Origin of the sequence: Roseomonas alba, assembly GCF_019430885.1 — a bacterium.
Classification (GTDB): Bacteria; Pseudomonadota; Alphaproteobacteria; order Acetobacterales; family Acetobacteraceae; genus Neoroseomonas; species Neoroseomonas alba.
Genome location: NZ_JAHYBZ010000007.1, coordinates 1 through 51,151 on the forward strand (window position 1 = coordinate 1; position 51,151 = coordinate 51,151).

Annotated in this window: 71 protein-coding genes, 1 tRNA gene and 1 pseudogene (1 of these 73 cut by a window edge); 30 read left to right on the forward strand and 43 right to left on the reverse strand. The window is 69.7% G+C overall.

The features are described from left to right. The 8 genes from KPL78_RS19040 to KPL78_RS19075 all read right to left on the reverse strand — a co-directional run. On the reverse strand, positions 1-999 hold a 999-nt coding region (locus KPL78_RS19040), incomplete at its 3' end, for a putative phage tail protein (RefSeq protein WP_219764589.1). Further along, entirely contained in the window at positions 996-2,051 is a 1,056-nt protein-coding gene (locus KPL78_RS19045) for a baseplate J/gp47 family protein (protein WP_219764590.1), read from the reverse strand. The genes KPL78_RS19040 and KPL78_RS19045, both read right to left, overlap by 4 nt. Continuing rightward, entirely contained in the window at positions 2,048-2,521 is a 474-nt protein-coding gene (locus tag KPL78_RS19050; protein WP_219764591.1) for a phage GP46 family protein, read from the reverse strand. The genes KPL78_RS19045 and KPL78_RS19050 overlap by 4 nt, the downstream gene beginning before the upstream one ends. After that, entirely contained in the window at positions 2,518-2,997 is a 480-nt protein-coding gene (locus KPL78_RS19055) for a phage baseplate assembly protein domain-containing protein (RefSeq protein WP_219764592.1), read from the reverse strand. Before KPL78_RS19055 ends, KPL78_RS19050 begins: the two co-directional genes overlap by 4 nt. A gap of 2 nt (positions 2,998-2,999) precedes the next feature. Continuing rightward, positions 3,000-4,142, reverse strand: coding sequence for a phage baseplate assembly protein (locus KPL78_RS19060; protein WP_219764593.1), 1,143 nt, complete (start codon positions 4,140-4,142; stop codon positions 3,000-3,002). Continuing rightward, a complete protein-coding gene (locus KPL78_RS19065; protein WP_219764594.1) occupies positions 4,139-4,402 on the reverse strand; it encodes a hypothetical protein in 264 nt (87 codons plus the stop codon). Before KPL78_RS19065 ends, KPL78_RS19060 begins: the two co-directional genes overlap by 4 nt. After that, positions 4,395-5,690 (reverse strand): DNA circularization protein, encoded by a 1,296-nt coding sequence (locus tag KPL78_RS30655; RefSeq protein WP_219764595.1) that lies wholly within the window; start codon positions 5,688-5,690, stop codon positions 4,395-4,397. The genes KPL78_RS19065 and KPL78_RS30655 overlap by 8 nt, the downstream gene beginning before the upstream one ends. Further along, positions 5,690-7,531, reverse strand: a complete 1,842-nt coding sequence (locus KPL78_RS19075; RefSeq protein WP_219764596.1) for a phage tail tape measure protein — start codon at positions 7,529-7,531, stop codon at positions 5,690-5,692. The genes KPL78_RS30655 and KPL78_RS19075 overlap by 1 nt, the downstream gene beginning before the upstream one ends. 65 nt (positions 7,532-7,596) lie before the next feature. Between KPL78_RS19075 and KPL78_RS19080 the strand changes: the two genes are divergently transcribed. Together KPL78_RS19080 and KPL78_RS19085 are read left to right on the forward strand one after the other, a co-directional pair. Next, a complete protein-coding gene (locus tag KPL78_RS19080) occupies positions 7,597-7,938 on the forward strand; it encodes a hypothetical protein (RefSeq protein ID WP_219764597.1) in 342 nt (113 codons plus the stop codon). A 21-nt stretch (positions 7,939-7,959) separates the two neighbouring features. Then, a complete protein-coding gene (locus KPL78_RS19085) occupies positions 7,960-8,298 on the forward strand; it encodes a hypothetical protein (RefSeq protein ID WP_219764598.1) in 339 nt (112 codons plus the stop codon). A 133-nt stretch (positions 8,299-8,431) separates the two neighbouring features. Here KPL78_RS19085 and KPL78_RS19090 read toward each other — a convergent pair whose 3' ends face one another. The 26 genes and pseudogenes from KPL78_RS19090 to KPL78_RS19215 form a co-directional block, all read right to left on the reverse strand. Further along, positions 8,432-8,719: a phage tail assembly protein gene (locus KPL78_RS19090; RefSeq protein ID WP_219764599.1), complete on the reverse strand. Its 288-nt coding sequence runs from the start codon at positions 8,717-8,719 to the stop codon at positions 8,432-8,434. A gap of 3 nt (positions 8,720-8,722) precedes the next feature. Further along, entirely contained in the window at positions 8,723-9,088 is a 366-nt protein-coding gene (locus KPL78_RS19095) for a phage tail tube protein (RefSeq protein ID WP_219764600.1), read from the reverse strand. A gap of 15 nt (positions 9,089-9,103) precedes the next feature. Further along, positions 9,104-10,582, reverse strand: coding sequence for a phage tail sheath subtilisin-like domain-containing protein (locus KPL78_RS19100; protein ID WP_219764601.1), 1,479 nt, complete (start codon positions 10,580-10,582; stop codon positions 9,104-9,106). A 10-nt stretch (positions 10,583-10,592) separates the two neighbouring features. Further along, positions 10,593-11,225, reverse strand: a complete 633-nt coding sequence (locus KPL78_RS19105) for a hypothetical protein (RefSeq protein WP_219764602.1) — start codon at positions 11,223-11,225, stop codon at positions 10,593-10,595. Further along, positions 11,222-11,614 (reverse strand): head-tail joining protein, encoded by a 393-nt coding sequence (locus tag KPL78_RS19110; RefSeq protein WP_219764603.1) that lies wholly within the window; start codon positions 11,612-11,614, stop codon positions 11,222-11,224. The genes KPL78_RS19105 and KPL78_RS19110 overlap by 4 nt, the downstream gene beginning before the upstream one ends. Positions 11,615-11,616: 2 nt before the next feature. Next, positions 11,617-12,633, reverse strand: coding sequence for a major capsid protein (locus KPL78_RS19115; protein WP_219764604.1), 1,017 nt, complete (start codon positions 12,631-12,633; stop codon positions 11,617-11,619). 13 nt (positions 12,634-12,646) lie between these two features. Next, positions 12,647-13,039 carry a head decoration protein gene (locus KPL78_RS19120; RefSeq protein WP_219764605.1) on the reverse strand — a complete coding sequence of 131 codons (393 nt, stop codon included), beginning with the start codon at positions 13,037-13,039 and terminating at the stop codon, positions 12,647-12,649. A gap of 3 nt (positions 13,040-13,042) precedes the next feature. Next, entirely contained in the window at positions 13,043-14,392 is a 1,350-nt protein-coding gene (locus tag KPL78_RS19125; RefSeq protein WP_219764606.1) for a S49 family peptidase, read from the reverse strand. After that, complete coding sequence (locus KPL78_RS19130) at positions 14,385-15,899, reverse strand: phage portal protein (RefSeq protein ID WP_369412784.1); 1,515 nt, start codon at positions 15,897-15,899, stop codon at positions 14,385-14,387. Before KPL78_RS19130 ends, KPL78_RS19125 begins: the two co-directional genes overlap by 8 nt. Beyond that, positions 15,896-16,117: a phage head-tail joining protein gene (locus KPL78_RS19135; RefSeq protein WP_219764607.1), complete on the reverse strand. Its 222-nt coding sequence runs from the start codon at positions 16,115-16,117 to the stop codon at positions 15,896-15,898. The genes KPL78_RS19130 and KPL78_RS19135 overlap by 4 nt, the downstream gene beginning before the upstream one ends. A gap of 3 nt (positions 16,118-16,120) precedes the next feature. Next, positions 16,121-18,241, reverse strand: coding sequence for a terminase gpA endonuclease subunit (locus KPL78_RS19140; RefSeq protein ID WP_219764608.1), 2,121 nt, complete (start codon positions 18,239-18,241; stop codon positions 16,121-16,123). Next, positions 18,225-18,803 carry a DUF1441 family protein gene (locus KPL78_RS19145; RefSeq protein WP_219764609.1) on the reverse strand — a complete coding sequence of 193 codons (579 nt, stop codon included), beginning with the start codon at positions 18,801-18,803 and terminating at the stop codon, positions 18,225-18,227. The genes KPL78_RS19140 and KPL78_RS19145 overlap by 17 nt, the downstream gene beginning before the upstream one ends. Before the next feature lie 260 nt (positions 18,804-19,063). Continuing rightward, entirely contained in the window at positions 19,064-19,654 is a 591-nt protein-coding gene (locus tag KPL78_RS19150) for a hypothetical protein (RefSeq protein ID WP_219764610.1), read from the reverse strand. 112 nt (positions 19,655-19,766) lie between these two features. Continuing rightward, the gene (locus tag KPL78_RS19155; protein WP_219764611.1) at positions 19,767-20,516 is read right to left on the reverse strand and encodes a hypothetical protein; all 750 of its coding nucleotides are present in this window, start codon (positions 20,514-20,516) and stop codon (positions 19,767-19,769) included. Further along, the gene (locus KPL78_RS19160; protein WP_219764612.1) at positions 20,513-21,406 is read right to left on the reverse strand and encodes a hypothetical protein; all 894 of its coding nucleotides are present in this window, start codon (positions 21,404-21,406) and stop codon (positions 20,513-20,515) included. The genes KPL78_RS19155 and KPL78_RS19160 overlap by 4 nt, the downstream gene beginning before the upstream one ends. Before the next feature lie 21 nt (positions 21,407-21,427). After that, positions 21,428-21,811, reverse strand: a complete 384-nt coding sequence (locus KPL78_RS19165) for a hypothetical protein (protein ID WP_219764613.1) — start codon at positions 21,809-21,811, stop codon at positions 21,428-21,430. 21 nt (positions 21,812-21,832) lie between these two features. Continuing rightward, positions 21,833-22,060: a hypothetical protein gene (locus tag KPL78_RS19170; RefSeq protein ID WP_219764614.1), complete on the reverse strand. Its 228-nt coding sequence runs from the start codon at positions 22,058-22,060 to the stop codon at positions 21,833-21,835. After that, positions 22,050-22,274, reverse strand: coding sequence for a hypothetical protein (locus KPL78_RS19175; RefSeq protein WP_219764615.1), 225 nt, complete (start codon positions 22,272-22,274; stop codon positions 22,050-22,052). The genes KPL78_RS19170 and KPL78_RS19175 overlap by 11 nt, the downstream gene beginning before the upstream one ends. Further along, on the reverse strand, positions 22,267-22,476 hold the full coding sequence (locus KPL78_RS19180) for a hypothetical protein (RefSeq protein WP_219764616.1): 210 nt from the start codon (positions 22,474-22,476) through the stop codon (positions 22,267-22,269). Before KPL78_RS19180 ends, KPL78_RS19175 begins: the two co-directional genes overlap by 8 nt. Continuing rightward, the gene (locus KPL78_RS19185) at positions 22,469-23,269 is read right to left on the reverse strand and encodes an ATP-binding protein (protein ID WP_219764617.1); all 801 of its coding nucleotides are present in this window, start codon (positions 23,267-23,269) and stop codon (positions 22,469-22,471) included. Before KPL78_RS19185 ends, KPL78_RS19180 begins: the two co-directional genes overlap by 8 nt. Positions 23,270-23,739: 470 nt before the next feature. Further along, positions 23,740-23,988 (reverse strand): annotated as a pseudogene (locus tag KPL78_RS31000) (DUF2312 domain-containing protein); the annotation flags it as partial. After that, complete coding sequence (gene dnaB, locus KPL78_RS19195) at positions 23,985-25,484, reverse strand: replicative DNA helicase (protein ID WP_219764619.1); 1,500 nt, start codon at positions 25,482-25,484, stop codon at positions 23,985-23,987. The gene dnaB and the pseudogene KPL78_RS31000, both read right to left, overlap by 4 nt. Continuing rightward, on the reverse strand, positions 25,481-26,311 hold the full coding sequence (locus KPL78_RS19200; RefSeq protein ID WP_219764620.1) for a DNA methyltransferase: 831 nt from the start codon (positions 26,309-26,311) through the stop codon (positions 25,481-25,483). Before KPL78_RS19200 ends, dnaB begins: the two co-directional genes overlap by 4 nt. Beyond that, entirely contained in the window at positions 26,275-26,520 is a 246-nt protein-coding gene (locus tag KPL78_RS19205; protein WP_219764621.1) for a hypothetical protein, read from the reverse strand. The genes KPL78_RS19200 and KPL78_RS19205 overlap by 37 nt, the downstream gene beginning before the upstream one ends. Further along, on the reverse strand, positions 26,517-27,347 hold the full coding sequence (locus KPL78_RS19210) for a GcrA family cell cycle regulator (RefSeq protein WP_219764622.1): 831 nt from the start codon (positions 27,345-27,347) through the stop codon (positions 26,517-26,519). The genes KPL78_RS19205 and KPL78_RS19210 overlap by 4 nt, the downstream gene beginning before the upstream one ends. 2 nt (positions 27,348-27,349) lie before the next feature. Further along, the gene (locus KPL78_RS19215; protein WP_219764623.1) at positions 27,350-27,823 is read right to left on the reverse strand and encodes a phage regulatory CII family protein; all 474 of its coding nucleotides are present in this window, start codon (positions 27,821-27,823) and stop codon (positions 27,350-27,352) included. Positions 27,824-28,012: 189 nt separating this feature from the next. Here KPL78_RS19215 and KPL78_RS19220 point away from each other — a divergent pair, with 189 nt between their 5' ends. The 3 genes from KPL78_RS19220 (at position 28,013) to KPL78_RS19230 (ending at position 29,881) form a co-directional block, all read left to right on the forward strand. Beyond that, positions 28,013-28,270 (forward strand): hypothetical protein, encoded by a 258-nt coding sequence (locus KPL78_RS19220; RefSeq protein ID WP_219764624.1) that lies wholly within the window; start codon positions 28,013-28,015, stop codon positions 28,268-28,270. Between the two features lie 294 nt (positions 28,271-28,564). Then, positions 28,565-29,056: a hypothetical protein gene (locus KPL78_RS19225; RefSeq protein WP_219764625.1), complete on the forward strand. Its 492-nt coding sequence runs from the start codon at positions 28,565-28,567 to the stop codon at positions 29,054-29,056. Beyond that, positions 29,057-29,881: a WYL domain-containing protein gene (locus tag KPL78_RS19230; RefSeq protein ID WP_219764626.1), complete on the forward strand. Its 825-nt coding sequence runs from the start codon at positions 29,057-29,059 to the stop codon at positions 29,879-29,881. Here the strand turns inward: KPL78_RS19230 and KPL78_RS19235 are convergent. Further along, on the reverse strand, positions 29,878-30,165 hold the full coding sequence (locus tag KPL78_RS19235) for a carph-isopro domain-containing protein (protein WP_369412785.1): 288 nt from the start codon (positions 30,163-30,165) through the stop codon (positions 29,878-29,880). The two genes, KPL78_RS19230 and KPL78_RS19235, sit on opposite strands and share 4 nt — an antisense overlap. On the opposite strand from KPL78_RS19235, the gene KPL78_RS19240 reads away from it, so the two are divergent. From KPL78_RS19240 to KPL78_RS19340, 23 genes are all read left to right on the forward strand, one after another. Beyond that, positions 30,116-30,688, forward strand: coding sequence for a helix-turn-helix transcriptional regulator (locus tag KPL78_RS19240; protein WP_219764628.1), 573 nt, complete (start codon positions 30,116-30,118; stop codon positions 30,686-30,688). The two genes, KPL78_RS19235 and KPL78_RS19240, sit on opposite strands and share 50 nt — an antisense overlap. Before the next feature lie 68 nt (positions 30,689-30,756). After that, positions 30,757-31,002, forward strand: coding sequence for a hypothetical protein (locus tag KPL78_RS19245; RefSeq protein WP_219764629.1), 246 nt, complete (start codon positions 30,757-30,759; stop codon positions 31,000-31,002). Continuing rightward, positions 31,002-31,292: a hypothetical protein gene (locus KPL78_RS19250; protein ID WP_219764630.1), complete on the forward strand. Its 291-nt coding sequence runs from the start codon at positions 31,002-31,004 to the stop codon at positions 31,290-31,292. Before KPL78_RS19245 ends, KPL78_RS19250 begins: the two co-directional genes overlap by 1 nt. A gap of 2 nt (positions 31,293-31,294) precedes the next feature. Next, complete coding sequence (locus KPL78_RS19255) at positions 31,295-31,432, forward strand: hypothetical protein (protein ID WP_219764631.1); 138 nt, start codon at positions 31,295-31,297, stop codon at positions 31,430-31,432. A gap of 1 nt (position 31,433) precedes the next feature. Continuing rightward, positions 31,434-31,808 carry a hypothetical protein gene (locus KPL78_RS19260; protein WP_219764632.1) on the forward strand — a complete coding sequence of 125 codons (375 nt, stop codon included), beginning with the start codon at positions 31,434-31,436 and terminating at the stop codon, positions 31,806-31,808. Continuing rightward, on the forward strand, positions 31,805-32,014 hold the full coding sequence (locus KPL78_RS19265; RefSeq protein WP_219764633.1) for a hypothetical protein: 210 nt from the start codon (positions 31,805-31,807) through the stop codon (positions 32,012-32,014). Before KPL78_RS19260 ends, KPL78_RS19265 begins: the two co-directional genes overlap by 4 nt. Before the next feature lie 5 nt (positions 32,015-32,019). Beyond that, positions 32,020-32,292 (forward strand): hypothetical protein, encoded by a 273-nt coding sequence (locus tag KPL78_RS19270; protein WP_219764634.1) that lies wholly within the window; start codon positions 32,020-32,022, stop codon positions 32,290-32,292. Beyond that, positions 32,282-32,599: a hypothetical protein gene (locus KPL78_RS19275; protein WP_219764635.1), complete on the forward strand. Its 318-nt coding sequence runs from the start codon at positions 32,282-32,284 to the stop codon at positions 32,597-32,599. The genes KPL78_RS19270 and KPL78_RS19275 overlap by 11 nt, the downstream gene beginning before the upstream one ends. Then, positions 32,596-32,718 (forward strand): hypothetical protein, encoded by a 123-nt coding sequence (locus tag KPL78_RS30320; RefSeq protein ID WP_255569227.1) that lies wholly within the window; start codon positions 32,596-32,598, stop codon positions 32,716-32,718. The genes KPL78_RS19275 and KPL78_RS30320 overlap by 4 nt, the downstream gene beginning before the upstream one ends. Beyond that, positions 32,711-33,409 carry a hypothetical protein gene (locus KPL78_RS19280; protein ID WP_255569228.1) on the forward strand — a complete coding sequence of 233 codons (699 nt, stop codon included), beginning with the start codon at positions 32,711-32,713 and terminating at the stop codon, positions 33,407-33,409. Before KPL78_RS30320 ends, KPL78_RS19280 begins: the two co-directional genes overlap by 8 nt. Beyond that, a complete protein-coding gene (locus KPL78_RS19285) occupies positions 33,399-33,797 on the forward strand; it encodes a hypothetical protein (RefSeq protein ID WP_219764636.1) in 399 nt (132 codons plus the stop codon). Before KPL78_RS19280 ends, KPL78_RS19285 begins: the two co-directional genes overlap by 11 nt. Next, on the forward strand, positions 33,794-34,033 hold the full coding sequence (locus tag KPL78_RS19290) for a hypothetical protein (protein ID WP_219764637.1): 240 nt from the start codon (positions 33,794-33,796) through the stop codon (positions 34,031-34,033). The genes KPL78_RS19285 and KPL78_RS19290 overlap by 4 nt, the downstream gene beginning before the upstream one ends. Continuing rightward, complete coding sequence (locus KPL78_RS19295) at positions 34,026-34,247, forward strand: hypothetical protein (protein WP_219764638.1); 222 nt, start codon at positions 34,026-34,028, stop codon at positions 34,245-34,247. Before KPL78_RS19290 ends, KPL78_RS19295 begins: the two co-directional genes overlap by 8 nt. Beyond that, the gene (locus KPL78_RS19300) at positions 34,234-34,488 is read left to right on the forward strand and encodes a hypothetical protein (protein ID WP_219764639.1); all 255 of its coding nucleotides are present in this window, start codon (positions 34,234-34,236) and stop codon (positions 34,486-34,488) included. The genes KPL78_RS19295 and KPL78_RS19300 overlap by 14 nt, the downstream gene beginning before the upstream one ends. Beyond that, positions 34,478-35,422 carry a phage Gp37/Gp68 family protein gene (locus KPL78_RS19305; protein ID WP_219764640.1) on the forward strand — a complete coding sequence of 315 codons (945 nt, stop codon included), beginning with the start codon at positions 34,478-34,480 and terminating at the stop codon, positions 35,420-35,422. Before KPL78_RS19300 ends, KPL78_RS19305 begins: the two co-directional genes overlap by 11 nt. Continuing rightward, positions 35,419-35,721 (forward strand): helix-turn-helix transcriptional regulator, encoded by a 303-nt coding sequence (locus KPL78_RS19310; RefSeq protein WP_219764641.1) that lies wholly within the window; start codon positions 35,419-35,421, stop codon positions 35,719-35,721. The genes KPL78_RS19305 and KPL78_RS19310 overlap by 4 nt, the downstream gene beginning before the upstream one ends. Before the next feature lie 75 nt (positions 35,722-35,796). Beyond that, positions 35,797-36,144, forward strand: a complete 348-nt coding sequence (locus KPL78_RS19315; RefSeq protein ID WP_219764642.1) for a hypothetical protein — start codon at positions 35,797-35,799, stop codon at positions 36,142-36,144. Beyond that, positions 36,137-36,487 (forward strand): DUF4326 domain-containing protein, encoded by a 351-nt coding sequence (locus KPL78_RS19320; protein ID WP_219764643.1) that lies wholly within the window; start codon positions 36,137-36,139, stop codon positions 36,485-36,487. Before KPL78_RS19315 ends, KPL78_RS19320 begins: the two co-directional genes overlap by 8 nt. 157 nt (positions 36,488-36,644) lie before the next feature. Beyond that, positions 36,645-36,767, forward strand: coding sequence for a hypothetical protein (locus KPL78_RS30325; RefSeq protein ID WP_255569229.1), 123 nt, complete (start codon positions 36,645-36,647; stop codon positions 36,765-36,767). Next, complete coding sequence (locus KPL78_RS19325; RefSeq protein WP_219764644.1) at positions 36,760-37,098, forward strand: helix-turn-helix transcriptional regulator; 339 nt, start codon at positions 36,760-36,762, stop codon at positions 37,096-37,098. The genes KPL78_RS30325 and KPL78_RS19325 overlap by 8 nt, the downstream gene beginning before the upstream one ends. Next, complete coding sequence (locus KPL78_RS19330) at positions 37,019-38,137, forward strand: tyrosine-type recombinase/integrase (RefSeq protein WP_219764645.1); 1,119 nt, start codon at positions 37,019-37,021, stop codon at positions 38,135-38,137. The genes KPL78_RS19325 and KPL78_RS19330 overlap by 80 nt, the downstream gene beginning before the upstream one ends. Before the next feature lie 16 nt (positions 38,138-38,153). Further along, a tRNA-Gly gene (locus KPL78_RS19335) sits at positions 38,154-38,228 on the forward strand. Positions 38,229-38,514: 286 nt separating this feature from the next. Continuing rightward, the gene (locus KPL78_RS19340; RefSeq protein WP_219764646.1) at positions 38,515-38,787 is read left to right on the forward strand and encodes a hypothetical protein; all 273 of its coding nucleotides are present in this window, start codon (positions 38,515-38,517) and stop codon (positions 38,785-38,787) included. Positions 38,788-39,092: 305 nt separating this feature from the next. Here the strand turns inward: KPL78_RS19340 and KPL78_RS19345 are convergent, their stop codons facing one another. After that, a complete protein-coding gene (locus KPL78_RS19345; protein WP_219764647.1) occupies positions 39,093-39,548 on the reverse strand; it encodes a hypothetical protein in 456 nt (151 codons plus the stop codon). A 119-nt stretch (positions 39,549-39,667) separates the two neighbouring features. Continuing rightward, positions 39,668-39,844: a hypothetical protein gene (locus KPL78_RS19350; protein WP_219764648.1), complete on the reverse strand. Its 177-nt coding sequence runs from the start codon at positions 39,842-39,844 to the stop codon at positions 39,668-39,670. Positions 39,845-40,160: 316 nt separating this feature from the next. On the opposite strand from KPL78_RS19350, the gene KPL78_RS19355 reads away from it, so the two are divergent. Beyond that, entirely contained in the window at positions 40,161-42,635 is a 2,475-nt protein-coding gene (locus tag KPL78_RS19355; RefSeq protein WP_219764649.1) for a DUF3141 domain-containing protein, read from the forward strand. A gap of 218 nt (positions 42,636-42,853) precedes the next feature. Here the strand turns inward: KPL78_RS19355 and KPL78_RS19360 are convergent, their stop codons facing one another. From KPL78_RS19360 to KPL78_RS19370, 3 genes are all read right to left on the reverse strand, one after another. Beyond that, on the reverse strand, positions 42,854-44,452 hold the full coding sequence (locus KPL78_RS19360) for a calcium-binding protein (RefSeq protein WP_219764650.1): 1,599 nt from the start codon (positions 44,450-44,452) through the stop codon (positions 42,854-42,856). A gap of 105 nt (positions 44,453-44,557) precedes the next feature. Further along, the gene (locus KPL78_RS19365; RefSeq protein WP_219764651.1) at positions 44,558-47,293 is read right to left on the reverse strand and encodes an ATP-binding response regulator; all 2,736 of its coding nucleotides are present in this window, start codon (positions 47,291-47,293) and stop codon (positions 44,558-44,560) included. Then, entirely contained in the window at positions 47,290-48,006 is a 717-nt protein-coding gene (locus KPL78_RS19370) for a response regulator transcription factor (RefSeq protein ID WP_219764652.1), read from the reverse strand. Before KPL78_RS19370 ends, KPL78_RS19365 begins: the two co-directional genes overlap by 4 nt. 91 nt (positions 48,007-48,097) lie before the next feature. Here KPL78_RS19370 and KPL78_RS19375 point away from each other — a divergent pair, with 91 nt between their 5' ends. After that, positions 48,098-48,793 carry a response regulator transcription factor gene (locus tag KPL78_RS19375; protein ID WP_219764653.1) on the forward strand — a complete coding sequence of 232 codons (696 nt, stop codon included), beginning with the start codon at positions 48,098-48,100 and terminating at the stop codon, positions 48,791-48,793. A 5-nt stretch (positions 48,794-48,798) separates the two neighbouring features. On the opposite strand, the gene KPL78_RS19380 is transcribed toward KPL78_RS19375, so the two are convergent. From KPL78_RS19380 to KPL78_RS19390, 3 genes are all read right to left on the reverse strand, one after another. Next, entirely contained in the window at positions 48,799-49,221 is a 423-nt protein-coding gene (locus KPL78_RS19380; protein WP_219764654.1) for a globin family protein, read from the reverse strand. A 250-nt stretch (positions 49,222-49,471) separates the two neighbouring features. Next, entirely contained in the window at positions 49,472-50,464 is a 993-nt protein-coding gene (locus tag KPL78_RS19385) for a Bug family tripartite tricarboxylate transporter substrate binding protein (RefSeq protein WP_219764655.1), read from the reverse strand. A 49-nt stretch (positions 50,465-50,513) separates the two neighbouring features. Next, positions 50,514-51,151, reverse strand: the 3' portion of a protein-coding gene (locus tag KPL78_RS19390) for a class II aldolase/adducin family protein (protein ID WP_219764656.1). The gene runs 166 nt beyond the window's last position; only the last 638 of its 804 coding nucleotides appear in the window; its start codon lies off the right edge, out of view; its stop codon occupies positions 50,514-50,516.

A 51,151-nucleotide genomic window follows, 5' to 3' on the forward strand; every position in this document is an offset into this window, starting at 1 on the left:
CGTGACCTCCAGCACCTCGATGCCGATCGAGCCGGACACCAGCTCCCCGACCAGGGCCGGCACGCGGATCTGACCGCTCGCACCCTCGCACCGCAACGCCTGCTGGTTGCCGTTGCTCGTGCCCGCGACCGTGAACTCGACATAGGGGCTGCCGTCCGGCCGCGTGCCCCGCCCCGCGACCGCGATGGTCAGCCCGCCCGCGATCGTGGACCACTCATCGGGATGGCCGGTGCCGTCGCCCCAGGGGTTCACCACCTCGTTCAGGGTCAGCGCCGGATCGTAGTCGAGCCGCGGCACGTCGACGGCATCCTCGGCGCGCTGCCCGCGATAGGTGGTGCGGGTGCCGGGCAGCGTGCGCGCCAGGGTCGCGCCCGCAGGCAAGCCGCCGGTGAAGTCCCAGTCCGATTTGTAGGTGCCGAAGCGCACCAGCGTGTGCGCGGGCGCCAGGCGCCGCACCGCGCATTGATGCGGGCCAACTGGCCACAGCTCCAGCGGCACCTCGGTATCGTCCTCGGTGGTGCACTCGACCAGCAGCGTCTCGGGCGAGAGCATGTCCCAGACGAAGGCCTGATCCTCGTCGGTGACGGGGTCCTCGCTGTGGTTCTCGGTGACGTGCGCCCGGTATTCCGTGATGGCCGCGTCGATGCCGAATGCTGCCGCGACCGCGACGAAGTTGGCGGGTGTCTGGTTGCGCTGCTCGGCGATGCGCGCCAGCAGGGCGCCACGACGGCTCGCAACAAGCGCATCCGTCGGCGCGCAGGCATCAGGCAGGCCATAGGCCGCTTCCCAATCCGCCAGCATCTCCAGCGCCTGCGCCGGGTCGCTTTCGCGTTCGGACAGATCGCCCGTGCGCGCATGCTGGCGCGCCTGCGTCGCGGCGAGCCCGGCCAGCAGGCCGGTCAGGCCGGCATCCGGGTCGCGCGGCCAGGCGAGTCCGCGCGGCAACAGGGCCTGGAGCCCGGCCAGGAATTCGGCATCGCCCAGATCCGCGACGGTCATGGGAAGGTCACCGTGCCGAGGATGGCAAGCGCACCTGCGGCCTGCGTCACGTCGCCGGACGGCACGGTCATGGTGTGCCAGGTCTCGCCCGCCGCACGGCTGACCGCCTCGATCAGGCGGGATCGGCGGATGGTCCCGCCGGGTACGGCATCGCGCTGGATCTGCGCCGCCAGTTCCGCCTGGATCGCCCCGCGCACCGCAGCCGTATCCGGGTCGAGGCCCGTGATCGTGACGTTGATCGGCGCGGCGCTGGGCGCGAAGACCAGGCAGTTCGCGGTCACGGGGCGCCGCGCGTCGATATGCGCCTGCACCGGCGTGATATCGCCGGCATCGGGGAAGATGTCGTCGCGATCGTCCATCACGAAGGCGACGTCCACCGTGCCCAGGCCACGGCGCAGGGGCAGGCACCAGGCGCGAGTGACGCCCGGCATCTCGAGCGTCCAGGCGACGTAGTCGTGTGCCGCCCCCCCGGCCGGCGGGCTGGACAGCCGCGCGATCAGGCGTTCGCGCAGCGCGCTGTCGGATTCCGCCGGGCCGCCGCCGGTCAGGCCGTCGGCATCCACCGTGGCCGTCCCGGTGACGCCGGGAATGGCGGTGGCGAAGGTCAGCGCCGCGCCGGCATCGAGATTGCCCGCGATGCCCGGACCCTGCGCCAACAGCGACAGGGCGGCGGTGCCGGAAGCGATGCTTGTCGCGGCCGTGACGGCATAGACGACGCCGTCGCTGCGCGTCAGCGTCACCCCGGCCGGGATCGGCGTGCCGTTGCTGCCCGTTGCGACCGCAAGGCCGCCCGCGGCCGTGGCAGGCTTGCGCTGGATGCCGACAAGCCGGCACCAGCGGTCGAGATACACGCCTTCCGCCGTGGCCGGGATGACCTGCCGCGCGATCCAGTCGAGATAGCCGTACTGATGGTGCGCGAGGGCCGCCGCGGCATCGGCCAGCACGCGCGCCATGGCGCGCCGCAGGGCGGGGTCGGTGCCCGCCAGGCGGGACGCGATGTCCGCCCGCGACTGGACGCGCAGGGCCGAAAGGGTCGGGCGTTCGAAGCTCACCGCGTGGCCTCCGCGTTCCACTGCACCGTGAATTCCTCCCGCGCCGTGCGGCCGGCGATGCGACGTTCGATGGTGACGAGCAGGTGCAGGTGATCCCCGCGATCCCCGCCCCAGGCGGCGGAGACGGTGACGGCGGCGGCGACGCCATCGGTCACCATCCAGCCCAGCGCGTCGCGCGCGTAGGTCTCGGCCCGGCGGCGGGTTTCCTCGGTGCGTTTCGCGCGGGCCAGCAGCCACAGGCGCGACCCGATCGGGTCAGCGGTTTCGCCGTCGGCCGGCGTGTCGCCCCACCAGCCCCGGCGGTCGTCGGTGCCGTCCGGGATGTCGTCATCCGGCCGGGCCAGCGCGTCGCTGAACAGGCTGATCAGCACGGCGGTGCGCAGGCCGTCGTCACGCACCAGGTCGCCATTGGCGACGGCGATGTCGGCGCGCGCGAGAAGCGGGTCCCAGGCCAGGGCGATGTCGGTCATACGGGCGGGTCCGTCTGGGCACCGCCGCGCACGACGCCGCCATGGACGTGGCTGTCGCCGATGTCCTTCCCGTTGTGGGTCAGGCCGGCCGAGGTGATGGCGATGGTGCCGCCGGCGGTGATCTCGATATCGCCGGTGCTGACGATGGTCAGCTTGACCGCGCCGGAGACGGTGATGCCATCGCCGTTCATCACGACCTGCTGGCCGCGCTTGTCGCGGATGGCGATGTCGCCGGCGCCGAGGCCTGGGGCACGCAGCGCGGCATCGTCCGCCTGCAGTGCGACCAGATGGTCGGGCCCGCCGATCTGGAGGACCAGCACATCCGCGCCGGATTCCGGGATGGCGGACATGCCCATGGGCAGCAGGATCTCGACACGGCTGCGCAGCTCGCCATCGGCCATGTCGACCTCGGCAAGCGTGCGCCCGCCCCGGATGCGCGCGCTGCGCACCCGGCCGCGGGAAATCATGTCGGTCATGTTCAGAGCCTTCCGGAACCCGCGACGACGTCGGACCAGGACGCGCCCGCCCCGCCGCCGCGCCCGCTGCGCGCGGGCTTGAGCGGTTCGGGCAGCATCGCTTCCTTGGGCGTCAGGGTCAGGCGCGTGCGACGCCCGTCCTGGCCCAGGGAGAATTCGGTGCCGATCACCAGCAGGTCGTGATCGAGGCGCAGCCAGTCGGCCTTGATCTTCACCAGCTCATTCAGCCGCCACAGCGCGCCATCCGCCTTGCGCCAGCCCTGCACCGTCGCATCTACCTGCAGCGACTTCGCCCGGGCCGTCGCCGCCGCCCAGACCGCGCGCTGCTGCGCGAAGGCGGTGTCCCCTGCCCCTTCGGCGCGGAAGATCCGCGGGCGGTATCGCGGTACGTCCGGGTCGGTCGCGATGCCGGTGACGGACACCTGCACGCCGGCATTCGGCTGCTCGGCTTCCTCGTTGTCGCCGGCATCGCCATCGCCGTCCCGCGCGACCGCCGCGCCGGTCTGCCGCTGCGTCATGGACACGTACCGGCTGAAGCGTTTCGACACGTCGATCCGCGCCGAGGCCGCGAGGAGGTTCCGCCCGAGTTCGAGGCTGCCGGCCGCGCGCCGCTCCCCCGCGCGCGCCAGCACCAGGCGCCCGCGTTCATCGTCGTGGCAGATCACGCCGCGCAGGCGTCCCAGCCGTTCGATGGTGCGCCAGGCGGTGTCGGTCTTGTCCTTCGCCTCGACCCCGAAGGGCGCGCCGTCCGGCGCTTCGGTGACGACCTCGATCCCGAAGGGCTGCGACAGGGCGCGGGCAATAGCGACCAGCGTGGACCCACGGAATTCGGTGCCGCGCAGCTCGGGCGTGCAGTCCACCAGGTCGCAGGTGCGGCTGCGGCCGCGGATGCGCACGCGATGGCTGCGCGCGTCGGTTTCCGGTTCGACCACGTCGACATAGCCGGTCAGGACAGGGTCGCTGCCGAGGCGGATCTCGACCTCGGCAAAGGGCAGGATGCGCCAGGCATCGGTGCGGCCAGGCCAGCGTTCGGACACCGACAGATCGAAATCGCCGGCCGCGCGGTCCATGGACCGGGTGACGCGGAAGTCGGTCCAGCCGCCATAGATGCTGCCGCCGATGAGGAGGTCGACGGTGTCGGTCATGCATCGCACCGCGTGAGGATCGTGTCGACGACATGGTCCGCGACATAGGGGATGACGGGCCCGCCATCCTCGATCGCGATGGCACCCCGGGCCTCGAGCTCGTTCAGAAGCCGATCCGTCGCATGCTGCGTGATGGTGATCAGGATCTCGAGGTCGGCGACGGCGCGGCCGGACAGGTCGGCACCGATCAGAGCATCCGTGATGCGGATCAGATCCGCGTCGTCGAAGGGCTGTGGCGCCGCGATGATCGGGTCAGCCATCCCGCAGCATCCTCCCTTCCGCCGGCATGAACAGCGGGTGCGGCACGCCGTTCAGCGCCACCAGCGCATCCGCCTGCCCCGCCCCGCCATACAGACGCTGCGCCAGCGCCGCCGCCGGCAGCACGCCGGGCAGCGCATAGGCCGCGATGCGCGGAAGCTGCGCCGCGCGATCCGTCAGGTCCGCCTGCACCGCCGCCGCCAGCGCGCGCCAGCCCGCGAACAGCGCGTCCTGCCCCGCATCCGCCGCCGCATCGCTGCGCGCCTCGATCAGGTCCATCAGCGAATCCCGCGCCGCGAGCGCCGCATCCGCGCTGGGCCACGCCGCCTGCGATGCCGCCTGCGCCGCCGCCACGACCGCCGCATCCATCGCGAGGCCATGCGCCGACACCAGCGCCGCCTGTTCCGTCGCGTCCGCGCTGAACGGCACCGGCAGCGCCGCCGCGGTGACCAGCACCTGGAATGGCTCGGCCGCCGGTTCGGCATCGCTGCGGCTGACGATCGCCACGCCATCATCCAGCGCATCGACCGGCAGCGGGTCCGCATCCACCACCGCGAGGTAGGGAGCGGTCAGATCCCCCGCGACGCTGTCCGGGTCGGTGAAGGGGTTGTCGGCGAGATCCTCGATCGCCGCGACAATGCCCAGCACGTCATACAGCGGCAGCGCCAGCAGCCCGTCCGTCAGGTCGCTGACCAGGTCCGACGCGAAGCCGAGCAGCACGCCTTGCGCGAAGCCGAGCAGATCCCCCCGCGCCGCCGTGACGATGGCATAGGCGGTCTTCGCCAGCTTCATCACGCGCTTCGCGGTGCTGATGACCTGGCCGAGCGTGTCGTTGCGCTCGGTCGGGCTCGCTTCCTGCCCGGCGTCGACGAAGACCAGGTCGAAGGTGCAGAACCGGCCTTCCTTGTTGCTCTCGCGATAGGAGACGGAGACGCAGCGCGCCTGCTTCTCCCCCAGGAAGGGATGCACCAGCGTGCCGGGTTCGTTGCTGGCGCCGCAGGCCTCGACCAGGGCATCGCGGTCGGTGAAGTAGTCGTCGCCGATGACGTAGCCTGTGATGCGCCAGCGCTGCGTGGACCGGCCGAGGTCCTCGGTGAACCCCTTGTCTCGCAGCGGGAATTCGAACTCCGCAACGCGGCGGCCGTCATCGGCGGTGTGGTCGACCACCTTGAACGCCGCGCCACGAAAGGATGCGGCGCGATAGGCCGCGCGCCAGCCGGCGAGCCCGCCCGTACCGGCGGCGAGCACGCCGGAGGCTAGGTTCTGCGCGCGGCCAAGGAGGTCTGACATCAGAATGCGCCCATGGTGGCGTAGCCGACGTCCAGCTCGGGCTGGCGCACGCCGGTGCCCTGCGCGTCCGCGTCCACGCGCGCGCCGCGCGGCACGTTGTCGAAGGACATGCGCACCCGCACCTCCCCCTGCGGGGCCGCCGCCGCCGAGGCGGGCGCCGATTGCTGGCGATACAGCGGCTCAAACGCCGGCCGCCCAGTATCGGGGTCGATCGCCGGACCGCCATAGAAGCCGCCCGCAGCTCCGGATCGGCCGAGCCCCTGCCCCTGCGGTGCCAGCGGCCCGCTGCCGCCCGCGGTGCGGCCTGACCCGCGTTCCGGAAGGATCGCCGCCAGGGCCTGCGCGCCGGCCACCACGGCATTGACGATGGGTTCGATCACCGCCCAGGCGGCCGTGAAGGCGGAGGACACGCCCGACCACAGCGACCGGAAGAAGCCTTCGATCGGCGCCCAGGCTTCCATCAGCCCGCCCGCCAGCGTGCTGAAGGCGTCGCCCAGCCATTGCACCTGTTCGGACGCCATGAAGCGCCCGACCGCGTCCCCTATCCCGGTCCACAGCCGTTCGAAGAAGCCGGCCAGCGCGTCCCACCCCGCGGCGATCCCGCGCCCCAGGGCGGCGAAGACGTCGCGCAGCCACACCACCTGTTCGGAATTCGCGAAGCGGCTGACGGCGCTGCTGATGCCGTCCCAGATCCCCTGGAAGAAGCCGACGATATCGTCCCAGTAGAGGTAGATCGCCGCCGCCGCGAGGCCGATGGCCGCGACCGCCGCGCCGATCGGGTTGGTCAGCAGCGCCGCGGTCAGCGTGGCGATGGCGGCGAGCAGCGGTCCGGTGATGACGGCGATGACGCCCACGATGACCCCACGCCATCCGCCGATGGCATCGAAGACACGCTGCGCGACGGACAGGAACTGGCTCAGGCCTTCCCGCACCTGCGTGAAGTCGATCCGCTGGACCCATTCGGCGACCCCTTCGATCCAGCCGCGGACGTTGGTCGCCACCAGGTCGCGGTTGCTGGCGATCCAGGTGGCGAACTGCCCGAACAGCGGGGCGAGCACGGGGGCCAACTGCACGGCGATGGCGTTGCGCACGCCCAGCAGGCTGTGCCGCACCTCGTTCATGCCGTCGCCGACCTCGTCGAGCGCGCCCACCGATTGTCCGGTGATCTGCCCGTCCAGTTCCCGCCAGCGGTCGGTCTGTTCCCGCAACCCCGCCGCGCCGGCCGCGAGGGCGGTGATCAGCGGCCCGCCGGCCCGGCCGAACACCGTCATCGCGATGCGCGTGCGCACGGCGGCATTCTCGTTCCGTTGCATCGCCTGCGCGAGCTGCGGCAGGACATCGGCGGCGGAACGCACCTGCCCGTTGGCGCCGCGCAGGCTGATGCCCAGGCGGGCGAACAGCCCGGCCAGGGCCTGGTTGCGCCCGGCCGCGGCATCCCCCAGGCCGCGGTTCAACTTCTCCATCGCGCCAGCGAACTGCTCGCTGTTCACCCCCGCCTGCTCGAAGGCGAAGCCGTAAGCCTGGATATCCTCCGCCGACATGCCCAGCCGTTCGGACAGGTCGGACAGGGCGCCGCCGGCATCGACGGCCGCGTTCATGGCCGCGACCAGGCCGGCCCCCAGGCCGACCCCGATGCCACCGCCCACCACGGCCAGCCGCGCGGCCGACCCGGCCAAGGCGCCGAAGCTGCGCTGCACGCCGAGCGCCGCGGCGCGAATGCGTTCCATGCCGGACATGCCGGCGATGGCGCGCAGCCGGGCAGAGATGACGGCGAGAGGGCCGGCGGTGCGATCGTCGACGGTGATGACCGCCTGGAACTGCCGGCTGGTCGTGCCGCTCATGCGCTGTCCCTTGCGGTTGGGCGCGCCGATGCGGTCCAATCGGCACGGGAATGCCGGAGGATGCTATGCGCGCGGTTGTGGTGGTGCTGGCGGGGCTGTGCCTGCCGGTGGCGGGACAGGCCCAGACGGCGGAGATGCCGAACTACGATGTGGAACGGCAATGCCGCCGCATCGCGGCCATCGGGGGCAACTACTCGGAAGCGATGTACGGAGCCTGCTTTGACAGTGAGCAGTCGTCCTACGACAACGTGAAGCTGCGCTGGAGCGCGTTACCCGAAAGCATCCGACGCCAATGCGATCGCATCGCGCGCGTTGGGGGGCCAGGCAGCTATTCGATGCTGGAAGCCTGCGTCCAAAGCGAGGAATCGGCCGGACGGCAGAACCAGCAGCGGCAGTTTCGGCGCTGACGATCACGGAAGGGCAACGCGATGGAATTCACGTTCCTGGTGTCCGGCAGCCAGCCGGAGCCATACCGCGTGGTTTTCACCGTCGACGGGGCCGACGCGACCGCACTGTGCACCTGCCCCGCCGGCGCTTTCGACAGGGCCTGCAAGCACCGCATCGGTCTGCTGCAAGGCGACATCAGCCGCCTCGCCAGCGCCAACCCCGATGATCTGGCGGCCCTCGCGACAGCGATGGAGGGCACCGATATCCTGGAAGCCATGCGGTTTCTGGACGAGGCCGAAGACCGGCTCGAAGCCGCGAAGACGGCAGTCGCGGAGGCGAAACGCCGGCTGGCGCGCGCGATGGGGCGGGATGCCGATTAGCGCCTCGCTTTGCCGATGCGCACCGCATGCTGGTGATGTTCCGCCATGTCGGACAGGCCGAGGTCCATGACGTAGGCGATGTCGCCCCAGAAATGGGCGAGGTCGAAATAGGCCTCGAGCAGCGCCTCGGCTGTCAGGAAGCCGCCGGCGCCATCCCGAAAAAACCCAGGACCGCCGCCATGGCCGCGGACCAGTCCGACGGCGGCATCTTGTCGATCGCGGAAGGCGGGAGGCCGGCCAGGCCGCCGATCATCTTCGCCATGGCCGAGGTGTCGATGATGATGCTGCCGTCTTCCGCGCCGATGCGGAACGGCATGCCGCAGAGGCGGATATCCTTCCCCGTCGGCTCCCGCAGCGTCAGTTCCGACAGCGTCTCGCCATGCGCCTCGATCGGCTTCGTCAGTGGCACGGTCGTGGTCATGGCTCAGTTCATCTCCCGGCAGGACGCGCCCGTGAAGGTGATGGGCACCTGCCCTTCCGCCCCATCCAGCTTCAGTTCGCCGGACTGGAACGCGTCGGACAGGACATAGGTCGTGCCGTCGCCGAGCTCGGCGGTGACCGTCCGGCCCTTCCAGCCGAGCACCTGCTTCAGCTTCAGGTCCGGCGTCTTCGACACCGTGACGGTGATGCTGGGCGCCTTCGGCGTTTCCTTGTAGCCGTGCACCCCATCGAGGCCGGTCACAGGCTCCCGCATCACGTCGGCAGGGTCGACCTCGATCGACCCCTTCAGGGCAAGCTGCACGCTGTCCACCTTGATGTAGGCGGTGCCAGCGATCCGTTTCAGCGCCATCGGTCGGGCCCCTTCTCAGCTACGGAACTGCGCCAGCACGGCCAGCACGCGCAGGCCGTTGATCAGGTTCGGCGCGTAGAGCACGTCGAGCCGGCTGGTGTCGTTCAGGTTGCGCAGGACGATGGTCGCCTCGGCGAAGCCATCGGCATCCTCGACCAGCCCCTCGGCTTCCATGATCGCGTAATGCGCGACCAGTTCCGCCTTGAAGGAGGATGGCGTGACGATCGGCTGGCCGGGCCCGAATCGCGTCCCGTCGTCGGCCAGCTTCGACCGCGCGAATTTCTGCGTCACCGTGCCCTTCAACCGGCGGATCACCGCCATCAGGGTGAACAGCGTCTCCACGTCCAGATAGGACTGGTCCGCCATCCCCCATTTGTTGATCCGGTAGGTCGTGACCATCCGCAGGATGGATGCCGACCCATCCGGCCCGAAGGCCGCCAGCGCGATGCCGGACGACAGCAGCGATTGCTGTTCCGTCAGCGTGAAGCGCTTGCCCGTGGGCGGCGCCAGGACGCCGTAGATGGACAGCGTCTGCAGCGGCCGCGCCGGGTCCGCCTTCAGCGCCACGGCGGAGGCCGCCGCCGCCGCCGCGGCCCAGACGGCCGGGCAGGACGGGCTTTCGTTCACGCCGAGCACCGACACGTGCTGCCCGTTGCGCCCGCCGCCCAGGGTCAGCAGCGCGCCAGACGTGCCGCGCGCCGAGGTCCAGACATGCCCGTAGATCTGCTTGGCATAGGACCAGCGGCCCGCGCTGTCGTTCATCAGCGTGTCGAAGGCGGTCAGCGCCGTGCTGGTCGCCCAGGGCATGACGATGAAGTCGAAGGGCTCATCGGCCAGCATGGCCGCGAGCGTCGTCAGGTCCGGGTCGCCGCTGCCTGCGACGCCCGCGGCGATGGTCAGGCCCACGCCGGCCGGCAGCGCCTCCCCGCCCGCGCGGCCGTAGTAGGAATGGCGCACATCGATGTCGTTGCCGCAGGTGCCGGCGTTCTTCGCGGTCAGCGTCACGACCGCGGAGGCCGCCGACGCCGTGACCGGCAGCGTGGGATTCGCCGTGACGGCAGCGGCGATGGCGGTCGCGATGGCCGTTGCGGCATCGGCGGCCGCGACCGCCACGGTCACCAGCGCCCCCGCGACATACAGCGCGATGGTCCCGGCCGCCGTGGCGGGGCCGGTAACCGTGATGGTCTTCGTGGCCTTCACGCCAGCGCCGGCATCGGCGACCGGCAGGATCCAGACCTCGCCGACCGGATCATTGGCGCGCCAGGCGGCCATCATGCGCGCGATCTGCGACCCCGCGCCGCACAGGTCCGCCACCTGGTCGGCCGTCGGCACATAGGTCAGTTCGGCCGGCGTGGCGGCGACGGTCTTCTGGCCGATCAGCAGCGCGCGCTGCGTCACGGTGCTGGGGCCCGCGCGGGAATTGTCGAATTCCGCCCAGAAGAGCGGCACGCGCAGATCCGCCGGGATGGTGCTGAAGCTGATGCTCCCGCTCATGCCTGGGCTCCTATGCTGGGGTGTCGAAGGTGATGGTTATGTCCGCCGCTTCCGGCCGGCCATCCGGGCCGCGGTCGCGGGGCGGCCCCGCTGGCGCGGGGAATGGGTCGATCGCCGGATACGAGCCGGCGCGGTCCGCCGGGTCGATCGCGTCGATGACGATGCGCGCCGCGGTCAGCGGCGGCAGGCCGCGCGGCTCGAAGGCCTCGGTGAACTGCATGTCGAGCGTGACGAGCGTCTCACCGATGATGGTGTCGCTGTCGGCGCGGAGCTGACGGGCGAACTCCATGCTCGGCAGTTCCTCCGGGATCGCGACGAAGGTCGGGTCGCCGAGCAGCACGCGGTCGACCTCGTCTTCGAGCGCATCCAGGGTGGCGTCCACCGCCTCGACCGTCGTGCCTTCCGCGCGCAGGTGGATGACGATGGGCAGGATGGTGCGGAAGGTCGGCGCGGAAGTTCCGCCGCTGGTGGACGTGCGACGCAGCCCGTTCGCGTAGACCAGGCCCGCCGGCATCTTCCCGGCATCGACCAGCCCTTTGCCCGGCAGCGGCCAGGCGCGGGACGGATAGACACGGCCGGCGAGCAGCGGCACGGCGCGCAGGCGGGTCACCACCTGGTCGCGGATGTCGGCGCGGGTGGTCATGGGCCAGAACTGACGGGTGCGCCGCCAACGACCGGCCACGCGCCGCCGACATCGGTCGCGGCCTGCCCGCCAAGCACGAGGCAGAAGGCATCGATGGCATCGGGCTGGACCTCCGCCACCACCCACGTCCCGCCGCCGCGCACGACACTGTCGCCCTGCTGGGGCGGGTGCCCGCCCGGCATGTCGGCAAGGCGCAGATAGACGACGGTGCGAAAGGCGGTGACCGGCGCTCCGTCCCCGTCGAAGCCGACCTCGACATGCTGGCGGTCGAAGACGCCCGGGACGGTGAAGGACGCGCCATCGCGCAGGCGCGTGTAGACGATCGGCTCCCGCGATCCGACGATACGCATCGCCGGGATATTGAGGAGCCGATCGAAGTCCACCGGCATGGTCAGGTCCGGGTGGCGTAGATCAGCGTCAGCGGGCGCTTCACGATGGGCAGCGGATAGGAGAACACGTCCACGTCCACCCAGGCCTTCCGCGCGGATGGATCGATGCTCATCATCGCGTAGACCGGCAGCGCCGGCAGGTTCATCAGCTCGAAGTTCTCGTTGCTGGCCGAGAACAGCATCGAGAAGACCTCGTCGCCGCCGGCCAGCACGAAGCGGCAATGGTCGGTGTTGACGCCGACCGTCGTGCCGTCGTCGGTGCCGCGGTAGTTGATGAAGACGATGCCGCCGAAGGTGACGCGGCGGGTCGTCGTGCCGGCCAGATATTGGTCAGCCGCCGGCCGATTCAGATACCAGGTCTTCACATTCGGATGGGCGACGAAGGCGTCGAAGAAGGCATCGCCGCACAAGCCGTAGATGGTGCTGTTCGGCAGCATCCCGCCTTCTGAGTTCTTCTCCATCAGGCGCACGACGCTGCGGCACTTGCCGTCCACATCCGTGGTGTCGATGTCGAGGTTGAAGTCGATCGCCGTCGGCAGGGTCACACCCCAGAAGGCCGCCGGATCGAACAGCACCGTGGTGCCGTCGGCATCCTTCACCGACCCGGTGACGCAGCCCAGGCGCAGGTTCTCCAGCGTCAGGTCGTTCTTCTGGCGGAGCTTCTGCATGCGCCGCAGCGCGAAATCGCTGACCTCCTCGAGGTCGAGCTCGCTGCCCGGCCGGCGGAGATTGGCGAGTTCATGTGCATAGATGCGGTCGGTCTGCGCCAGGCGCACGGTGCGCACGTCGCGGATGGTCCGCTTGTCGCGCGGCGTGGTGGCCGGCGGCGCGCCGTCCGGGGTGGTCGGCACCAGGGAAAGCTGATTGCCCAGCCGCTCGATCGCGGCGGACCGGACACCGATCTTCTCCTCCGCGAAAATGCCGAGCGTGTCGAGCAGGTTCGGGATGTAGGGCGTCGCGTTCAGCAGCCGCGTGAGCGCGACGGTCGAGAAGGCGTCGTTCTGGAAGATGTTGAGCATGTCGGCGCCCCCTTCAGCGGACGATGATGCCGTAGGCGGCGAGGTCCACCGCCGCGGCCGCCTGGGCCGTGGTCAGCGTGCCGCCCGAAAGGCTCGGGTCGTATTCCAGCGCGCTTCCCTTCACCTCGGCGGCGCGCGCGATGACCGCGGCCTTCAGGTCCCCGGTCGCCGGCACGGTGCAGCCTTCCAGCAGGATCACCTTCGCGGTTTCCGTGCCGTCGGTGCCGGCATTGTCGTAGTAGACGTACTTGCTGGACGCGGTGACCAGCGCCAGCACGCTGCCCGCCTTGTAGGCGATGGCGGTGCTGCCGTTGCTCGCCAGGGTCACGACATCGCGGCTGATGAAGCCGTTGCCCTCGCTGAGGAGGAACTCCGCGGGGTGCCGCGGTTCGGTGAAGACCGTCATGGGTCAGATCCCCTTCCAGGAATTGCCGAAGGCCCGCTTGCCGACGCGGTTCCAGTGCGCGTCCACCTGCTCGGCGGTCATGACCTGCGGCCCGCCGGGCTGCTGCGCAATGACGCCGGCACCGGGCGGGCGCGCCGCGGAGACCTCCCCGCCGACGGTGCTGGCCGCGGCCTTGACCGCGAGGAGCTCGGTGCGCACATCGGCCTCGGTCTTGTTCGACCCGATGAAGGCCGCCGCCTGGTGCGGCACGCCGGCCAGCTCGCACAGCGCGGCGATGCCCGCGGCACGGGCCTGCGCGGCGGCGTTGGCCGCAGCCTGGATCGCCGCCACGTCCGGCCCCGCGGGCGGGGCGGCGGCGGCGCCCTGCGGCGCCGGGTTGGCGGGGGGGTTGGCCGGGCTGTCGGCCTGATTGTCGTCTGCCATGGTGCCTCCGGCATGCTGGCTTCGCGCGGAAGGCCGGCCGCGCCCGGATTGCAGGGGGGCGGCGGCAAGGCGGATCGCCTCCGCCAGCCCGCCGATTTCGTCTGCGAGGCCCGCACGGATCGCGTCCTCGCCGAAGAACAGGCCCGCTTCAGTCTTCACCGCCTTGGCGACGGTCATGCCCGCCGCCTTGCGGTTCGCCGCGACCGTTTCGGTGAACAGGCCATAGAGCCGCGTCACCTCGGCCTGGATCACCGCCGCCGCGTCATCGGTCAGCGGCGCATGCGGATTGCCGTCCAGCTTCCGCGCGCCAGCGGCGATCCAGGTGTAGCGATGCCCCTTCCGGGCATCCTCCTCGCTGCGGTCGACATGCAGGGACACGACGCCGATGCTGCCCACGCCACCCGATGGCGGCAGCAGGATGCGATCAGCCGCCGACAGCAGGGCATAGCCGGCGGAATAGGCCCCGGTGTTTGCCACGGCGATGATGGGCTTGGTGCCGCGCAGGGCCCGCAGCCGCGCTGACAGCTCCATCACATTCGCGGCCTCGCCGCCCGGGGTGTCCCCGTCGTAGACGATGCCGCGCACGCCCGGATCGCGCAGCGCCATCATCACGTCCCGCTCGATCGCGGCGTAGCTGCGCAGTTCGGTGCAGTCCGGCGTGACCTGCCCCGCCCGCGCCACCAGCACGCCGAGAACGGGCACGATCGCCACGCCTTCCGCCGTCACCAGGTACGGCCGACGATCGCGCCGGGCCGCCGCCTCGTCCTCCTGGTCCATCGCGCGCGGCGCGACGACCAGCTCGACCGACGGCGCATTGCCCTGCACGCCGAGCCGGGCCCGAAGCGGCGCCATCATCGCGTCGAGCTCGAGTGGCTCGACCATCAGCGGCCGGTTGAAGATGCGCCCGGCCAGGCGCGGCAGGTCATTCATCCTTCGGCCCTTCCGGATTCTCAGGCGGCTGCTCTTCCTCGACAGGGTCGGGCGCCGGCGCGGCGGGCGCCGTGGCGGCCTTTCCCGCGAAGGCACTGCCCGTCTCGCCCAGTCCATTCCGCTGCTCGCGCGCGCGTTCCGCCGCGATCTCGGCATCCACCTCGTCCGGGTCCTCGCCGCGCGCTTCGATCACCGAGGACCGGCTGCGGAAGCCGGCATCGACCTCGTCCTTCGCCGCCTTCACGTCCTTCGCCGGATCGACCCATTCCCAGCTCGGCGGCGTCCAGGCGACACGCCCCACGCGTGCGCGATCGGCGACCAACCCAGCCGGCGTCAGCCCGCGCACGGCGCCGGACATCACCGCCAGCGGCAGCCAGGCCTTCACGATCGGGCGGCACATCTGGAAAACCAGCACCGAATGCTGGAAGGTCGAGGCCCGCCGACGGAAATCGATCAGCGCCCCGCGCAGGTTGGAATAGTTGGCGCGGACCATGTCGCCGGTCAGGCCGACATAGGGGATGTTCAGCGCCGCCGCGGCGCGCAGCAGGTTGCGATACTGGAAGGCCTCATAACTGCCGCCGACATCAGCCGGGGCAGCGACCGAGATGTCCTCCCCGGGCTGCAGGATGATCTGCGCGCCTGGGGCGAGCTCCTGCTCCGCTGTGCCGTCGCCATTGTCCTCGGCGCCGTGCGACGATGGCTCGAATTCCGCCTGCATCTTGCGGAACACCGCGAACAGCGCGGCGGTGCGCTTCCGGTCAAGCTCGGCATCGTCATACAGATCAAGCAGCCACAGCGGCACGATGCCGCGCGCCATGCGGGTCAGGCCGCGAATCTGTCCGGCTTCCGTGCCGTCCATGATGTGCAGGACCTGGTCCGCCGGCACGCGCGTCTGGCGCCCAGCATCACCGCGGCTCTGCGGCACCGTGTAATCCTCCGGATGCTGGCGCCAGAACCAATAGGCGACGCGGCGGCCGATCTGGTCGAATTCGACGCCCTGCCGCACGACATTGCCATTACCGAGCGACCGGTTATCGTTGATCGGCAGCATCTCCGACGGCAGCATCTGCAATTGTAGCGGCACTAAAAGGCCATCGTCCGGGCGCCGTAGGCGCATGCGGATGAACACCTCATTCGCGATGAACAGTTCCTTCGCCGCGGCGCGTTGCTGGCCATAGAGGTCTGACTGGCCATCGGCGTCGGATTCATCGGTCCAGGCCAGCCATGCATCGGCCAGCGCCTTCTTCAGATCCGGCCGGTCGGCCATGCCTTTCCAGCTCGGCACGATGCCGGTCCCGACCACCTGGCTCGCGAAGAAGTCGATCGCGTTGCCGGCATAGGCGTTGTTGCGCGCGAGGTAGCGGGCCCGCGCCAGCACCGTGCTTCCCGATGCAGCGATCAGCGAATTGACGTGCGCGCGCGGCGGGATGAACCGCTTCAGCCGCTGGCCGACAGCACCGGCCTCGAGACCCTGGGTCGACCCGATCGGCATCCGGGTCGCGCTCACAGGTGCTTCGCCCCCGGCGCATAGACAACGCGCACCGGCACCTTGCCCGGCGCTTCCAGCGCCGCGATCTGCTGGTCAAGTAGCGCGATGGTGCGCTGCATGTCCTGCAAGGTGCGGAATTCCGTCATCCGCCCCTGGAACGACACGCGCAGCACGCCCGTCGCCATGTGGCCGAACAGCTCGGCACGCGAGGCGCGCAGTTCCTCGACCGTCGCCATGGGTCAGCCCATGTAGGACGATGGAATGACACGGCGGCGCGGCGCCAGCGACCGCGCGGCGACGGGCAGCATCGCTGGCGTGGCGCGCAGATCCGCCGGGACGGCGGCCAGCGCCACCTCAGCCTCCATCACCGCGATCATGCTGTTGGTCTCCCATGGCTGCGCCCAGGCGGGCGGCCGTTCCCAGTCGATGCGGTGCAGGCCATGCAGGCGGGCGACGACCTCGCAGCCCACCATCATGTCCATCACCTCGTTCCTGCTGTGAGCTTCCCGCTTCGACCAGGCACCCGACACCGGGTCGCGCTGTTCGGCCGCGAGCTGTTCGAAGAACTCGAAGGGCGGCTCGTCGCCGCCGCGCAGCTCGTATGGGAAGGACACCGCCCCCGCCGCCGGCGCTTCCTGCGCGAGCTGGGCAGCCAGCGCGTCCTTGCCCATGTTCGGGTTGAACTGAAGCTGCGGCACCTGGCCCCGCGCCGCCGCCTTGCGGTCCTTACGCTGCGTGTTCGGGTAGACGAGCTGGATCCGCGGCGCATACCGCGTCGCCACGCCGCGCGTGGGCACCAGGTTCCACACGTCGCGGCCTTCCGTCAGTCCCAGCTTCTGCGTGCGGCCCGCGCGCCGGCACCGCAGCCAGGCGGCATAGGCCTGTTCGGTCACACCCGGCACGCCCTGGCTGTCGAAGCCGACGCCGCGCACCCGCATCCCTCGCCCCGACCCGTCGGCGAGCGGATAGACCGCGTCCTGCATGCGTTCGATCAGGTCATCCCAGGCCTCCGGGTTCGTCCCGGGCTCGGCCGGCATCATCTGCCGGTCGATCACCCAGGACGCCCCGCCCTCGCCCCACCCCCGGACGAGCCATTCGAAGCGAGATCCCTGCGCATCCGCCCAGGCGGTCAGGAACCGCACGCCGTCCGGCACGACGCCCAGCGACAGCGTCTTGTCGGCGCGTTCCGCCAGCACCGCGGCATCGATGTTGCCGACCTTCGCAGGCGGCGCGAAGGGCTCGCCGCAGGTCTTCACCACGAACTGGCGCAGCCCCTCGACATCGCCGAGCTCGGCCGCGCGTTCCGCCTGAGCCAACCCCCGCGCGATGCCGCCGATGCCGTCCCTCGTGAAGGGCGACATGACGCCCAGGATCCACGCCCCGGCCGTCTTCACGCGGCGCCGTTCCCCGGTCACGCGGCCATCCTCGTCGATCGTCTCGCCATCCCCGACCCAGCGGCCGGTGCGGTTCATGGCGTAACGCTGGCCATCCTCGATCAGGCAGCCATAGACGGGGCAGACGAGCCGCGCCCTTTCCTGCACCTCGTCGAGCGGCGCGTCCTTCGGCCAGTCCAGCACCATGCGGCGCGAGGTACCGGGATGCGGCGACGAATAGGTTCCGCAATGCGGGCACTGCCACCACCAGGTGCAGCGCGTGCTGTCGGCATACACCCCCATGATGCCGCGCTGCTTCGACCGGGGCGCATCGACTGGCGCACCGCGGTCCGGGTGGCTGATGACCAGCAGCTTCGAATCAGCCCCCGCCGCCTGGCGCCGAGGATTCAGCAGCATCATCGGATCGCCGAGCGCCGCGTCGTAGTTGTCGATCTCGTCCGCGACGATGCGCGCAACGTGCTTGTTGACCAGCGACGACGAGGTGAAGGTCAGGAACTCCGCCCGCCCACCGCGGAATCGCTTGAACGCCAGGGCGTCCCGCCCCTGCCGCAAATGCCCGATCAGCGGGTCGTGCTGATCCAGCATCGTGTCGATGCGCGCCTTCACATAGGCCTCGAGCGCGGCATCGGTGTTCAGATACCAGAGCAAGTCGGCCGGATCGCTTTCGACCGAATAGAGCAGCCAGTTCTCCGCGATCATCGTCTTGCCGCAGGCGCCAGGCCCGACGATGGCGACGGTGTCGTACTGGTCGTCGCTGAGCCAGTGCATCGGCTCGGTCAGGTACGGCGCGGTGTCGTGCGACCAGCGCTCGAGATGCGCACCGACCGGCGATTTCACCCAGCGATGCTGCGCGGCATGGTCGGCGACCGACATGCGGTTCGGCGGCAGGAAGGCGTCGAAGGTCTCGGACAGAATTCGCCCGGCATCGGCGTAGGCGAAGCGCGCCGCGTCAGGCTGCGGGGGCATGCTCCTGTTCCTCGGGTGGCGGATCGGCGCCGGCGGCGAGCAGATCCTTCAGCTTGCGGTGCAGCTCGCGCTGCTGCGCCTCGATCGCCCGGCGCATGTCGCGCACCACGGCGTCAGGCAGGTTGTGACGACGGCCGAGCTGCCCCGGCAGCGCGGTCAGGAACTGCGACAGCGGCGTCCAGGCGTCCGTCAGGCGCATGCGCATGTCTGATGTCAGCACGAGGAAGCCACGCTGCTTCGCGACCTCGTCTTCCACGCGCATGGCCTGCGCGAGCTTGAGCCGCTCGGCCGGCGTGGCGACGCGATCGGCCTCAGTGTGCAACTCCTCGAGCGGCAGACTGACCTGCGACAGCAGATCGTCCCGCGCATCGCGGGCCGCCGCTTCGTCGTCTCGCTTCGCCTGGACGAATGCGATGACAGCTTCGGGGTCGAGCTGCCACGGAACGCCGTTGCTGCCCTCGGCTACGACGGGAAAGTCCTCGTACCGCCGCATCATCTTGCGCAGGGTCGGGAGGGAGATGCGGAGCTTCTCCGCCATCTCTTCCAGGTTCACCGTGACCATGGGACCCCGCTGCGATGCCTGTGCGGACAGAAACAGGAAGAACAACAGAACCTGTTGTTTTCCTTGAAAAATTCAGCGACTAACCGCGGCGCGAAATACCCGTGGGGGCGGCCTGCCCGGGAAGGACCCGCTCACTACATCTAGGGGCAGAGGGTGCTGCCACCTAGATCTAGTGGAGCCCCACATCTAGGGGCAATGGGCAGCGAGCCCTAGATGTTGCGCCTACCAGCTGTGGGGGACGAGGCCGCCGCGCCCTACATCTAGGGGCGGGCCGTCCGCATCGCCCATTCGAGCGCCTCGCCGAGGAGGGAATCGAAGTCGCGGCGCATCACGGTCTCGACCCGAGGGAAGAAGAACGGATGGGGCGTGACCTTCTTCGGGCCGTCGAAGCGGGCGAGAAGGGTCACCGTCCCCGTGTCCTCATCGCGTTCCCAGAATCCGCCGATGCCCCGCACCTTGCCGACGAAAGTGGACTTCTTGCGCTTGAGGCGTTGCAGGGCACGGTTCGGGATGTTGCCGAACTCGTTCAGCGCCACGCCATGCGGGATGATCAGCGCGCGCTTCTTGGGCTGGCGCAGGCCGCCCTGTTCCTGCAGGCGCAGGTATTCGGCCTGGAGGTCCTTCACCAGCACCCGCGCCTCGAGCCGCGTCTTGCGGGCGGAGATGATGGTGATGCCCCGCATGGTGAACGGGGTCGGGCGGTCGAAGGTCTGCGGCATGCCGCGAATGACCTCATCACGGCCCAGCCCGGCGGTGCGGGTCAGGGCCAGGGCGGCGGCGAAGGGAAGCTGCTTGCGGCCGAAGTCGTCCAGCGTCATCTCGATGCGCCGGAACGTGGTGGCGAAGGACATGTTCAGCACATGCCGCGCCCCCTCCCCTGAAACGCGAAGCGCCCGGGGCCTGATGGCACCCGGGCGCGAATCGCTGCGATAGACGGAATGGACACTGAAACCGTACGCGCGGTCAAGCGACTTCCTGCTGCGCCTCCCAGCGGGCGATGACGGCGTAGCGGTGCAGGGCGCGGACCAGCAGGGCCTCGGCGCGGCGGCGGTGCATGCGGAAGGTATTGGCGAGCTGCTCGACGCCCAGGCGCTGGACGCAGGCGGCGCGGACCAGGTGTTCCAGCGTCTTGCCGTCCGCCTTCACCTGAAAGCCGGCGGCCCAGGCGGACCAGGGGAGGAAGCGTTCGCGCTCGGCTTCCTCAAGACGCTGGTTGAGGGGCACGCCGCCGGTCGTGGCGGACATGCGCTCGGAATAGCTGGCACTGGCCAACACCTGGCGGCCGGATTCCTGCCAGACGATCAAGTCGTGGATCTCATCACTCGCGCGGTACTGCGGCGCGCTGAGGCGACCGGCCAGCCATAGGCCACGGATGCGGTCGGCTTCGAAGCACCTGATGCGGGCGGCTTCGCGGTGATGCTCCTCCGCAGCGCGCGCTGCCGCGGTGGGGTCGAACTCCATGCGCGGCGATGCCGGGGCGCGCAGCAGGCGGGAGGAGAAGGACGTCGCGTCACGGCCCAAGGCAAAACCGGGGTCGGGGGCCGCGATGTTCGCGATGTCCTGCGCCTGCGCGGCCATGGCGCGGGCGTGGGCGGTTTCCACCGCATCGCGCGCCATGGCGTCGGAAGTGGTGAAGGGCTGCGGGCCCTGCCCCAGCACCACGACCCCAGCCGGGGTGATCATCCCATCCATGGTCTTTCCCTTCGTGTTCATGCCACGGCCCGCCGGGTGGCGCGCCAATCGTCGATCGACATCGGCACGCCATGGCGGCCGTTGGATTCCCAATCGCGCATCACCTCGGCCTGGTAGAGATCCCAGTCGGAGGGGGCGGCGGGTTCGGGGCGAGCGCGGGCGGTGTCGAGCGCCTCCATCACCGCGCGGCCGAAATACATCAGGTTGCCAATGGGCTTGCCGTCCCGGCGGGGGCGCGCGGCGACGGTGCGCACGACCTCCCGGATCAGGTCCGGCGGCGCGCCGGCTTCGAGCCAGCCCTTCACCGGCAGCGCGCTGTGATGCCCGCGTGCGGGATCGAGGCCGGCGAGGACGAATAGCTCGGCGCCCAGGGCGACCCAGTCGGTTTCCTCGCGCGCGTCAGCAGCTTCTTTCTTCTCAATAGCTATAGGCTTAGCAGCCGCGCGCGAGCTTTCCGGTCTGGGTTCGGTTTCGGTTTCCTGGGTTTCCGCCGCACCGCCCGCCATGGGCAGCATCAGCGTGCCCTGGCGGCGTTCGCGGGCGGTCTCCCTGGTCTCGCCCTTCCTTGGCCTTCCGCCGCGCAAACCGTTGGTCCGCGCGGCTTCCGTGCGGGCCGAGGCCGCCTTCACACCGGGCAGGGCGACGCTGCGGCCATCCTCGTCGAGATCCAGCCAGCCGAGGTCGGCGAGCGCGGCGAGGTCGGTTTCGACATCGGTTTCCGTCCGGTTCACCAGACGGGAAACCGCATCGGAAACCGAACAGGGAAACCGGAGCACGCCCTTTTCCGGCGCGAGGGTGGAGGCGGCGAGGATTTCGAACCACAGCATGCGCGCGAGCAGCGGCAGGGCCCGGAAACCCATGTCGCCGGCTGCGCGGTTGAGCCATCGGTCACAGAGGCAGGCGCGGGCCATGTTTGGTTTCCTGGGTTTCGGTCAGAAGAGGAGGTCGGCACCTTCGTCGTCGGTCTCCGTGCCCTCGTCGTCGTCATCGTCCTCCGGGTCGGCCTCCGTCACTGGCGCGGCGAGCATGGCGGCGGGGAGGATGGCGCGGATCGGTGCGGGGATCTGCCAGGGCTCGCGCGGCTGGCGGGCATGGGCGACCTCGGCCGAGCACGGGGTCAGGCGGTAGATGGCCGCGCCGCCGTGGAAGACGGCAGGCAGCAGTTCGCCACCGAACAGCGGTTCCAGCGCGAGCATCTTGGCGCCGAAGCGCTCAACCAGCGCGATGCGGCCGACAAGGGTGGTGTGGCCGAAGAGCTCGACGATCGCCCATTCACCGGGCGGATAGGCGGCGGACTGGTCCGTGATCGTTTCCATGTTCGGTTCCTTGGGTTTCGGTCAGGTGGGCGGAGGGGCGAGGCGCGGCTTCGGCCCGACGAAGGGGCGGCCGCGTTCGGCCGCGAGGCGACGCTGCGCCAGGCGCTGACGCAGGATGTTGATGGAGGCCGTGATCCGGTGTCGCCGCGCGTCGAGCGCGGCTGCCTCCAGCATCAACGCCACCAGCTCGGCGTGCTCGGCCGGCGTGGCGAAGAGTTCCAGGGCGGCGCGGGTCGCGTCAGGCGCCATGGGGTTTCACCGCGACGAGGGTGCCGAACTCGACCACGATTTCGGTTTCGCAGGCGGTGCAGAGCAGCGCGGCGATGAATGGCTGCGTGCCATTGAACCGGCAGACCACGGCCCAGTTGGTGTCCGGGTTGTCGGCGCCGCAGGTCGGGCAGTCCATGAACGAGGCGCCGTCGCGCTGGGCGCGGGCGGCGGAGAGGTCGATAGGGTCAGACATGCCGGGCCTCCGCACGAATGCGGGTGATGGTGTCGAGCTTCGCCTGGAGGAACTCCGCGACCGCTGACCTCGCGATGCTCTGGGCGCAGGCGCGGGGAGGAAAGGCGCAGCCCGATGACGCCATGCAGCAATGGCCCAGCACCATCGCCCGGCGCGCCGCCTCGCCCGCCGCCATCAGCGCGCTGACAAGCGGGTCATGCATCGCCGCCATCGGCGCGGACCGGCGGCCATGCGATCGACGCCAATTCCCCGATCGCAGCATCCGTCGCGCCCCAGAGCGCCGGCGGCAGGATCTCCGGGGGTGGCCGGACAGCAACGATGATGCGACGAAGAATCGCCGCCAACTCCTCCGCGGGTCGGCCCATGCGGGGCCCAAGTATCAGCGCACGCTTCAGCCCTTCCGCCACACCGCGCAGCAGCGCGGGGCTCGCGCCTTCTGTCACGTCGACGAAGACGTCCAGCGCGTCATCCGGGAGCGCCCAGGGGCGCAGGTATCGCGCCAGGATCGCAAAGCGCTCCTCATCCGTCGGGAGGTCAACCGACATCTGCAGACCGAAGCGCCGCCATAGAGCAGGATCGATATCCTCAGGACGGTTCGTCGCGCCCAACAGGATGCCGCGGAACTCCTCTATTTTCCGCAGCACGACGCCAAGGGTGGACGTGCGCGCGTTGTCGGCGCCGCCACCACGATTCATGTTCCGGTTGCCCCCCCAAGACTCCATCTCATCCATAAAGACCACGCACGGCGTCTCAGCGGCTTCCAGGGCATCGAAGATCTGGCGCACACCTCTTTCACTCTCGCCGAAATACGCACTGCCATGAACGCTTTCGGCGCCGATCAGCACCATGGGGATGCCAAGGCGCGCGGCGAGGTGGTGCGCCAGCGTGGTCTTGCCGCAGCCAGGCGGCCCATGCAGCAGACAGGTCGAGCGAGGCACCAGCTTGGCAGCGCGCAATTCGTCGGCCGCGCGGAGTTCGGTCAGCCATTCGAACAATGCTGCGCGGGCGGCCGGCGCCAGGATCGGTTCCTCCGCATCACCAGGCGCCCGGACCTCGATGCCGCGCGGCAGGATGTTTCGCAGCTTCGTAACAACGCCGGCATGGCGATCTCCGCGGCTCATGCGCCAGCGCCCTTGCCGTTCGGCTTGCCCTTCTTCGGTGTGGTGCGCCGGAATGCCGGTGGGATGTCCATGCCGTCACTCCCAGCAGCACCGCACCAGCCCTCATCCCATGCGGCACGACGGGCATCGCCCGCGGCGAACGGGTTCTCGGTGACCTTGCGGCCCGCGGCGGCCGCGGCGGCGCCCTGCGCACGCGCGGAGAGCAATTCCTCCGCGGTCGGCGCGGCAGGCGCTTCCGGCGGCGCATCCGACGCGGCGGTTTCGGCCTGCTCGTCGCCCGGCGGCCTCGGCGGGTCGGGCATGAAGCGCTTGCGCGCCGCCTCGCCCAGCGGCGTGCCGTCCAGCATGCCGAGGGCCGCGCGGTAGACGTCGCAGAGCGCCTGCCATTCCTGGCGGTCGGCCTCGGCCATGCGGCGCTCCTTGATCATGGCGCGCATGACCTTCGGATCGAAGCCGGCCGACTTCGCTTCGGCGTAGATTTCCTTGATGTCTTCCTGCAGCGCGCGCTTCTCCTCCTCCAATCGCTCGATGCGTTGGATGAGGCTTTGCAGTCGCGCGGCCGCGATGCCGCCGGGTTCCGAATCCTGCGTCATTCCTGTCCTCCAGGCGGCGTGTCACCGCCACCTTCCTGTTCGTCGAAGAACCACGTCAGCCGATCCGCCCAGCGCAGGCGCACCGTGCCCGTCGCACCCTGGCGGTGCTTCGCGACGATCAGCTCACCCACGCCGGCGGTATCGGCCAGCGCGCGGCGCCACGCATCGGTGCGCTCGGCGAGCTTCTCTTCCTTCTCGGTCTCCCGCCGCTTCGGCGGGTTGGCCTTGAGGTAGTATTCCTCGCGGTACAGGAACGCGATCACGTCCGCGTCCTGCTCAAGGCTGCCGGAATCACGCAGGTCGGACATCACGGGGCGCTTGTCCTCCCGCTGCTCGACCGCGCGGGAGAGCTGCGACAGCGAGATGACCGGCACGTCGAGCTCGACCGCGAGCCCCTTCAGATCCGCCGAGATGGCGGTGAGTTCCTGGTTGCGGTTGCCGCCCTGCCCGCCCTCGGTCCCCGGCGAGAGGAGCTGCAGGTAATCCACCACGATCAGCCCCAGGCCGCGACGCGCCTTGAGCCGCCGCGCGCGGGTGCGGATCGACGCGACGGTCGGGCGTGCGCGCGCATCCCAGGTGATCGGTAGCGCGGCGACGGCGCGGTTGGCTTCGATGAAGGCGTCGGTCTCGCGCTGCGACAGGCCGCGCCCATGGTTGCTGCCGGGGTCGAAGACGAAGGCGCGGAGCACGGCCTGCAAGGGCAGGTTCGCCTTGGCCGCGACCATGCGCGCCTGCACCTGGTAGGACGGCATCTCGGCACTGACGAACAGCACCGGTTCCTGCTGCGCCGCCACGCGCGCGGTGATGCCGGCGGCGAGCGCCGTCTTGCCCATGGCGGGGCGCGCGCCGATCAGGATGAATTCGCCGCCGATCATCCCGCCCTTGAGCCGATCGAATCCGCGATAGCCGCTGGCGAGCCCGACGAGGCCACCCTTCGCTTCGACCGCGCGGAAATGCGCCGCTTCGACCTGGGCGGCGATGGCGGAGGCGTCGGCGAGATCGCCTTTGCCGCGGCCCTTCGCCTGCTCGCCGAGCGCGAACAACGACGATTCCACGCGTTCCAGCGCGGCATCGGCATCGACGCCGGCCTCGGCGCCGAAGGCGAGGTTCACGGCGACCTCGCCCGTGTTGATCAGCTCGCGCCGCAGCCAGGCATCACGGATCACGCGGGCATAGGCGTCGGCGTTGATGATGCCGACCATCGCGGAGAGGAGCTGCGCCAGATAGGCCGGGCCGCCAGCATCATCCAGCAGGCCCGAGTGTTCGAAGTCCTGCCGCAGGGTGACGACGTCGGCGAGCTGCCCGGTATCGATGCGGCGGGCGATCGCGGCGTAGATCGTGGCGTGGACGGCGTCGGCGAAGTGCTCGGCGCGCACGATGTCCGCGACGCGTTCATAGGCCTTGTTGTTGGCGAGCAGCGCGCCGAGGAGGGCCTGTTCGGCCTCGAGGTTCGCAGGGGGCGTGCGGAGGGACAGGCCGATGACGGGGTCGGTCATGCGGGCACGTCCCGCAGCAGGTCGCCTTGGCGCTGGGCCTCTTCGATGCGGCGGCAGGCGGTGTCGAAATATCGTTCCTCGATTTCGACGCCGATGAATGGATGGTGGCGCCGAACCGCTATGACACCGGTTGACCCGGCACCCATGAAAGGATCGAGGACAGACTCACCCGAGATCAGCGCGAGCCGCGCGAAGCACCAATCGATGAGCGCTTCCGGCTTTTGCGTCGGGTGTACCCGCTGCTGACCAGACGTCACCTCATGGCGTGCCGCACTGCCTACGCAGACACCGTCCCACAGCAGCCGAAAGATGCGCATCGGCCGCGGCGGATCATCGTTGATCCACGCAGCCTCACCATCTCCCTGGTCTCGAACTTTGCCCGTCGGAACCTTGTCCCAGATCAGCCATGAGCCGGTCGGCAGTCGATCGGCAAAGCGATGCGCACCCCACAACAGGACCCGGTCTGCCGCCACGATCCAGGGAGCGGGATCAAAAGGCCCGTCATCGCCCGCGATGCCTTCGGGATGCCGCACACCGATGCCGGTGCTGTTCAGGCCACCAGCAACGCGCCGTGCGCGCTGGACATTGGCTATGGCACGTGCGCCGCATCCAGGCGGCGTGACCGCGCGGAGACCGCCTTTGCCAAGCACATTCGTGTTCTGCCGCTGGCCATAGGGCGGATCGCTGATCACCGCGCCCGGACGTTGGAGCGTCGGCACGATCTCCCGGCAATCACCGAGATACAGCGTGGCTAAGCCGATCTGCTCGCGCCGCTTCCATGGCACCGCGCTCATACCCGCCGCGCCCCGTCGATCGGGGTGGGCCATTCCTGCACCTGGCGCTCGGCATCGGCCTGCGCGTCGGGCAGGTGGACGTAGACGTCGTTGGACACGATCGCCGGCTCGGCCGAGCAGGGCAGCATGTCGACGATCCAGGCCCAGCCGCCGCGGAACGAGACGACGCGGGCCTCGCCCTGCAGTTCCTCACCGCAGCGGGCGATCCATCCATGGGCGTCGTGGCGCCAGGTGAGGGTCACGCCGCCTGCCCTCCCCACGCGAATGTGCTGCGCGTGATGCGGTGCTCCCCGGCGTCAGGATCGCGGGAACGGCTGAACGCGCGCGCGGCGTGTTCGGCGCAATAGACGCAGGGCGTGTCGTCCGGCCGCACGCGCACGGCGGCGCCGCAGAACACGCCGGTTGGCCGCTCGGCATCGCCCCACATCGGCCAGCGGCAGGCGCGTTCCCCTCGCTGGACCGAAGATCCCCCCGACCGCGATTGCGTCGCGGCCGGGGGTAGGTCACGGGAGGAAACGCCAGACACATCGCCGCCGGGCTCGCCGACGACACCCGGTGAACCTGCCGGGCCAGGATCGCCGGCCTGCGCCGGGATGGGGTGGGCCGCGGCAGCAGGGGCCGACGAGGCGGGATGAGGTGCCTCGGCCCGCAGGCGCGCCGTGGCGGCCTGCGCCCCGGCCAGCGCGGCGGCGCCACGGGCGCTCAGCGACCCGACGCCGCCGCTGCGGGGCAGCAGGGCGTCCCGTGCCGGCAGGCCGAGGCGTCCGATCGTCTCGGTCACCGTTCTTTCCCCGATGCGCAGAGCGGCGGCGATCTGCGGCCGCGTCTTGCCCCTGCTGTGCATGACCGCGACGGCGCGGTCGCGGTTGTCGCCAGGCGGCAGGATGGGCGATGCGACGATCGGCGATGGCCGGGGCGTCAGGCGCAGGCGATGCGCCTTGCCGACGACAGCGGACTTCGAGAGATTCATCCGCCGCCCGATCTCGGCCGTGCTGTGCCCTTCGTCCCACAGCACGCGCAGCCGCGCGATGGCGTCATCGGACCAGGCATCGTGGCGCGTCTTCGGCATGATCACCCTTCCCCGTCCTGCGGCGCGTCGCCGTGCAGCAACGCGCCGACCGCCTGCATGCAGGCCGCCTGGAGCTCCAGCAGCTCATCCGCGATGCGCTGGCGTTCGGCGGACGACAGGCGCGAATCCTCCATCGCGGTCGCCCAGGCGGCGCCGACATCGGCGGCATTGCGGAACACCTCCGCCAGCGAACGGTTCACCGGTCCGGCACCGCCGCCGATCGGCATCAGCCGATACCCGGCCAGGCGCGCGAGAACCTGCGTGACACGCGGCTGTGCCACGCAGCGTTCGAGGTCCGCGATCACGTCGGCCTGCGGCATCCGGTCCGGCTTGTGAGGGTTGTAGGTCTCGGCGAGCGTCGAGAAGTGCAGGCGCGTGACCGAGGCCGCGGCCTCGACCCCGCCAGCATCCTCGACCAGCGCGCGCATCGCAGTCTTGATCGCCGCCCGTTCGGCGGGGGCAAGGAGCGAGGTCATGGGCGGGCCTCCGAAGGGTTATGGATGCGTGGGGCGGGAGGCGCCGGCATGGTACGCGGGCGATGGATGCAGCCCTGATCAGAGCCCCCGACAGGGCGGCGACACGCGGTTCCCCGGGCGGCGGCGGCATGGCGCGGCCGCCCGGGGGGCGTCACCATGGGGAGTGCCAACCCACCCATGGAGACCTGCATGCCGGACATCACCGATGCGGCGCGCCTGATCGCGTTGGAGAAGGCTGTCCTTCTCATGGCGAGCTGCCTGCCCGACGAGGAGATCGAGTACGTTGCCGGCGGCCTGTTCCACGAAGCAGGGAAGGCGGACCGGCGGTTGCCGTCCAACGACACGGCAGATGGCGTGGGGTTCGGCCCGGTCATGGCTGCGGCACTCGACCGGCTGCACGACGCGCTGATGGATTTGCGGCGATCAGCGCCGCGGCCCCGGGGCTGATCGACCCGCGCCAGGCCAGCCAGGCCAGGGTGCCACGCATGATGGCGGCGCGTTCGGCATTCACCTGCCGATCGACCGCGAGGCGGATGGCGGCGATACGTTCGGCATACGACATCCGCGGCGGCGGTGGCGCGGGCGGGGCGACGCGCGGCAGCGTCGGGGCCGGTACCGCGACGGCGGGCGCGGCCCTGCGCGGGCGCCAGAACAGGGCTGCGCCCAGCAGGGCGCCGATGATCCCGCGCCGCTTCATGCCGCGCCTTCCCGTTCACCTGCCGGTTGCGGCAGGATGGGGTCTTGTCGGGATGCGAGGGCGGCGGGATGCGGGCGATGCTGGTGGCGGTCGTGCTGGGCCTGCTCGGGGTCGCCGCCCAGGCACAGCAGCCCGCCGACCCGCAGCCACCCGCCTGGTGGCCGTCCGCCGGCAAGCTGGGGATTACCGGAATGGTGCAGTCCCGCGCCGGCGGATGCCGCATGTCCTTCCTGGTGCTCAACAACACCCGGCAGGATTTCCGCGACATCTCCGTCACCCTGATCGTCGAGGCGCGCAATCAGCCCGGTATCGTCACCGACGTGACCTTCCGCTTCGCCGATGCGGGCGGGGCGAGGGAGGCGCAGGGCTGGATCAACGGCACCTGCCCGCGCAATCCGCGCGTCGAGATGCGGGAGGCGCGCTGTTCCACCGGCCCGCTGGCCTTCCAGGATTGCCTGTCGCTGTTTCAGCCCGTCGAGCCGCCAGCCCGACAAGGGCGGGAATTGGTGCGGCTGCGCGTGGTGGAGCCGCGATAGATGGCCGCACTGCGAAGCGTGATGGCCGCGCTGGTAGTGCTGGCGCTCGCTGGGTGCGATGGCGGCGGGCGGGCGGCCGTCAGCGATATCCCGAGTCCCTACGACGCCCCGAAGCCGCTGCAATCCAAGCCGCTGACGCCGCCAAGGGCGCCCCCAATGCCACGCCATCCCGCGGCCGGCACCGATGTCGCGATACGCTATCGGCGCCGAGGCGAGCCGGAGCCGATCGAGGACTTCATCACCATCCGCCACGTCGATGCCAAGCGCGACGCCGACGGCACCATCCTGCTCAAGAGCATTCGCGCATGGAGCGATGCAGAAGACCGCGAACGGACCTTTGCCGTGAGCAGCCTGGTCATGATCAACCATGCAGGCGAGGAGATCACCGGTCGCGCCGGCATTCAGTACTGGCTGCGCTGTATGACGGGCATTGCCACCGAGGCAGACCATGAGGCCGCCGGCATCGAAGCCTCGGACACGGAGGCGGCGGACGAGAGCGAGCTGCTCGTCGCGAAGCTGCGCCGCCCAGTCTGGATCCGATATCGGGATGGCGAGGGCGCTTTGACTGAACGTCGCATCACCATCACCGCGCTGGGTGGCGGCCGAGACGACGACGGCCCTTACGTGACGGCTGTGTACGCCTATTGCCACCTGCGCAAGGCGGCGCGGTCCTTCCTGGTGGATCGCATGGAAGCGATTGCCGACATTCCCGCAGATCTCCACGAGGTCGACGCCGATGCTGTTGAACGCTGGCTGCTTGACCATGTCGCGCCGCCCAACAGGCGGGGACGAGGCACACGCAGGAACGATAGCCCGCACGGCTAGGCCGCCTTCGCGCCAGATGCGGCCTTCGCGGCCGCGAAGAAGTCGGCATGCGTGAGGACGACAGGCGGATTCAGCCGCGCCGCTGCGTCGATGACCTCAGGGATTCGCCGGCTCGGCACATAGCCACCCTTCAGCCATCCCCATACGGTGCCCTGGCTCGTTCCCAGGGCCCGCGCCATGGCGTTTTGCCCGCCAAAGGCTGCGACGAGGCGTTCAAGGTGCGGTGCGTGTGCCATGACAGGGACCATAATAACCGCTACTGGCGGTTTCTCGTCAACCGGCATTCATGGTCCTAGGCGGCCCATGGGTCGCCCCCGGAAGTCCGACAAGCCCATCCCGCGCTGGGCCGCCGACATCAAGTCGGCCCGGCTTGCTGCGGGCTATCGCAATCAGAAGTCCTTCGGGGAGGCTGTCGGCTTTTCGCAGCAGGCCGTAGGCGATTGGGAAAGCGGGAAGAACCGCCCTCCGCCCGAAGCCCTGCCAAAGATCGCGGAGATCTTGGGCATCCCAGCACAGTTCCTGCTGCCGCCGAGCGTCGCGGCGGTCTTCGAGGGTCAGTCACCGCTGACCGATGCCGCAGATATAGACGAAGCGTTGGCACGCCTTGTGGCCGAGATCCACGCGATCCTGACCAGCGCTGGCAGCAAGCCGACCATCCAGACAGCGGTGCGTCTTGCCATGCGCGCCTGGCGGTCGAGCGGGGGAACCATGACGGAATCGGCCGACCCGACAAGGTTGCGCTTGGAGGTGCAGAAGGTTCGGGAGCTATGGCTGGAGTTCCGGGCGGTGGATCGCAAATCGCCCTGACCGGATTTTACCGTTGACGTAACCGCTGTCGGCGGTAATCATCGCGCTGTCATCCGACGGAGCGATCGATGCCCGACGATCAATTCCCTGACGTCCCTGCCGCCTTCGCCGCCCTGATCAAGGAGCTGAAGGCCGAGGCCGTGCGCGGCGACTTCGAACGCACCGCCGCCTTCCTGAGGCACCTCCAGCAGCTCGAATCACGCTGGGCCGCCGGGCAGCCGCCGCACACGATGAGGACCGCGTCGAAGAAGCCGCAGACGCCGGCGGCCGGGCCGCCACCGGTCGTCGAGCACGTCAACGGGGATATCGGCTGATGCCCGACATCCTCGACAACCCACTGGACGGGCGCTGCTCGCACGAGATCAGCCAGGCCGTCGCGCGGGACATGCTGGCGGCGCTGCGCCTAGCCGCCGTCGAGATCCAACAGGATCTGGAATCGCTGATCCGCACCGAGGCGGGCGGCACGACCAACTGGACCATCACTGACCCGCTTCCGCCGGATGAGGCATTCGACGGCGACCCAGGCATCCCGGAATTGGTCCGCGACAAGCACGTCGCGCTGACCGCGGTCGTGGCCGCCATCGCCAAGGGCGAGGGCCGCTGACCATGGCGCCCCGCCCCTTCCTGCAGGCCGCCGCCCTGCTGGCCTCCCCCGTCCTCGGCTGGCTGTTCGCCGAGCATGCGGACCCCGGCGGCGCGCTGATGCGCCTCACCCTCGGCTGGCTGATCGGGGAGTTCCGCTGACATGGCGCTTCGCCTTCCCCCCGACCAGCCGCCGGAACCACCGACGATCGCGGAACTGGTGCGCCGCGCCTACGACCTCCCGGCCGACCACACGGCATTCGTCACTCGGCTGCTGGCCGCCCCCGGCCTGACCGGAGACGCCCTGCTGCGCGTCGCCGATGCTGCGCAGGAAGCGGCCGAGGCCCTGGGCGGCCTGGTTCGCGGCGATGCCGAGGAACGCGTCTGGCGCGACATGGCGACGCTGCTGCGCGATGCCGCGCCGCGCTTCCCGCATCCGCCCCGCGTGCCGCTGACGGCCGAGGAGGCCGATGCCTCCATCCGCCGGCGCGCGATCGCCGCCGGCCTCACCACAGCAACCGGAGATCCCGATCGATGAGCATGAATCGTCGTGCCCGCGGTGGTGTGTCGTTCCTGGTGTCGCCACCTCCCCAGAATCGTCGCGCGCGCGGTGGTGCGCCGTTCCCGGCCGCACCACGGCCAGAGCCGCGCAATTGTCCGCGCGGCCGTGTCTGCGATGCGCTGCTGCTGGCGCTGGCCCTGTGGGTCGTGATCCTGTGGGTCGTCGCGGCGATCGTGCGGTGACCGCCATGCCGCCGACCCTATACGGCGCGATGGATGCGCCGTTGACCGAACTGATGCGCGCCGCGGTGCTGCTCGGCGACGAGCCAGGCCTGCGCGCGGTGCAGGAACGCATCGTCGCGTCGGTCCAGGTGCTGGAGGCGGTGCGCATCGGCATCGCCGCGAGGGAAGGCGTGGCGCTGTGCCCGCCGCCGGCGGCGGTTTCTCCGATCGCGACGGTGATCAGCCTGGACCAGCGGCGGGCGACACGCGCAGCCCGAGGGGGCAGCGATGGGCGCTGAGGTGGATACGTCGCGCGACGTGCTGGTTGGGAAGATGGCCTCCGGCATGAGGACGCGTTTGTCGGTGAACGTGCTGCGTCATGCCCCGCAAGTAGGACACGGATGGCTCAATGAGCTGAGTGTTGCGCTGGCGGAGGACGCGCTTGCCGTCGTGGCAGAGGAGATGCGGGAGCCGAGCGAGGCAATGAAGAAGGCGGCTATCGCCGCGTTCAATTCTGTTCCACTCGATGACAGGAAAAATTCGACCGCCATCGCCGCTGAGATCAAAGCCGCCATCGCCGCCTCTCCGCTGGGAGGCGAGCCGTGACCATCAGCATCTTCGAGGTATGGGCGGCGATGGCGCTGGTTGTCGCGCTGCTGTGGCTGCTGCTGCGCGGGCTGGGCAACGTGCTGATGTGGTGGGCGGGGGATGATGATCATGACTGACCGCCCGATCATTTTCTCCGCGCCAATGGTGCGCGCGCTGCTCGACGGGCGGAAGACCATGACACGCCGGCTGGCGTGGGGTGATCCGTTCCCCGTGCCTGAAGAATCCTCCAACGGTTGGCGGGCAGACGGGTGCAAGGTTTCCGGAGCCGATGACACCGGAACCTGTGTCTGTTGGCACCCCTCGCCCTGGCAGCGCGTGCAGGCTGGGGATCGGCTGTGGGTGAAGGAGTCGTATTTCCAGTTTGGGCATTGGGAGCCCGTTCCGGGGGCACTGACACGCAAGGGGCGGCGCCAGAAGTGGCGCTTCGTTGCACGGGACAGCGTTATCCGCTTCGACGGGCCGGCGGAGTATCGAACGGGGCGCCATGCCGCCGATCCGGCAACCCACGCGTGGCATCTCCGCATGGGGCGCTTCATGCCCAGGGCCGCGTCGCGCCTGACGCTGACCGTGACGGCGGTGCGGGTGGAGCGGTTGCAAGAGATCAGCGCGGGGAACGCGATCCGCGAGGGCATCGCATATCCCCCGACTGGGATGACGTTGGACGAGGCCTGCGAATATGGGGTCGATCCACGCGGTGAGTTCCGGACGCTCTGGAACAGCCTCCACGGCCCAGAGGCCTGGGCCGCAAATCCAGAGGTCGTCGCCCTGACCTTCACCGTCGAGCGGAGGAACATTGATGCCCGCTGACCGCCTGACAGCCGAGACCGCGCGAGTGGGACAGAAGGTCACGAACACGATCGGTTCAGATACACTGCCTCTCGGCGATTACACGATCGCCAGAGTGACAGGCGCCGGCATCGTGCTTGTCGAAGAACCGGAGTGGGTTTGGTTTCCATCCCGCTTCATCCCCGCCGACCCCGATCCCGCGCCGTCATGGGCGACGGAGGATCTGAGGGCGGCGCTGGTGGAGTGGACGCGCATTGCGATCGCCGAGGGCGTCGGACAGCAGCGCACTGCGCGGTGGCGCATCGCAACAGTCGCTTTATTCGACGCCATCGAAGCATCCGGCCTTCTCCCCACCCCGCCCAGCACGACCGCGCGCGAGGCGACGCTCGACTGTAGGTGGTGGCAATGACCCCCATCCGCGAGGCCGTGGCGCAGGCGATCACGCTAGCCGCCACGCAGACTATCGGCATTCAGCCTGCTGTTTTTGCCGACGCCGCCCTGGCCGTCATCCGCGAGCGCCTGCTGGCCCCCACGCCGGAGATGATCACCGCGGCGGTGCACGCGCGCGAGGAAACCGGCCTGACCAGCGCGGCTATCAAGGCGGCCGTGGTCGTGGCGCTTGGTGATGGAGGGAAGGATGAGTGAGGTGAAGCTGAAGCCGCTGGTCGCATGGGCAGCGTTTATGCGCGGCGGACAGGCCATCGCCTGGACCATTCGCATGACCCGCAAGGACTGCATCAGCGCGGCTACGGCAGAGTCCCGAGGCCGATACACGTGGGACCAACTCCGCAAGCGAGGCTGGCGCGCAGCAAAGGTCCGCATCACCGAGATCGAAGGGGGCAGCGATGGAAAAGAATGACGGCGGGCCGGCGTTTCCAGTTCCGAATATTGATGACGATGGACGGTCGTGGCAACCGAAGGGCGGCATGTCCCTGCGCGACTGGATCGCTGGGCAGGCGCTGAACGGCATGCTGGCGCACGCCACGCGTTATCGTCCACGGGTCGGAGCCTCAAGAAACTGGCACGAAGCAATCGCTGAAGAGGCGTACGAGATCGCCGACGCCATGCTCGCAGCCCGAGGAGGTAGCGATGGGCGCTGACACCAGCATCGAATGGACGGTCCACTCGTTCAACCCCTGGTCCGGCTGCCAGGCGGTGAGCCCCGCCTGCGACCACTGCTATGCCGAGGCGCAGGCGAAGCGCCAGCCGAAGACCTGGGGTGGCTGGGGGCCGCACGCCGAGCGCAAGCGCACCAGCGAGAGCTACTGGCGCCAGCCGCTGAAATGGAACAGCGAGGCGCGGAAGGCGGGCACACGGCCGCGCGTGTTCTGCGCCTCCATGGCTGATGTGTTCGACAACGCGGTTCCGGCCGAATGGCGGGCCGATCTCTGGGCGCTGATCGCCGAGACGCCGCACCTCGATTGGCTGCTCCTGACGAAGCGGCCCCAGAACATCCGGCCCATGATGATTGCCGCGAGGCGAGCGGTGCTCAGGGCAGACGTGGCCGAGGATCATGTGACCTGGCCCTGGCCGAACGTCTGGCTCGGCACGACGGTCGAGAACCAGGCCGAGGCCGATCGGCGCATCCCGCACCTGCTCGCGGTGCCGGCGGCCAAGCGGTTCCTGTCGTGCGAGCCGTTGCTCGGGCCGGTGGACCTACAGGCCTGCAAGGCATGGCGGGACTGCAACATCCCCGAGTATGGCGGCCCGGGGCATGAATTCGTGTCGGTCCTCCACGGCCTCGACTGGATCATCGCCGGCGGCGAGAGCGGCCCGCACGCGCGGCCCTCGCACCCGGACTGGTTCCGCAGCCTGCGCGACCAGTGCCAGGCCGCCCGCGTGCCGTATTTCCACAAGCAGAACGGTGAATGGGTCTCTGTCAGCGAGGTCGAAGGCGCCGGTCCGCACCACCACTTCCCCGACGGCGCGACGGTCCGCCGCGTCGGCAAGAAGGCGGCCGGCGCCTCCCTGGACGGCCGCGAATGGCGGGAAGTGCCGGAATCCCGCGCTGTCGGGGAGGAGCGGCAGGGATGAGCGCCGAAACCATGGAAGACGGAAAGGTGGTGCCTGCCATCATCATCGAGAGCGGCGGTCTGCTCACGAAGCACAGCGTGTCGGCAGTCGCGCGCGCGCTCGGCATCCCCGCAGACACCCTCGCCGGCCTGCGTTCTGGCAAGTTGGTGACGATCAACAGGCAAGCGCTTCACGATGCTGTCTGTGACCTGAGCGAACACACCGAACCTTACGGGCGCATGGCGATCGAGAATGCATATCGAAAGATCCAAGCCATGCTCGCCGCCGCGCCCGCGCCGAAGGGAGGGAAGGATGACTAAGTCCGCCCCCGCGCCGTGCCCGCAGTGCGGTGCCGCAGTGTTCGTCCGCCCTGACTGGACGCAGGACTGCTCCCGTTGCCTCTGGCGCTGGCTGCCTCCGTCGAAGAGGCCGATCATCATCCGAAACTCAGCCATCGAAATCAGGACATGCACGTCATGACCGCCAAGCGCGCCGCGCTGCTGGCGCTGGTGACAAAGCCGAGCGTCACGCCTGCATGGCAGACATACGACCTCACGGTCGACGAGCACAGGGAGGCCGCAGCAACCTACCGCATGGTTGAGCGGCGGTGCCGTGACGCAGCAGCCAACGATCCGAGCGCCGCCGAGGCCGTGCCGTGGTTTGCCGAGCGTGCAGACTGGCATTCTCGCCAGGCCATGACTTCCGCCCTGCGCGCTCTCGCTGCGGAGGCTGGGGATGGGTGACGCCCCGCGCCGCATCCAGCTTCGCCGCATCAAGGGCTGGTGCATGCCGGCCGGCGCCATCTCCGTCTCCCGCCCATCGATATGGGGCAATCCGTGGAAGGTCGAGCACATCCAGGGCGTTGGCTGGTGCGTCACCAACACGCGCACCAACATCATCACCCCGGAGGACGGTCCGACCGAGGCGCACGCCCTCGCCGTCTCACGCTTCCGCGCCGACCTGGTCAACCAGCCTGACCTGGTAGAGGAGGCCCGCGGCAAGCTCCGCGGCCACGACCTCGGCTGCTGGTGCCCCATCGGCATGCCCTGCCACGCCGATGTGTGGATCGAGATCGCCAATGCATGAGCCCCTCGCGATCGATACCGATCACTGGCGGTCACGCTGGCTACAGTTTCGCGGCAGCGGAGACCTGCACCGGGTATCAGCCATCAGGTGGGACGCCTCGGATGAGATGATCGCCGGTACCGGCACTACCGTGTGCGGCGCTCACGGAAGGCTGTGCATGCCTGGGCTGTTCTCCCGCACCGGCGCGCCGCGCTGCCCGGCATGCTGCGCCGCGCTTGGCATCCCGTTCGGCGATGGCGCGCCGCTCAATACGCTGGAGGGGGAGGCAGCCGATGCCTGATCCCGCCGGCATGCCATACTGGCCTCGGGCGCTGCGGGAGCATCTCGCGGCGCAATACTGCGGCCTGTCGGCGACGACATTCCGGCAGGTGGTGATGCCTTCGGTCGCCCCGGTGCAATTGACGGCCGGACGCATTGCGTGGCTGCGCGAGGATCTGGACGCTTGGCTTGACCGCCTGAAGCCCTCGGCCCGCGCCGCCGTTGTTGACGGAACGCCCGCCGACGACAACGCTGCGCCGACGGAGCCACCGCATGCCAGAAACCCCATCGCCGCCGGGCTCGCCAACCTCCCGCCCCCGCGGCGTAAGACCCGTCCGAACGCGCCGCGCTGACGGCACCGAGGTTACATACTGGTATTGCCGCCTGACCGGCACGCGGCTTCCCGACATCAGCGATCCCGATTTCGCCGCGGCCGTTGCCAGGGCGCGGAAGCTGCCGCAGCCCAAGCACGAAGCCGGCACGATCGGCGCCCTGTTGGTCGATTGGCGCGCATCGCATGAATGGGCCGTGACATCGGCCAGCACGAAGGAGAGCCGCAATCGCTATCTGAGCGCCGTGGAGGTGCCGGAATACCTGACCCGCCAGGCCGTGGACCTCTCGCCGGCCGAGTTCCGGAAGCTGCGCGCGGATCTTCTCGACATGCGGGATGCCATCGCGCGCGACCGCGGCGTCGGCGCGGCAACGGTGTTCGGCCAGGCTGTCGGGTCTCTGTTCGCCTGGGCCGTGGATCGTGGGCGCATGGCCGCGTCCCCGATGACCAGGCTGAAGGCGTTGGGCGGCGGTCACATCCCGGCCTGGCCGGAGGCCGATGCGCTGCACGCCATGCAGAAATGGCCGGAGCCCCTGCGCCGCGCTGTCGTGCTCAACTACCACCTGGGGCAACGCAGAGGCGACCTGACGACGCTTCGCTGGACAGCCTACGACCCGCAGCGCGGAATCATCACCCTGATGCCCGAGAAGACGCGGCGGAAGCGTGAGGCGACGGGCAAGGGGCCGCTTCGCCTGATCGTGTCATCCGACCTGGCATGGGAGCTGCGGCGCTGGCGCGAGGAAGCGCCCGACGCCGAGTTCATCCTGACGCGGCCAGGCGGCAAGCCGTGGACCAAGGGCGCCCTGTCCATGGCTGTGCGCGAGCAACTGCAGAAGGAAGGCTGGGACACGAAGCGCGGCCTGCACGGGCTGCGCCGGCTGCGCGCCCAGATGCTGCGGGAGGCCGGGAACAGCGACGGAGAGATCGGTGCCGCGCAGGGCTGGGATAGCGCCCGGACCGTCAGGCTGTATACTGAGGGTGCGGACCAGGAGCGTATGGCCCGCGCCGCCCTTGACCGCCTGGAAAAAGCTATGGCAAAAGGTGGCAAATCTGGTTGCTAAGTAATTGATTCTGAACGCGGGCGTAGTTCAGAGGTAGAACGTCAGCTTCCCAAGCTGAATGTCGTGGGTTCGATTCCCATCGCCCGCTCCAGATCTCCCGGGTTTTCGCTGTGGTCGTTCGAGTCACCGGGCGGCACAGGCCGGCCGGCAGCACATGCGGCGATCCGCCCCGCCTCCATTGCGCGGCACGAGCTTTCGCGAAGCTGCCCGCATCACCATATAACTTCTGCTGACTGACAGGATCAGTGATCACCGGCAGCAAAGACTGCCGTGCGATCGCGGCCTATCTCACAAAATGGACCTACTTTGCCCGGACGGATCGCCGTCCTGGGTGAGCTGATGGCGACTTCAACGCCATGGAGGATGAGAGGCATCCGATGTCGACGTTCCGTCTCACGGACGAGGAGCGCGCAGCCGTCCACATACTCGCACCCCATGCGCTCCTGGGAGAATTCCTCAATGGCGACACGGAGGTATGCTGCCAGCTCGATCGCCTGCGGGCGGCGATCGACCGGGTCGCCGCGTCCCCGAACGGCCTTGTCGCAGGGAGCGACCTGCAGAAGTTTCTCCAATTCGCGAAGGCGCCCCACGCCAAGACGGCGATGGACGCCTCGACGCTGCTGACGCGCCGCCTTGCGCGGGAGCTGTGACCATAGGTGCGGTCCCGGTTTTGTCGTCTGGCTCGACAAGGGTGCAGGGTGAAGCAGCAGAGGTGCTCGCACCCCGACATCCGGCGGGGAAGGCCCGCGTTGAGCGCAGGCCCAGCCAGGAACCGGGCAGTGTCGCTGACGGCGGCACCCGGCGCCGACGGATTGGGCCGCAGCTGCCGTCATCTCCCATGGCGCTGCGGGTGGCACCGAGTTGCATCGCATCTACCGCAATGCGGCATGAGGTATCTGCCAACCAATGTGGCGTACCCCCGCAGGGGCGGAATGCCACACTGACTGGCTGATCTTCAGCGCGCGGCCAGCGTCAGGTCGATCTGCCGCATCGCTTCCGCCCCGTCGCGTCGCTGCAGTGCCTCCCGCGCCGCCGTGATCTGCAGCGCGCGTTCGCCGCGCATCGGTTCCGCGGCGAGCGCCGCCGGTGTGCTCCTGCTCAGGATCCGCGTCTGCGCGCGTTCGAGGAACTCGTTCGCCGCGCCCATGTCGCCCGCTCGCATAGCGGCCTGCGCCTGCACCAGCCACTGGCGGGCATCCATCCAGTCGCCATCGCGCGTATCGGCAACGGCGGCCTCACGATTCTGGTTGGGCACATAGGGCGTCGAGGGGTTGGCCCGTTGCTGCTGTTGCATCTCAGTGATGGCGGCATCACCGGCAGGGGATTTGGGCGCCTGCTGTGCGAGGACCGGGGCGCTGCATAACAGGATCCCGACGCCCGCGGCATGGACCGTGCGAATGGAAATGCGCATGTGATTTCCTCGGTCATGCCGGCCAGCGCCTTGCAGGACCAATGATGAGCTCACGCCCGAAATCGAGCGAACAGATACTGAACGCGCCGGCGTTGACAAAGTTGCGGCTGGCGCGCCTCTCACCGCCCCTTCGGATGGCGGGGCTTCGCCGCGCTTCGCCAGGCACGCACCCAGAAATTGCTGACTTCCTTGGCAGCCGCGGCACTCGCCGCCGCCTGTTGCCGGCGCGCGGCGGCCATCACCAGGCCACGGCCGGTATTGGCGACACGGTTCGCTGCGCCGAGCCAGAGGCTCATGAAGGGATTCCGGGGCGTTCGTAGCATGGCGGGCACTGCCTTCCGTTGAGCGGATGGGTGCTGAACGACAATACGGGCTGCGCGTTGCCTCGGCGGCATATCATCTTTCCGCACCAACGCGCCGACGCCCCTGAGAGGCCGGCCTATGGCCGTCTTGCGTCCGCGCGGGCGATACGGCGCGCACGCCGTTCGCGGGGGCTACCGCTCTTCATCGAAATGTCGCGACCAAACCCCCGCCGCGGCGGGCATAGCGTCCTCAGCGACCGCCGTCGGGCAAGCGCCCGATCGCACCCGATCGGCCAGAGAAGAGGACACCATGTCGACATCTTCCCCATCGACCAACGCCTTCATGGATATGCTCACGCGGCTGGCCAAGGCCGCGACCCCGGGCCCCAAGGCGATCGAGGGGCTTGGCCTCGAGCGCAAGGGCGGTGCGATGAAGCAGCGCCTGGGTGAGGCCGCCGCGCTCGGCCAGTCGCTCGGCGGGTTGTCGGCCGCGCATCTGCAGACCCTCAGCCGGACCTATGGCGGTTCCGGCCGGCAGATCGGCGAGACCTTCCAGGAGATCTGGGGCGACGCCAAGGCGCCGGCCGAGACGATGCAGGCCTTCGGTGACTACCTGACCGATGCGGCGCAGCGCAGCGTCCTGTTCCTCGACGTGATGCGCCAGGTCGGCAACACCTCGGTCGAGCGAGCCCGCGACGGCGGCGATCCGGTGCTGGTCTACGAGTATGCGATGATCACCGACGGGCGCAGCTTCGACCGCCCGGTGAACTACGCGCTGGTCCACATCCTGCCGCCGGCGGGGGTCGAGGTCGATCCGACGCTGCGCCCCTACATCATCATCGATCCGCGCGCCGGCCATGGTGCCGGCATCGGCGGCTTCAAGTCCGACAGCCAGGTCGGCGTGGCGCTGGCGCATGGGCATTCGGTGTACTTCACCATCTTCTTCCAGCAGCCCGAGCCCGGCCAGACGCTGGCCGATGTCTGCGCCGCCGAAGGCCGCTTCGTGCGCGACGTCGCGCTGCGGCATCCGAACGCGCCGCGCCCCGTCGTGATCGGCAATTGCCAGGGCGGCTGGGCGGCGATGCTGCTCGCGGCGTCCAACCCGCATGTCACGGGCCCCGTGGTCATCAACGGCGCGCCGATGAGCTACTGGGCCGGCGTGCGCGGCAAGAACCCCATGCGCTACCTTGGCGGCATGGTCGGCGGCGCGCTGCCGGCGCTGCTGATGTCCGACCTCGGCAACGGCAAGTTCGACGGCGCCAACCTCGTGCTGAACTTCGAGGCCGGCAACCCCGGCAACACGTGGTGGGGCAAGTACTACAACGTGTTCGCCAACGCCGACACCGAGGCCGAGCGCTTCATCGGCTTCGAGCGCTGGTGGTCGACCTTCTTCTTCATGAACGAGGCGGAGATCCGTTGGATCGTCGAGAACCTGTTCATCGGCAACAAGCTCCAGCACGGCAATGCGGTGCTCGGCCGGCGCGGGGCGATCGACCTCAAGCAGATCCGGGCGCCGATCATCGTCTTTGCCAGCAAGGGTGACGACATCACGCCGCCGCAGCAGGCGCTGAACTGGATCCCCAAGGTCTATGGCAATGAACGCGAGATCCGCGCCCGCGGCCAGCGCATCATCTACATGGTGCATGACAGCATCGGGCATCTCGGCATCTTCGTCTCGGCCAAGGTGGCGACGAAGGAACACGACCAGATCGTCAACACCCTCGGCATGATCGAGGCGCTGGCGCCGGGCCTGTATGAGATGCGCATCGAGCAGCAGATCGGCGAGGGCATCGACGCGCGCTTCGTGGTGTCCTTCCAGGAACGCACCATCGCCGACCTGCGGGCGCTCGACGACGGCGACACCGATGAATCGCCCTTCGCGCTGGTCGACCGGGTGTCGCGGGTCGGCGTCGATCTCTACGAGCTGACGGCGCGCCCCTTCGTGCAGGCGATGGTCACGCCGGCCTCGGCCGACATGATGGTGCAGATGAACCCGATGCGGCTGCGCCGCCGCGTCCTGTCGGACGCCAACCCCGTGATGCCGGCGGTGGGCACACTGGCCGATCAGGTGCGCGCGGCGCGCAAGCCGGTGGCACGGACCAATCCGTTCTTCCGGACGGAGAAGCTGTTCGCCTCCATGGTCGAGCAGACGATGACCTTCTGGAGCGATGTCCGCTCCGCGCAGCAGGAACTCGCCTTCTTCTCGATCTATGGCAACCCGTTCCTGCGCGCACTGTCGCAGGGCCGCGGGCAGGATGACCAGGCGTCGCAGACGAACCCGAATTTCGGGGAGACGCTGTACGAGATGCCGGATGTCGAGGCCGCGCTCCAGAAGATCGGCCAGGGCGGCTTCGCCGAGGCGGTGATCCGGATGCTGGTGCTGATGGCGCGCTCGCGCGGTGCGGTGCGCGAATCCCGGCTGCACCGGTCGAACGAGATCCTGCATTCGACCCCGCCCTTCGACACGATGGACGAAGCGCATCGCACCCAGATCATCCACCAGCAGACCCTGGCGGTGGATTTCGAGCCCGAGGCGGCGATCCTCGCCCTGCCGGCCCTGCTGCCGAATGCCGAGGATCGCGTCCGCGCGTTGCGGCTGGTCGAGGACATCGCCGGCGACCCGGCGGAGATGAGTGAGCCGACGGTCCGGATGCTGGCCCGCCTGCGCGAGATCCTGGCCGTCGCGAAGGACGGGCCGAAGGACGAGGAGCCCGCGGAAGAGAAGGCCGCGGAGGAGAAGCCGAAGGCCTCGCGCGCCAGGCCACAGCGCGTGCCGGGCGAGTGAGGCGCCCGAGCAGGGCCTGGCCAGGCAAAGTCATCTGATCGGGCAACACGGCATGAGGGCGGCCCTGTCGCGACCGGCGGTTCCTTCCGCTTGCTGCGAGGGCCGCACCGATCCCCTGATCGCCCGCCGGCGGGCACCCATGATCCAGGCCCGCGGCCCGGATGAGGGTGCCCGCCGCCCGACCTGCCCTGACATGGGCGCAGGGCCGGTGCGTTCCGTCAGAAGACGATGTCCGCCCCGGTGATGCCGAGCGGCATGACGAGTTCCACCGAGAAGTCCCAGTTGCCGTCGCCGTTCACGTCGCCCTGCACCAGCATGTTGAAGCCGGTGGACTGGGTGATGGCGAGGTCGCCGGCGCTGGCGAAGATCTCGTGGCCCGTGACCAGGTGGAAGGCCTGGTTGCCGGCCAACGTCGTATCAGCGTCGATGGAGGACAGATCCAGCTTGTCCGTGCCGCCGACGAAGCCATAGACCTTGTCGCGCGCCGCCGCCGTGCTGTCGGCCACGCTGCCGAAGAAGAACGTGTCCGCGCCATTCCCGCCGACCATCACATCGGCGCCGACGCCGCCGGTAAGCTTGTCGTCGCCGTCGCCGCCACGGATCGTATCGTTCCCTGCGCCGCCATACATCAGATCAGTGCCGGCCCCGCCATCGAGGGAGTCGTTGCCGTCCTCGCCATACATCAGATCCATGTCGGCGCCGCCGAGCATGGTATCAGCGCCGAGGCCGCCATAGAGCCAGTCCGCCCCGGCCCCGCCTTCCAGCTTGTCGTTGCCGGCATCGCCATAGAGCCGGTCATTGCCGCCGTTGCCGATCAGCCGGTCGTCGCCCGCACCGCCTTCCAGCACATCGGCCTGGGCCCCGCCGGTGATGACATTGGCCAGGCTGTTCCCGGTGCCGCCGAAATTGCCCGTGCCGGAATAGGTCAGGTTCTCGACGCTCGCACCAAGGGTGTAGAGGCCCAGGCTCGTGCGGACCTCGTCGGTGCCGGCATTGCTGTATTCGACGACCGTGTCGCCGGTGCTCTCAACGATGTAGGTGTCGTTGCCGGTGCCGCCGACCATGCGGTCGGAATTCGCGCCACCATCCAGCAGGTCGTTCCCGGCGCCGCCGTCCAGCGTATCGTAGCCCGCATCGCCGCGCAGGGTGTCGTTGCCGTTTTCGCCCAGCAGGCGGTCATTGTCGTTGCCGCCCGACAGGCTGTCATGGCCCTCGCCGCCGTTCAGCGTATCCGCCCCCGCGCCGCCGCGCAGGCTGTCATTGCCGCCGAAGCCGTACAGCTCGTCCTTGCCGCCATTGCCGGTGATGACGTTGTCGAGCTTGTTGCCGTTCAGCGTCGCCGACCGGTTGTTCTGCGCGACCAGGTTCTCGATGTTGTCGCCGAGCGTGTAGGTGTCGAGGATGAGGCCGTTGTTGAAGTAGATGGTGTCCGTGCCCTCGCCGGCGGCCTCAGTAATCACGGTCCAGTTCTCGACATTGCGATAGGTGTCGTTGCCGGTGCCGCCCCAGGCAACCTCGCCGACCATGCCGCTGAAGAAGAAGGTGTCGTTGCCCTCGCGGCCATAGACGTTGTTGAGGCCGAGGCCGAGGATGAAGCGGTCGTCGCCGGCGCCGCCATCGATCCAGTTGGTGCCCTGGCCGCTGTAGATCGTGTCGTTGCCCTCGCCGCCGAAGATCTCGTCGCCGACCGGGGCGAGCAGATCGTAGGACTGCGCGTAGATCACATCGTTGCCGGCCTTGCCGTAGATGATGTCCGACAGGACCGTGCCGTAGAGCTTGTTGTCACCGTCATTGCCGACGATCGGAATGATACCCATCTGCGTCACCTTTCCTTCTCAGCAGCGGCATCGCTGCGGTGACGCGGGTATCGGCGGGCTGTGTTGCGGGACGGTCTCGCGGCGACGAGGCGCGGGTGATTCAGGTCACCGGCGCCGGGCCTCGACGATCGGCGCGATCGCTTCGCGCAGCTCGGCGGGGCCGAATGGCTTCTCAAGCACCACCGCGCCTTCGGCCTCGCCCCCGCGCGCGATGGCCACGGGACCCTGCACGGTGTCGCCCGTCATGATGACCACGCGCGCCGCCCAGCCGGGATCGATCGCGACCAGTGCGCGCCGCAGCGCCGCGCCGTCCAGGCCAGGCATGCGCAGATCGGCGATGACGCCGTCGTAGTCTCCCTCCTGCGCCAGCTCCAGCGCCACACCCGGACTCGGCGCGATGACGGCGTCGTGGCCCAGCCCCTGCAGCATCTCGGCGAGCGAGGCGGCGAGATCCGGCTCGTCATCCACCAGCAGGAAGGACAGGCCGCTGGCGCGCGGCGGCGCCGGCGGGGCGGCCTCGGCTTCGCCGTCGATCGCGCGCAGCCGCACCCGGAAGCACGCGCCGCCGCCCGCGGCCTGCAGCAAGGCGATGCTGCCGCCATGCGCCTCCACCACGGTGCGACAGATGGACAGGCCGATGCCCGTGCCGGCCCCCGAAGGCTTGGTGGTGAAATAGGGATCGAAGATGCGCGCCGCGACGGCCGCCGGCACGCCGGGACCATTGTCCGCGACCTCCAGCGCCACCCAGCGCGCGCCGTCTTCCTCGATGCTGCGCGTCGTCACCGTGATGCACCGCGGCTCCGGCTGCTCGGCCAGCGCCTGCTGCGCATTGATCAGCAGGTTCGCCACCACCTGGCCCATCATGTCGCGATCGAGCTCGGCCAGCGGCAGCGCGGGATCGAGCGCCATCGTCACGGCGATGCCCGAACTGCGCGCGCCATAGGCGGTCATCTCGGCCGCCGCCCGCACCGCCTCGTTCAGCGAGGCCGGCACGCGCTCGGGCGGCTTCTGCCGTGCCATGGCGAGGAAGCTCTTCACGATGCGCCCGGCCCGCTCGGCTGCGGCGTGGATGCGCTCGGCGCGGCGTTGCAGGTCCGGCGTGCCCGCCTTCTCGCGCAGCAGCGTCGATTGCGCGACCAGGATGGCAAGCGGGTTGTTCAATTCATGCGCCACGCCGGCGAGCAGCGAGCCCATGGCGGACAGCTTCTCGATCTGGTGGATGCGCGCCTGCTGCGTCTCGATCTCGCGCGCCGCTTCCTGCTGCGGCGTCAGGTCGCGCGCATAGGCGGCGAAGCTGTCCTGCCCGGCGACCGAGACGTGATGGATCGCAAGCTCCACCGGAAAGCGTGACCCGTCGGCACGCATCGCCTCCAACTCCAGTCGCCGGCCGAGCACCGTCGCCGCGCGCGTGCGGCGGAAGCGTTCCATGCCAGATTCATGAGCGGCGCGCGTTTCCGGCGGAACGATCAATTCGCCGATGCGCCGGCCGATCGCGTCGTCCGAGCGATAGCCGAAGATCCTCTCGGCACCGGGGTTGAAGGCGACGACGCGCCCCTCCCCATCGGCGATAATGACCGCATCGAGCGCCACATCGACGACGGCGGCCTTCAGCGTCTCGGCGAGCTGCCGTTGCAGCGTCATCGCACGCTGCTCCCGTACCGCCGCCTCCAGCCGGGTGAACCAGGGCCGCCAGGGCGCGGGCACGGTCGGCGGCGGCACGGGCTCGGGCGAATCCGCGAGGCGCTTCGCATAGTCGGCCAGGCCCGCCGCCGGCCGCAGGAATTGCTGCAGCATGGCGAAGAACAGCAGGCCAAGGCCCGCCAGCACGACCCCCGCCAGGATCAGATAGGGCACCACATCCGCCAGCGCCTGCCGCCGCACCGCGGCGGCGTCGAGGCTGTGCACCAGCACCCAGGGCGTGCCGGCGACCGGCAGGGCGATCATCCAGGCGGGACCGGCCCGTACCCAGCCGGCCTCGGGCACCGGCGGCGGGCCGCCGAGCAGGCTCTGCGCGGCGCGCATCTCCCCCGCGATACGCCCTTCCGCATCCGCCACCGCCATGTCCTTCTGGTCGATGACGACGAACCGGCCGCCGCCGGTGCGCCGGGCGAGCATATCGGACAACGAGGAGACCAGCAGGTCGGCGCCGGTCAGCGCCTGGAACTGCCCATCGGCATCGACCGGCACGGCATGGGAGACCATCAGCCCGGCACCGCCGGCATCGACATAAACCGGCGTCCAGTATCCCGTGCGGTCCGGGTTGCGCTGCGGCAGCGCCCCCAGCGCCACGTCATACTCCCACCAACCGAGGAAAGCCCGCTGCGCCGCCTCCATCTCCGCCTCCCCCAGGATCGTCGGCGGATCCAGCCAGGGATAGACGCTCACGAAGTCCCGCCCCGCATCGAAGACGTAGGTCCAGCGCAGTTCCGGCATCACCTCCCGCAACACGCGCTGCAAGGGGTAGAGCGCCTGCGCTGCCGCCATGCGCCGCCGCGCCTGCGGGTTGTGCGGCGCTGTGGGCAGGCTCAGCGTCACCCCACGCGTCGGGCCCGGATCGGTCTGCGGGCCGAGGCTGCCCGGCTCCGCCGCATCGGGACGGCCCGCCAGAGCCATGAGGAACGCGTTGCGCAGCAGCCGGACCTGGAGATCAACGATCTGGACCACCTGCTCCAGGGCGGCGCGCCCGGCCTCGGCGCTGGCGCGCGCCTGCTCCAGCGCGTCCTCCCGCGCCGTGCGGTAGGCATAGGTACCGAGCCCCGCCAGCAGCAGCAGTGTCGCGGTGCCGCCACACGCCAGCAGCAGCAGGAAACGCCGGATGATCGGCCGGGCCGTGGCGATCATGCCGCCGGCCCAGGGACGAACATGTAGCCCTCGCCGCGGATGGTGCGGATCGCCTCCCCCGCACCGCCCCGCAGCTTCGCCCGCAGCCGCGCGACGCGCACATCGATGGCGCGGGCGGACCCGTCGCCCCGCTCCTCCCCCGTCAGGTCCAGCAGTTGCGTTCGGCTGAGGATGCGGTTTGGCCGCGTGGCAAGAACGCCGAGCAGCGCGGCCTCCGCCGCGGTCAACGTGACCGCCTGGCCGGAGGGGTCGGTCAGCCGGTGGCTCGCCAGGTCGAAGCGGAAGCCACCGATGCGGATGGGCGGCTGCGCCGCAGCCGGCGCGCCGATCGGTGCGGCGACCTCTTCCGGCAGGCGGCGCAGCACGCCCTGGATGCGCGCATGCAACTCCCGCAGGTCATAGGGCTTCACGACGTAGTCGTCGGCGCCGAGTTCCAGCCCCGCCACCCGGTCCTTCGGCGCCCCGGCCGAGGTCGCGAAGATGATCCCGGGCCGTTCCCCCCGCGCTCGCAGCCAGCGGCCAAGAGCGAGCCCATCCTCGCCCGGCATGACGATGTCGAGCACCGCGACGTCGATCCTCTCCCGCTCCACCAGCGCCCGCATCGCCGCCGCATCGGCCGCGGGCAGCACCCGCAGGCCGCGATCCTCGAGATACTCCGCGACGGCCTCGCGCAGGTGCTCCTCGTCATCGACGATGGCGATGGTTGACGACATGGGGGCTCCGACAGAACGATGCCGAATCGGATGGGCGCGCCGTACCTTGAGGCAGCGGCGCGAGATCGGAAAGCCGACAAGGATGGCTGCAATGAGCCGCGGTGCCAGCATCGCGATGGTGGATGACGAGCCCGACCTGCTCGACGCCTATGCGGAGTATCTCGGCGACCTCGGCTACGACGTGGCCCTGGCGGGGTCCGCCGCCGAGTTCGAGGCGTTGCTCGCCCGCCGCCAGGTCGACCTGGTGGTGCTGGACATCATGATGCCGGGCGAAGACGGTCTGTCCCTGCTGCGCCGCCTGCGATCGGACCTCTCCATGCCGGTGCTGGTGATGACGGCGGTCACCGACAGCGTTGAACGCGTGCTGGGGCTGGAGCTCGGCGCCGACGACCTGATCGCCAAGCCGGCGGAGCCGCAGGAGCTCGCCGCACGCATCGCCGGGCTGCTGCGGCGCGCCGGCGCGCGCCCGCGCGAGCTGGTCGCGTTGGAACACGGGACGGTGGACCTCACCGCCGCCCGACTGCTGCGCCTGGGCCAGGCCCCGGAGCCGCTGCGGCCAGGCGAGCTGATGCTGCTTCGCGCCTTCGCCGCGAACCCCAACCGCATCCTGGGGCGGGAGGAGCTGATCGCGCTCGCCCCCGCCGACAGCCGCGAGGCCGGCGATCGCGCCATCGACATGCGCATCGCCCGGCTGCGGGCGAAGCTGCGCACCGAGGCGATCGTCACGCTGCGGGGCCGCGGCTACATGTTCGTCCCGCCCGGTCCGAAGCCCGGCGGACCGGATTAGGGTCATCACGCCGCGGCGGGCAGCCGCGCGACGTCGATCATCGCACCGCTCAGCATGGCATAGGCGGCGGCCCAGGCCTCGCGGGTCTCCGCCGTGAGGGAGTCGCCCAGGCCCTGCTCCAGGGTCCAGAGCAGCGCGGCGCCGACATGGGCGTAGTGCTCCTCCTCGACCCCGTAGCGGGTGTGGCGCGCAGCGAGGCCGCGAGCCGCGGGCAGCAGGGCGTCCGGCCGGCGCAGCGACCCGACCACGAAGCCGAGTGTCGCCATCAGCTTGCGGCCCTGCTCCTCGATGTCCGTGTGCCGGAACAGGGGGCGGAGCTGCGGCGCGATCTCGAACAGCCGGCCGTAGAAGAGGCGCGCGGCGGTTTCCTGGATCGGCGCCACCAGGCGGAAGCTGTCCTGCACACGGGTGATCTGCTCGGGGGTCATCGGGGCATCTCCTGACGGGGTCGGGAGGATGCTGGGCCGGTTCTGTTGCAGGACGGTATCGCGGACGCCGCGAGCCGGCGCCTCCTGATGCGCCGTCGACGCCGTCGGTTCCGGCCATCCTGCCGCGCACGTCGTCATCGACCCGGGCGCAGGAACGCAGGGGCAGCGGCCGAGCAGGCGAAGCCGGCCCTGCCCGATCCGGAGCCAGCGGCGTCCGCGCGGGAAGCCGCGGCCACCGCCGCCTGCCGGGTTATTCGGGCTTCAGCCCCGCGAGATCAATGGCGCGGCGCGCCTTGGCCAATTCCCGTTGCAGAAAGGCGGCAAGGTAGTCCGTCGTCAGTTCCTCGGGCGTCGGTGGATCGACGCTGTAGGAGGCAAGCCTGGCGCGGATGTCCGGGTCAGACGCCGCTTCCCGGACCACCGCCTGGAGCCGGTTCACGATCGGCGCCGGCGTGCCGGTCGGGGCGAACAGGCCGACGAATGAGGCAGCGGTGAACGCCGCAATGCCCTGCTCGACGAAGGTCGGCACCTCCGGCACCTGCGCCGATCGCTGCTGCGCGGCGATGCCCAGGATCCGGCCCCGCCCGTCGCGATGCAGGTCGAGCACGCTGGAAAGCTCGATCAGGATTCCGTCCACATTGCCGGCGACGAAATCGGGCAGCGTGGCACCGCCGCCGCGATAGGGGACGTGCTCGAGATTGGCGCCGGTCTGCGCCTTGAACAGCTCCAGCGGCAGGTGGTTCGCACCGCCGATCCCGGAGGTGCCGATGGTCACGCCGTTCGGCCGCGACGTCGAATAGGCGACCAGCTCCGGCAGGCTGCGCACCGGCATCGAGGCCTGCACGATGATCACCATGGGCACATTGCCGAACATGGCGACGAAGGTGAGGTCGGTGATCGGGTCGTAGCGGCGGTTCGCCATCAGCAGCGGCCCGTTGACGATGGAACCGGGGCTGCCGATCAGCAGGGTGCAGCCGTCCGGGCGGGAGCGGATCACCGCCTCGGTTCCGATGGCGCCGGCGGCACCGGCGCGGTTCTCCACCACGATGGGCTGGCCGAGGACGGAGGACATGCGGTTACCATAGAGACGCGCGAGGACGTCGGTATTGCCTCCGGCGGCGAAGGGCACGACGAAGCGGATCGGCCGGTCCGGCCAGTCGCCCGCGCCCTGGGCGAAGGCCACGCCGGGCACGCCGACGGCGGCCGCCAGCAGGGCACGCCTGCCCAGGCGGTGCTGCAACATCCTCACATCCTCCCCGTCATTCGTTCTTTCGTCCGGCTGTGCGGCCGGTTCAGACCCAGTAGGGCGGGTAGCCCGAGTTCTTCTGCTCCGCCTCCAGCAGCCGCAGCATGGCGGGCCACTCCAGCACGCCATAGGGCCGCCGCGCGCCGGGCTGGTAGAGATGCGCCGTGCGCTCCAGCACTTCCTGCGACGGCAGGACGAGTTCGGCGCCCGCCGCCATGACGTCGACCTGCGCGCGGCAGGCGAGTTCAAGCTGGTACATGGTGTTGAACGCCTGCTGGATCGTCGCGCCACAGGTCAGCAGGCCGTGATTGCGCATGACCAGCGCATCATGCGCGCCGAGATCCCGGACGATGCGCTCCCGCTCGGCCAGGTCGATCGCCGGGCCTTCATAGTCGTGGTAGCCGAGATGGCCGACGAAGCGGATGCCGGTCTGGTTCAGCGGCATCAGGCCGCACTTCATGGCCGAGACGGCCATGCCAGCGCGGGTATGAGTGTGGATCACCCCCGCGACGTCCGGCCGCGCGGTGTGGATGGCACCGTGGATGACGTAGCCGGACTTGTTGATGCCGTAGTCGGTGTCGGGCTTCCAGATGATGTTGCCCTCGACGTCGATCTTGGCGAGCGAGGTCGCCGTGATTTCCTTGTAGAGCAGCCCGTATAGGTTGATCAGCAGATGCTCCGTGC

Bases quoted from the DNA above. Each gene is read 5' to 3' on its own strand.
- KPL78_RS19110 (WP_219764603.1), bottom strand. From the start codon at position 11,614: ATGCCGGTGGACTTCGATCGGCTCCTCAATATCCCGGCGATGCGTATC.
- KPL78_RS19270 (WP_219764634.1), top strand. From the start codon at position 32,020: ATGCCGCCGACCCTATACGGCGCGATGGATGCGCCGTTGACCGAACTG.
- KPL78_RS19140 (WP_219764608.1), bottom strand. From the start codon at position 18,241: ATGCCCCCGCAGCCTGACGCGGCGCGCTTCGCCTACGCCGATGCCGGG.
- KPL78_RS19210 (WP_219764622.1), bottom strand. From the start codon at position 27,347: ATGCCGAAGACGCGCCACGATGCCTGGTCCGATGACGCCATCGCGCGG.
- KPL78_RS19165 (WP_219764613.1), bottom strand. From the start codon at position 21,811: ATGGAAACGATCACGGACCAGTCCGCCGCCTATCCGCCCGGTGAATGG.
- KPL78_RS19355 (WP_219764649.1), top strand. From the start codon at position 40,161: ATGTCGACATCTTCCCCATCGACCAACGCCTTCATGGATATGCTCACG.
- KPL78_RS19320 (WP_219764643.1), top strand. From the start codon at position 36,137: ATGGGTGACGCCCCGCGCCGCATCCAGCTTCGCCGCATCAAGGGCTGG.
- KPL78_RS19245 (WP_219764629.1), top strand. From the start codon at position 30,757: ATGCCCGACGATCAATTCCCTGACGTCCCTGCCGCCTTCGCCGCCCTG.
- KPL78_RS19360 (WP_219764650.1), bottom strand. From the start codon at position 44,452: ATGGGTATCATTCCGATCGTCGGCAATGACGGTGACAACAAGCTCTAC.
- KPL78_RS19385 (WP_219764655.1), bottom strand. From the start codon at position 50,464: ATGTTGCAGCACCGCCTGGGCAGGCGTGCCCTGCTGGCGGCCGCCGTC.
- KPL78_RS19065 (WP_219764594.1), bottom strand. From the start codon at position 4,402: ATGGCTGACCCGATCATCGCGGCGCCACAGCCCTTCGACGACGCGGAT.
- KPL78_RS19060 (WP_219764593.1), bottom strand. From the start codon at position 4,142: ATGACCGACACCGTCGACCTCCTCATCGGCGGCAGCATCTATGGCGGC.
- KPL78_RS19075 (WP_219764596.1), bottom strand. From the start codon at position 7,531: ATGAGCGGCACGACCAGCCGGCAGTTCCAGGCGGTCATCACCGTCGAC.
- KPL78_RS19345 (WP_219764647.1), bottom strand. From the start codon at position 39,548: ATGCGCATTTCCATTCGCACGGTCCATGCCGCGGGCGTCGGGATCCTG.
- KPL78_RS19350 (WP_219764648.1), bottom strand. From the start codon at position 39,844: ATGAGCCTCTGGCTCGGCGCAGCGAACCGTGTCGCCAATACCGGCCGT.
- KPL78_RS19160 (WP_219764612.1), bottom strand. From the start codon at position 21,406: ATGGCCCGCGCCTGCCTCTGTGACCGATGGCTCAACCGCGCAGCCGGC.
- KPL78_RS19305 (WP_219764640.1), top strand. From the start codon at position 34,478: ATGGGCGCTGACACCAGCATCGAATGGACGGTCCACTCGTTCAACCCC.
- KPL78_RS19295 (WP_219764638.1), top strand. From the start codon at position 34,026: ATGAGTGAGGTGAAGCTGAAGCCGCTGGTCGCATGGGCAGCGTTTATG.
- KPL78_RS19340 (WP_219764646.1), top strand. From the start codon at position 38,515: ATGTCGACGTTCCGTCTCACGGACGAGGAGCGCGCAGCCGTCCACATA.
- KPL78_RS19215 (WP_219764623.1), bottom strand. From the start codon at position 27,823: ATGACCTCGCTCCTTGCCCCCGCCGAACGGGCGGCGATCAAGACTGCG.
- KPL78_RS19220 (WP_219764624.1), top strand. From the start codon at position 28,013: ATGCCGGACATCACCGATGCGGCGCGCCTGATCGCGTTGGAGAAGGCT.
- KPL78_RS19240 (WP_219764628.1), top strand. From the start codon at position 30,116: ATGACAGGGACCATAATAACCGCTACTGGCGGTTTCTCGTCAACCGGC.
- KPL78_RS19180 (WP_219764616.1), bottom strand. From the start codon at position 22,476: ATGCATGACCCGCTTGTCAGCGCGCTGATGGCGGCGGGCGAGGCGGCG.
- KPL78_RS19290 (WP_219764637.1), top strand. From the start codon at position 33,794: ATGACCCCCATCCGCGAGGCCGTGGCGCAGGCGATCACGCTAGCCGCC.
- KPL78_RS19135 (WP_219764607.1), bottom strand. From the start codon at position 16,117: ATGGCGACGGTCGAGGAACTGCGCGCCTCGCGTGCCGAGCTGTTCGGC.
- KPL78_RS19370 (WP_219764652.1), bottom strand. From the start codon at position 48,006: ATGTCGTCAACCATCGCCATCGTCGATGACGAGGAGCACCTGCGCGAG.
- KPL78_RS19150 (WP_219764610.1), bottom strand. From the start codon at position 19,654: ATGTCCTTCGCCACCACGTTCCGGCGCATCGAGATGACGCTGGACGAC.
- KPL78_RS19115 (WP_219764604.1), bottom strand. From the start codon at position 12,633: ATGCTCAACATCTTCCAGAACGACGCCTTCTCGACCGTCGCGCTCACG.
- KPL78_RS19090 (WP_219764599.1), bottom strand. From the start codon at position 8,719: ATGACCACGACCGTGCCACTGACGAAGCCGATCGAGGCGCATGGCGAG.
- dnaB (WP_219764619.1), bottom strand. From the start codon at position 25,484: ATGACCGACCCCGTCATCGGCCTGTCCCTCCGCACGCCCCCTGCGAAC.
- KPL78_RS19235 (WP_369412785.1), bottom strand. From the start codon at position 30,165: ATGCCGGTTGACGAGAAACCGCCAGTAGCGGTTATTATGGTCCCTGTC.
- KPL78_RS19275 (WP_219764635.1), top strand. From the start codon at position 32,282: ATGGGCGCTGAGGTGGATACGTCGCGCGACGTGCTGGTTGGGAAGATG.
- KPL78_RS19085 (WP_219764598.1), top strand. From the start codon at position 7,960: ATGGAATTCACGTTCCTGGTGTCCGGCAGCCAGCCGGAGCCATACCGC.
- KPL78_RS19380 (WP_219764654.1), bottom strand. From the start codon at position 49,221: ATGACCCCCGAGCAGATCACCCGTGTGCAGGACAGCTTCCGCCTGGTG.
- KPL78_RS19100 (WP_219764601.1), bottom strand. From the start codon at position 10,582: ATGAGCGGGAGCATCAGCTTCAGCACCATCCCGGCGGATCTGCGCGTG.
- KPL78_RS19250 (WP_219764630.1), top strand. From the start codon at position 31,002: ATGCCCGACATCCTCGACAACCCACTGGACGGGCGCTGCTCGCACGAG.
- KPL78_RS19155 (WP_219764611.1), bottom strand. From the start codon at position 20,516: ATGAACACGAAGGGAAAGACCATGGATGGGATGATCACCCCGGCTGGG.
- KPL78_RS19260 (WP_219764632.1), top strand. From the start codon at position 31,434: ATGGCGCTTCGCCTTCCCCCCGACCAGCCGCCGGAACCACCGACGATC.
- KPL78_RS19055 (WP_219764592.1), bottom strand. From the start codon at position 2,997: ATGACCGACATGATTTCCCGCGGCCGGGTGCGCAGCGCGCGCATCCGG.
- KPL78_RS19175 (WP_219764615.1), bottom strand. From the start codon at position 22,274: ATGTCTGACCCTATCGACCTCTCCGCCGCCCGCGCCCAGCGCGACGGC.
- KPL78_RS19255 (WP_219764631.1), top strand. From the start codon at position 31,295: ATGGCGCCCCGCCCCTTCCTGCAGGCCGCCGCCCTGCTGGCCTCCCCC.
- KPL78_RS19300 (WP_219764639.1), top strand. From the start codon at position 34,234: ATGGAAAAGAATGACGGCGGGCCGGCGTTTCCAGTTCCGAATATTGAT.
- KPL78_RS19365 (WP_219764651.1), bottom strand. From the start codon at position 47,293: ATGATCGCCACGGCCCGGCCGATCATCCGGCGTTTCCTGCTGCTGCTG.
- KPL78_RS19120 (WP_219764605.1), bottom strand. From the start codon at position 13,039: ATGACGGTCTTCACCGAACCGCGGCACCCCGCGGAGTTCCTCCTCAGC.
- KPL78_RS19310 (WP_219764641.1), top strand. From the start codon at position 35,419: ATGAGCGCCGAAACCATGGAAGACGGAAAGGTGGTGCCTGCCATCATC.
- KPL78_RS19095 (WP_219764600.1), bottom strand. From the start codon at position 9,088: ATGGCGCTGAAACGGATCGCTGGCACCGCCTACATCAAGGTGGACAGC.
- KPL78_RS19145 (WP_219764609.1), bottom strand. From the start codon at position 18,803: ATGGTCACGGTGAACCTGGAAGAGATGGCGGAGAAGCTCCGCATCTCC.
- KPL78_RS30325 (WP_255569229.1), top strand. From the start codon at position 36,645: ATGCCTGGGCTGTTCTCCCGCACCGGCGCGCCGCGCTGCCCGGCATGC.
- KPL78_RS19050 (WP_219764591.1), bottom strand. From the start codon at position 2,521: ATGACCGACATCGCCCTGGCCTGGGACCCGCTTCTCGCGCGCGCCGAC.
- KPL78_RS19280 (WP_255569228.1), top strand. From the start codon at position 32,711: ATGACTGACCGCCCGATCATTTTCTCCGCGCCAATGGTGCGCGCGCTG.
- KPL78_RS19125 (WP_219764606.1), bottom strand. From the start codon at position 14,392: ATGAATGACCTGCCGCGCCTGGCCGGGCGCATCTTCAACCGGCCGCTG.
- KPL78_RS19325 (WP_219764644.1), top strand. From the start codon at position 36,760: ATGCCTGATCCCGCCGGCATGCCATACTGGCCTCGGGCGCTGCGGGAG.
- KPL78_RS19200 (WP_219764620.1), bottom strand. From the start codon at position 26,311: ATGGCCCACCCCGATCGACGGGGCGCGGCGGGTATGAGCGCGGTGCCA.
- KPL78_RS19105 (WP_219764602.1), bottom strand. From the start codon at position 11,225: ATGACCACCCGCGCCGACATCCGCGACCAGGTGGTGACCCGCCTGCGC.
- KPL78_RS19285 (WP_219764636.1), top strand. From the start codon at position 33,399: ATGCCCGCTGACCGCCTGACAGCCGAGACCGCGCGAGTGGGACAGAAG.
- KPL78_RS30655 (WP_219764595.1), bottom strand. From the start codon at position 5,690: ATGTCAGACCTCCTTGGCCGCGCGCAGAACCTAGCCTCCGGCGTGCTC.
- KPL78_RS19265 (WP_219764633.1), top strand. From the start codon at position 31,805: ATGAGCATGAATCGTCGTGCCCGCGGTGGTGTGTCGTTCCTGGTGTCG.
- KPL78_RS19080 (WP_219764597.1), top strand. From the start codon at position 7,597: ATGCGCGCGGTTGTGGTGGTGCTGGCGGGGCTGTGCCTGCCGGTGGCG.
- KPL78_RS19170 (WP_219764614.1), bottom strand. From the start codon at position 22,060: ATGGCGCCTGACGCGACCCGCGCCGCCCTGGAACTCTTCGCCACGCCG.
- KPL78_RS19230 (WP_219764626.1), top strand. From the start codon at position 29,057: ATGGCCGCACTGCGAAGCGTGATGGCCGCGCTGGTAGTGCTGGCGCTC.
- KPL78_RS19375 (WP_219764653.1), top strand. From the start codon at position 48,098: ATGAGCCGCGGTGCCAGCATCGCGATGGTGGATGACGAGCCCGACCTG.
- KPL78_RS19330 (WP_219764645.1), top strand. From the start codon at position 37,019: ATGCCAGAAACCCCATCGCCGCCGGGCTCGCCAACCTCCCGCCCCCGC.